General features: G+C 41.5%; 55 protein-coding genes (2 of these 55 cut by a window edge). 12 read left to right on the top strand and 43 right to left on the bottom strand.

Translation table 11 applies throughout. The features are described from left to right. The 5 genes from HNR41_RS03345 to HNR41_RS03325 all read right to left on the bottom strand — a co-directional run. Positions 1-716, bottom strand: the 5' portion of a protein-coding gene (locus HNR41_RS03345; RefSeq protein WP_184281729.1) for an AAA family ATPase. 2,287 nt of this gene lie to the left of the window's left edge; 716 of the gene's 3,003 nt are visible here — the first part of the coding sequence; the start codon lies at positions 714-716; its stop codon lies off the left edge, out of view. Further along, positions 703-1,818 carry an exonuclease SbcCD subunit D gene (locus HNR41_RS03340; RefSeq protein WP_184281727.1) on the bottom strand — a complete coding sequence of 372 codons (1,116 nt, stop codon included), beginning with the start codon at positions 1,816-1,818 and terminating at the stop codon, positions 703-705. The genes HNR41_RS03345 and HNR41_RS03340 overlap by 14 nt, the downstream gene beginning before the upstream one ends. Positions 1,819-1,911: 93 nt before the next feature. Next, entirely contained in the window at positions 1,912-2,031 is a 120-nt protein-coding gene (locus tag HNR41_RS03335; protein WP_074431610.1) for a YvrJ family protein, read from the bottom strand. A 1-nt stretch (position 2,032) separates the two neighbouring features. After that, positions 2,033-2,245, bottom strand: a complete 213-nt coding sequence (locus HNR41_RS03330; RefSeq protein ID WP_184281725.1) for a DUF2922 domain-containing protein — start codon at positions 2,243-2,245, stop codon at positions 2,033-2,035. A gap of 40 nt (positions 2,246-2,285) precedes the next feature. Continuing rightward, positions 2,286-2,489 carry a DUF1659 domain-containing protein gene (locus tag HNR41_RS03325; protein WP_184281723.1) on the bottom strand — a complete coding sequence of 68 codons (204 nt, stop codon included), beginning with the start codon at positions 2,487-2,489 and terminating at the stop codon, positions 2,286-2,288. 116 nt (positions 2,490-2,605) lie between these two features. Here HNR41_RS03325 and HNR41_RS03320 point away from each other — a divergent pair, with 116 nt between their 5' ends. Beyond that, on the top strand, positions 2,606-3,085 hold the full coding sequence (locus HNR41_RS03320) for a DUF2621 family protein (RefSeq protein ID WP_184282853.1): 480 nt from the start codon (positions 2,606-2,608) through the stop codon (positions 3,083-3,085). A 143-nt stretch (positions 3,086-3,228) separates the two neighbouring features. Here HNR41_RS03320 and HNR41_RS03315 read toward each other — a convergent pair whose 3' ends face one another. From HNR41_RS03315 to HNR41_RS03265, 11 genes are all read right to left on the bottom strand, one after another. Further along, a complete protein-coding gene (locus HNR41_RS03315) occupies positions 3,229-3,726 on the bottom strand; it encodes a CcdC family protein (protein ID WP_229714921.1) in 498 nt (165 codons plus the stop codon). 1 nt (position 3,727) lies between these two features. Then, positions 3,728-4,432 (bottom strand): cytochrome c biogenesis CcdA family protein, encoded by a 705-nt coding sequence (locus HNR41_RS03310; RefSeq protein ID WP_184281721.1) that lies wholly within the window; start codon positions 4,430-4,432, stop codon positions 3,728-3,730. Positions 4,433-4,510: 78 nt separating this feature from the next. After that, a complete protein-coding gene (locus HNR41_RS03305) occupies positions 4,511-6,283 on the bottom strand; it encodes an ABC transporter ATP-binding protein (RefSeq protein WP_184281719.1) in 1,773 nt (590 codons plus the stop codon). Continuing rightward, entirely contained in the window at positions 6,283-8,058 is a 1,776-nt protein-coding gene (locus tag HNR41_RS03300; protein WP_184281717.1) for an ABC transporter ATP-binding protein, read from the bottom strand. The genes HNR41_RS03305 and HNR41_RS03300 overlap by 1 nt, the downstream gene beginning before the upstream one ends. Positions 8,059-8,178: 120 nt before the next feature. Further along, on the bottom strand, positions 8,179-9,717 hold the full coding sequence (locus HNR41_RS03295; RefSeq protein WP_184281715.1) for an AbgT family transporter: 1,539 nt from the start codon (positions 9,715-9,717) through the stop codon (positions 8,179-8,181). 177 nt (positions 9,718-9,894) lie between these two features. Next, complete coding sequence (locus HNR41_RS03290) at positions 9,895-11,586, bottom strand: glutathione ABC transporter substrate-binding protein (RefSeq protein WP_184281713.1); 1,692 nt, start codon at positions 11,584-11,586, stop codon at positions 9,895-9,897. Between the two features lie 160 nt (positions 11,587-11,746). Next, positions 11,747-13,426, bottom strand: a complete 1,680-nt coding sequence (locus tag HNR41_RS03285; RefSeq protein WP_184281711.1) for a glutathione ABC transporter substrate-binding protein — start codon at positions 13,424-13,426, stop codon at positions 11,747-11,749. A gap of 130 nt (positions 13,427-13,556) precedes the next feature. Further along, positions 13,557-13,799 (bottom strand): YneF family protein, encoded by a 243-nt coding sequence (locus HNR41_RS03280; protein WP_092599180.1) that lies wholly within the window; start codon positions 13,797-13,799, stop codon positions 13,557-13,559. 67 nt (positions 13,800-13,866) lie between these two features. Further along, positions 13,867-15,852: a transketolase gene (tkt, locus tag HNR41_RS03275; protein ID WP_184281709.1), complete on the bottom strand. Its 1,986-nt coding sequence runs from the start codon at positions 15,850-15,852 to the stop codon at positions 13,867-13,869. A gap of 32 nt (positions 15,853-15,884) precedes the next feature. Then, positions 15,885-16,109: a DUF896 domain-containing protein gene (locus HNR41_RS03270; RefSeq protein ID WP_184281707.1), complete on the bottom strand. Its 225-nt coding sequence runs from the start codon at positions 16,107-16,109 to the stop codon at positions 15,885-15,887. Between the two features lie 91 nt (positions 16,110-16,200). Next, positions 16,201-16,515 carry a hypothetical protein gene (locus HNR41_RS03265; RefSeq protein WP_184281705.1) on the bottom strand — a complete coding sequence of 105 codons (315 nt, stop codon included), beginning with the start codon at positions 16,513-16,515 and terminating at the stop codon, positions 16,201-16,203. A gap of 142 nt (positions 16,516-16,657) precedes the next feature. Here HNR41_RS03265 and lexA point away from each other — a divergent pair, with 142 nt between their 5' ends. Then, positions 16,658-17,275 carry a transcriptional repressor LexA gene (lexA, locus tag HNR41_RS03260; protein WP_184281703.1) on the top strand — a complete coding sequence of 206 codons (618 nt, stop codon included), beginning with the start codon at positions 16,658-16,660 and terminating at the stop codon, positions 17,273-17,275. 293 nt (positions 17,276-17,568) lie between these two features. On the opposite strand, the gene HNR41_RS03255 is transcribed toward lexA, so the two are convergent. The 3 genes from HNR41_RS03255 to panB are packed head-to-tail and all read right to left on the bottom strand — an operon-like array spanning position 17,569 to position 20,211. Continuing rightward, positions 17,569-18,558, bottom strand: a complete 990-nt coding sequence (locus tag HNR41_RS03255) for a CAP domain-containing protein (RefSeq protein WP_184281701.1) — start codon at positions 18,556-18,558, stop codon at positions 17,569-17,571. A gap of 12 nt (positions 18,559-18,570) precedes the next feature. Then, on the bottom strand, positions 18,571-19,410 hold the full coding sequence (gene panC, locus HNR41_RS03250; RefSeq protein ID WP_184281699.1) for a pantoate--beta-alanine ligase: 840 nt from the start codon (positions 19,408-19,410) through the stop codon (positions 18,571-18,573). Continuing rightward, positions 19,411-20,211 (bottom strand): 3-methyl-2-oxobutanoate hydroxymethyltransferase, encoded by an 801-nt coding sequence (gene panB, locus HNR41_RS03245; RefSeq protein ID WP_184281697.1) that lies wholly within the window; start codon positions 20,209-20,211, stop codon positions 19,411-19,413. Between the two features lie 73 nt (positions 20,212-20,284). Here panB and HNR41_RS03240 point away from each other — a divergent pair, with 73 nt between their 5' ends. Beyond that, on the top strand, positions 20,285-21,169 hold the full coding sequence (locus HNR41_RS03240) for a ketopantoate reductase C-terminal domain-containing protein (RefSeq protein ID WP_184281695.1): 885 nt from the start codon (positions 20,285-20,287) through the stop codon (positions 21,167-21,169). 43 nt (positions 21,170-21,212) lie between these two features. On the opposite strand, the gene HNR41_RS03235 is transcribed toward HNR41_RS03240, so the two are convergent. Further along, on the bottom strand, positions 21,213-21,830 hold the full coding sequence (locus HNR41_RS03235) for a DedA family protein (protein ID WP_184282849.1): 618 nt from the start codon (positions 21,828-21,830) through the stop codon (positions 21,213-21,215). A gap of 31 nt (positions 21,831-21,861) precedes the next feature. After that, entirely contained in the window at positions 21,862-23,319 is a 1,458-nt protein-coding gene (locus tag HNR41_RS03230) for a protein adenylyltransferase SelO (RefSeq protein ID WP_184281693.1), read from the bottom strand. Between the two features lie 176 nt (positions 23,320-23,495). On the opposite strand from HNR41_RS03230, the gene HNR41_RS03225 reads away from it, so the two are divergent. Together HNR41_RS03225 and HNR41_RS03220 are read left to right on the top strand one after the other, a co-directional pair. After that, entirely contained in the window at positions 23,496-24,599 is a 1,104-nt protein-coding gene (locus tag HNR41_RS03225; protein WP_184281691.1) for a YkvI family membrane protein, read from the top strand. A 114-nt stretch (positions 24,600-24,713) separates the two neighbouring features. Further along, a complete protein-coding gene (locus HNR41_RS03220) occupies positions 24,714-25,790 on the top strand; it encodes a YkvI family membrane protein (RefSeq protein WP_184281689.1) in 1,077 nt (358 codons plus the stop codon). A 426-nt stretch (positions 25,791-26,216) separates the two neighbouring features. On the opposite strand, the gene HNR41_RS03215 is transcribed toward HNR41_RS03220, so the two are convergent. After that, a complete protein-coding gene (locus tag HNR41_RS03215) occupies positions 26,217-27,197 on the bottom strand; it encodes a nuclease-related domain-containing protein (protein ID WP_184281687.1) in 981 nt (326 codons plus the stop codon). A 235-nt stretch (positions 27,198-27,432) separates the two neighbouring features. On the opposite strand from HNR41_RS03215, the gene HNR41_RS03210 reads away from it, so the two are divergent. Beyond that, positions 27,433-28,503 (top strand): YkvI family membrane protein, encoded by a 1,071-nt coding sequence (locus tag HNR41_RS03210; RefSeq protein ID WP_184281685.1) that lies wholly within the window; start codon positions 27,433-27,435, stop codon positions 28,501-28,503. 53 nt (positions 28,504-28,556) lie between these two features. On the opposite strand, the gene arcC is transcribed toward HNR41_RS03210, so the two are convergent. The 8 genes from arcC to allC are packed head-to-tail and all read right to left on the bottom strand — an operon-like array spanning position 28,557 to position 37,480. Next, positions 28,557-29,495 carry a carbamate kinase gene (arcC, locus tag HNR41_RS03205; RefSeq protein WP_184281683.1) on the bottom strand — a complete coding sequence of 313 codons (939 nt, stop codon included), beginning with the start codon at positions 29,493-29,495 and terminating at the stop codon, positions 28,557-28,559. A gap of 4 nt (positions 29,496-29,499) precedes the next feature. Then, a complete protein-coding gene (locus HNR41_RS03200; RefSeq protein ID WP_184281681.1) occupies positions 29,500-30,264 on the bottom strand; it encodes an oxamate carbamoyltransferase subunit AllH family protein in 765 nt (254 codons plus the stop codon). Continuing rightward, entirely contained in the window at positions 30,265-31,530 is a 1,266-nt protein-coding gene (locus HNR41_RS03195; protein WP_184281679.1) for a YlbE family protein, read from the bottom strand. It lies immediately after the preceding gene. Beyond that, the gene (gene fdrA / locus HNR41_RS03190) at positions 31,530-33,281 is read right to left on the bottom strand and encodes an acyl-CoA synthetase FdrA (RefSeq protein ID WP_184282847.1); all 1,752 of its coding nucleotides are present in this window, start codon (positions 33,279-33,281) and stop codon (positions 31,530-31,532) included. Before fdrA ends, HNR41_RS03195 begins: the two co-directional genes overlap by 1 nt. A gap of 19 nt (positions 33,282-33,300) precedes the next feature. Continuing rightward, positions 33,301-34,350: an ureidoglycolate dehydrogenase gene (allD, locus tag HNR41_RS03185; RefSeq protein ID WP_184281677.1), complete on the bottom strand. Its 1,050-nt coding sequence runs from the start codon at positions 34,348-34,350 to the stop codon at positions 33,301-33,303. Positions 34,351-34,367: 17 nt separating this feature from the next. Further along, positions 34,368-35,396, bottom strand: coding sequence for an ureidoglycolate dehydrogenase (gene allD / locus HNR41_RS03180; protein WP_184281675.1), 1,029 nt, complete (start codon positions 35,394-35,396; stop codon positions 34,368-34,370). A gap of 24 nt (positions 35,397-35,420) precedes the next feature. After that, positions 35,421-36,212 (bottom strand): (S)-ureidoglycine aminohydrolase, encoded by a 792-nt coding sequence (gene allE / locus HNR41_RS03175; protein ID WP_184281673.1) that lies wholly within the window; start codon positions 36,210-36,212, stop codon positions 35,421-35,423. Positions 36,213-36,256: 44 nt separating this feature from the next. Next, complete coding sequence (gene allC / locus HNR41_RS03170) at positions 36,257-37,480, bottom strand: allantoate deiminase (RefSeq protein WP_184281671.1); 1,224 nt, start codon at positions 37,478-37,480, stop codon at positions 36,257-36,259. A gap of 172 nt (positions 37,481-37,652) precedes the next feature. Here allC and HNR41_RS03165 point away from each other — a divergent pair, with 172 nt between their 5' ends. Further along, positions 37,653-38,486, top strand: a complete 834-nt coding sequence (locus tag HNR41_RS03165; RefSeq protein WP_184281669.1) for an alpha/beta hydrolase — start codon at positions 37,653-37,655, stop codon at positions 38,484-38,486. A gap of 331 nt (positions 38,487-38,817) precedes the next feature. On the opposite strand, the gene allB is transcribed toward HNR41_RS03165, so the two are convergent. Beyond that, positions 38,818-40,185 carry an allantoinase AllB gene (gene allB / locus HNR41_RS03160; RefSeq protein WP_184281667.1) on the bottom strand — a complete coding sequence of 456 codons (1,368 nt, stop codon included), beginning with the start codon at positions 40,183-40,185 and terminating at the stop codon, positions 38,818-38,820. A gap of 233 nt (positions 40,186-40,418) precedes the next feature. Here allB and HNR41_RS03155 point away from each other — a divergent pair, with 233 nt between their 5' ends. Both HNR41_RS03155 and HNR41_RS03150 read left to right on the top strand, forming a co-directional pair. Then, on the top strand, positions 40,419-42,029 hold the full coding sequence (locus tag HNR41_RS03155; protein WP_184281665.1) for a PucR family transcriptional regulator: 1,611 nt from the start codon (positions 40,419-40,421) through the stop codon (positions 42,027-42,029). 112 nt (positions 42,030-42,141) lie between these two features. Further along, a complete protein-coding gene (locus HNR41_RS03150; RefSeq protein ID WP_184281663.1) occupies positions 42,142-43,398 on the top strand; it encodes an MFS transporter in 1,257 nt (418 codons plus the stop codon). A 199-nt stretch (positions 43,399-43,597) separates the two neighbouring features. Here HNR41_RS03150 and HNR41_RS03145 read toward each other — a convergent pair whose 3' ends face one another. Further along, positions 43,598-45,196: an SLC13 family permease gene (locus tag HNR41_RS03145; protein WP_376698665.1), complete on the bottom strand. Its 1,599-nt coding sequence runs from the start codon at positions 45,194-45,196 to the stop codon at positions 43,598-43,600. 377 nt (positions 45,197-45,573) lie between these two features. Beyond that, positions 45,574-46,812, bottom strand: a complete 1,239-nt coding sequence (locus HNR41_RS03140; RefSeq protein WP_184281659.1) for an MFS transporter — start codon at positions 46,810-46,812, stop codon at positions 45,574-45,576. A gap of 225 nt (positions 46,813-47,037) precedes the next feature. Between HNR41_RS03140 and HNR41_RS03135 the strand changes: the two genes are divergently transcribed. After that, on the top strand, positions 47,038-48,261 hold the full coding sequence (locus HNR41_RS03135) for a pyridoxal-phosphate-dependent aminotransferase family protein (protein WP_184281657.1): 1,224 nt from the start codon (positions 47,038-47,040) through the stop codon (positions 48,259-48,261). A 60-nt stretch (positions 48,262-48,321) separates the two neighbouring features. Here the strand turns inward: HNR41_RS03135 and HNR41_RS03130 are convergent, their stop codons facing one another. Beyond that, positions 48,322-48,519, bottom strand: a complete 198-nt coding sequence (locus HNR41_RS03130) for a hypothetical protein (RefSeq protein ID WP_184281655.1) — start codon at positions 48,517-48,519, stop codon at positions 48,322-48,324. 79 nt (positions 48,520-48,598) lie between these two features. Between HNR41_RS03130 and HNR41_RS03125 the strand changes: the two genes are divergently transcribed. Further along, a complete protein-coding gene (locus tag HNR41_RS03125) occupies positions 48,599-49,177 on the top strand; it encodes a pyridoxamine 5'-phosphate oxidase family protein (RefSeq protein ID WP_184281653.1) in 579 nt (192 codons plus the stop codon). Here HNR41_RS03125 and HNR41_RS03120 read toward each other — a convergent pair whose 3' ends face one another. From HNR41_RS03120 to HNR41_RS03105, 4 genes are all read right to left on the bottom strand, one after another. Then, entirely contained in the window at positions 49,178-49,888 is a 711-nt protein-coding gene (locus tag HNR41_RS03120; protein ID WP_184281651.1) for a tyrosine-protein phosphatase, read from the bottom strand. A gap of 238 nt (positions 49,889-50,126) precedes the next feature. Then, entirely contained in the window at positions 50,127-51,629 is a 1,503-nt protein-coding gene (locus HNR41_RS03115; RefSeq protein WP_184281649.1) for a TcaA second domain-containing protein, read from the bottom strand. A 14-nt stretch (positions 51,630-51,643) separates the two neighbouring features. Beyond that, positions 51,644-52,411, bottom strand: coding sequence for a zinc ribbon domain-containing protein (locus HNR41_RS03110; protein ID WP_184281647.1), 768 nt, complete (start codon positions 52,409-52,411; stop codon positions 51,644-51,646). A gap of 176 nt (positions 52,412-52,587) precedes the next feature. Continuing rightward, positions 52,588-52,716 (bottom strand): LPXTG cell wall anchor domain-containing protein, encoded by a 129-nt coding sequence (locus tag HNR41_RS03105; RefSeq protein ID WP_184281645.1) that lies wholly within the window; start codon positions 52,714-52,716, stop codon positions 52,588-52,590. A gap of 27 nt (positions 52,717-52,743) precedes the next feature. On the opposite strand from HNR41_RS03105, the gene HNR41_RS03100 reads away from it, so the two are divergent. Then, complete coding sequence (locus HNR41_RS03100) at positions 52,744-52,956, top strand: hypothetical protein (protein ID WP_184281643.1); 213 nt, start codon at positions 52,744-52,746, stop codon at positions 52,954-52,956. Between the two features lie 38 nt (positions 52,957-52,994). On the opposite strand, the gene HNR41_RS03095 is transcribed toward HNR41_RS03100, so the two are convergent. The 5 genes from HNR41_RS03095 to HNR41_RS03075 all read right to left on the bottom strand — a co-directional run. Continuing rightward, positions 52,995-53,261 (bottom strand): hypothetical protein, encoded by a 267-nt coding sequence (locus HNR41_RS03095; RefSeq protein ID WP_184281642.1) that lies wholly within the window; start codon positions 53,259-53,261, stop codon positions 52,995-52,997. A gap of 111 nt (positions 53,262-53,372) precedes the next feature. Further along, positions 53,373-53,636, bottom strand: a complete 264-nt coding sequence (locus HNR41_RS03090; RefSeq protein ID WP_184281640.1) for a zinc-ribbon domain-containing protein — start codon at positions 53,634-53,636, stop codon at positions 53,373-53,375. 61 nt (positions 53,637-53,697) lie between these two features. Next, entirely contained in the window at positions 53,698-54,888 is a 1,191-nt protein-coding gene (locus HNR41_RS03085) for a hypothetical protein (protein ID WP_184281638.1), read from the bottom strand. Positions 54,889-55,130: 242 nt separating this feature from the next. Beyond that, complete coding sequence (locus HNR41_RS03080; RefSeq protein ID WP_184281636.1) at positions 55,131-57,083, bottom strand: Ig-like domain-containing protein; 1,953 nt, start codon at positions 57,081-57,083, stop codon at positions 55,131-55,133. Between the two features lie 198 nt (positions 57,084-57,281). Next, positions 57,282-57,671, bottom strand: partial view of a hypothetical protein gene (locus HNR41_RS03075; protein ID WP_184281634.1) — the 3' portion only. It continues 279 nt past the right edge of the window; only the last 390 of its 669 coding nucleotides appear in the window; its start codon lies off the right edge, out of view — the gene reads right to left on this strand; it ends in the stop codon at positions 57,282-57,284.

The following is a 57,671-nucleotide window of genomic DNA, read 5'->3' as shown; positions in this document are numbered from 1 at the left end:
TCGTAGCTGAAGTTCACACCGTCAGCATACTCCAAAACGATATTATAGTTCGGGAATTCCTGCTGTTCGGTTATATCAATATCTTCAGTATGAATATGTTTTGCACGCTCGTTAATTCTCATATCGAGTTTTTCCGCTTCAGCCGACTGTTCTTTCAGCTTCTCTTTTAAGTTCAGCTCAAAGTTCAGGAAACGGCCGGTCTGGAATAATGTCCGGAGTATTTCCTGTTTGTCGGTGCTGGATGATACGAGCAATTCTTTAAATTCACCCTGCGGCAGAATTAAAATCTTTCTGAACTGTGCACGGTTCAGTTTTACTATGTCCTCTACCGCATCTCTTACTTCATTCAGTTTTCCTGCGATAATATTGTTTTCGCTGTCATACAGTACAGCTTTCGGCGGTGTTGCACTCTTATTACCCGGTTTGTGATATTTCAAAGTACGCTCGACAGTATACTGACTGCCGCGCACTTCAAACGTCAGCTTAACCTGTGCCTGCTTATCTGCCGGGGCAAACTGGCTGCGCAGTGATTCCTCATCGCGTCCGGTTGTCGACGCACTTCCGTATAATGCATAGACAATAGCATCAAAAATCATTGTTTTACCGGAACCTGTCCGCCCGCTGATCAGAAACAGTTTATTGTTCAGACTGCTGAAATCAATTTCCTCGGCTTCAAACGGACCAAAATATTCTACTTTTAAATTAATCAGTTTCATTATGTTCACCTGCAAAGTATGACTTAAACATCGTCTTATCAAAATCCGTTACATTTCTGTCGAGTGTCGTCTCTATAAACGACTTATATATCTCCACATCGCTTGTCGAAGTCATATCAACAGTCTGAAGTTCGGATGACCGGTCTTCGATTAACGGTTTCAGCTCGAGCGTGTTTGGATATATCATTTTAATTTTACTCATGGGTTCTGTTACATAGCTCATATTTGATAACTCAAATTTAAAATAGGCGTCTTTGTCTTTAAAAGTAACGGTTTCATTAATAACCGCTTCATAATCACCGGTAAACACAACAACATCATGTTTAGGCTCAAGCGGAATAAACGACACTTTCCCTTTTTCAGTATCGATAATTCTGCAGCCCTTCGGCTGCTTATGTTCAGAGAATGAATACTTCAATAATGATCCGCTGTAAAATGCTGTCCCGCTGTTTACAGCAAACGGATGATGCAGGTGACCGAACAGCGAGTAATCGAAACGCTTAAACGTATCTTCCGATACCGCCTCGCTCAGCCCCATAGACAACGGACGTTCAGAATCACTTTCAATACTGTCGGATAAGTACAGGTGCCCGACAAGTATGTTCGTCTTTTCTTTATCGAGTCTGCCTTCGATCTTATCGATAATTTTATCGTATGCATCCTGATGGGAATGGATTGAATCATCTTCGAAGTAATTACGTGCCTCGAGCACTTCTATATGCGGAAGCAGATAAAAATCCGTGTCACCGATTGTTACGGGAATATGAACCTCATCAAGCTCTGTATTAATATGGAAGTCCGTTGCTTTAAACCATTCGCTGCCGTAATTTAATCTCTCACGGCTGTCGTGGTTCCCGCTTATAATAAGGAGCGGCTTCTGCAGTTTGATATTGATTTTGTAAAGCGTCTCATTCGCAAGCTTTAACGCGCGCTGCGACGGATTTGCACGATCAAAAATATCTCCGGCAACAACGACCAGATCTATATTATTTTTTTCTATTTCAGTCATTAATTTTTCCAGTATGTATGCCTGATCATCGATTAAATCGAGACCGTTCATCTTTCGGCCGATATGCCAGTCTCCTGTATGTAAAATCCGCATTGTAGTCACCTCTTAAAGTCATTATATTGATTTTATCATACTTCATGAAACACAAAAGACTCTCACCGGTAATTATCCGGGAGAGTCATATTTTTATTTGAGCTGCTGGATTGTAATGATTAAATCATCGAGTTTTGTTTCCATGCGGTGGAGCAGAAAAAACGTAATTACAGCCGGAAATCCAACGTCGCTCACAAAAGGTATCCAGTCCATATTACTTCAGAACTTTAGTCTCTGTGTTAACGATTTTCGCAGAATACAGGGAAACCGGAATTCCCTGTGACGGACGCAGAACATTTTCTGCAATCAGACGTGCTGCCTCCGCTTCAACTTCTGCAGGTGTGATCCCCTCTTTTGGATTGTTAATTGTCAGCGTATATCTTTTCTCATCGCTTGTGTTAAATACCATTACTAGTTTTTCTTCCATTTGTGTTCCTCCTTTCGGTTACTGGTTTTTGTCGTTTAAACTATTTCATAACGATGTGTGTGACTACTTTCTCAACGATTGAATACGTTTCTCCTGTCAGGTTTTCAAAAATTGATGCCAATGTGTTCATATTGTCATCAGTCGTTGCACTAGTCAGACGGTGCAGCGAGCGGTTCTTTGTAACTTCCCTGCCCTCTTCATTCATTACAAAGTAGTGAAATTTGGCGCTTACTCCTTTTATCATGTTCCCACCTCCCTTCACCCTATATATCGTCACAAATTATTAAATGGACAAACAAGTTTCAAAATATGTATAATATGGAGTAAGTAGAGGTGATTACAGTGTCATTTGATATTTTTATGATTTTAATTGCGATATGGACGTTCATCATGCTCGGAGCAATGACTATCGGCGGCTTCTTTATGTTCAGAAAGTTCCTCCGCCGTATGCCTAAAGGTGACGGATACTCAGAACTCGACTGGCAGGACTATTACATAGAAAAAGCGCTGCCGTTATGGAATCAGGATGCACGTGAACTGCTGAATGAACTTGTCAGCCCGGTTCCGGAACTGTTCAGAGATGTTGCAAAAGAAAGAATTGCCGGCAGGATTTCTAAAATTGCGCTTGATGAAGGCGTTAAAACGATAGAACTCGATCAGATAATGAAAGGCTACATTATCGCGACGCCGAAAAAAGACCACAAATTTATGAAGAAGAAATTAAAACAGCTTGAGATAGATTACACACCATATTTGGAACTGTTCGAACTTGCAGATGATGAGAAGCAGAAATTCTCCATCTTTGAACAGACAGAAAAAGTAAGCGGCAGACCATCGTAGGATGGTTTGCTGTTTTTTTGTTGGGTTATTAGTGGTGGATTCACAACGGGCTGACGCCGTTGTCAACCGGGAGCATTGGATTCACAACGGGCAAACGCCGTTGTCAACCGGACCAAATTTGCCCGTAAAAAAACAGCTCACCGTCATATGACGGCTTGCTGTTTTTTAAATTCATTATGTTTAATCAGCATTGATATACGCCAGATTCCGATCATGACGAATGCGAGCAGGAAAAACATCCCGCCGATTTCGCCCGGTGTCGTATTCAGCGATAATATATACTTCAGTGCAATTCTCGCCAGCAGCAGTCCCATTAAAATAATCGGGAATGCTTTTGTCTGTCTGACGTAGAGTTCGGCATTCTTCACTTCGTATTTCGTCGTAATAATCAGTACTACCGAGAATACTGCACCAATCGCAATGGTTTCAGCGATGTGCTGCCACGACAGTCTGAAGTATGGGAATATATACATCAGTGCTCCTGTTGACATCATCACCGGCGGGATAATTATTTTCTTTAATGTCAGCGGTGTCTTACTCGCGTGCTTGCGGACAAAAATTACGATAATTCCCATTATGATTGCACCGATTGATGCCAGCAGGAAGAGCAGCTGTTCGATTGATTCAAGAAATTCTATCATATTAAAACCCCTGGAAGTCTCCGAATAATGGCTGCAGCCAGATAATAATCTGAGTTAAGCCGTCAAAGTATAATAATATTCCCATCAGTATCATAATTACGCCGCCAGTCTTCATAATTACGTTTGAATACTTAAGCATCCAGCGTGTTTTCGATACGAAGAAGCTTAAGACGAAGAATGGAACACCGAATCCGAGACAATATACAACCATCAGCATTAAAGCGTTGCTTGGTTCTGATGCACTCATTGCAAAGATTGAACCGATTATAGGTCCATTACATGGCGTCCAGCCTGCTGCGAATGCCATACCGATTAAGATTGAGCCTAAGAAACCGGATGGTCTGTTTTTAAATTCCACTTTATGGTTTTTCATCAGAAAATCAAATTTCAGTACGCCTGTAATCACAAGCCCGAAAATAACGATTAAGATCGCTCCGACCTGACGGATTAAGTTGCCGTACTCGATCAGGTATCCTCCGAAAAATGACGTTCCAAAGCCGAGAGCAATATATATGATGCTAAATCCTATTAAGAAAAACAATGTATGTAAAATGGCACGGCCATTAAAATTCTGTTTTTCAACCTCGTTGTAGCTCATCCCGGTAATATACGATACGAATGCAGGGAAAACCGGCAGTACACAAGGGGACACAAAACTCAGCACACCTGCTCCGAAGGCGAGGAGAAATGTTACTTCTGAACCCATTAAAATACCCCCATTCAGATTCAGTATATCAAATCTGACGGGGGGTATGAATATGTTAAGCTCTTTAAATATGACAAATTATTGTTTACTGTTCTGCAAACGGTACATTTTATAGTAAATTCCCTTTAATTGTACCAATTCATCATGTGTCCCTCTTTCAACAATCTCACCTTTATTCAGAACGAGAATTTCATCCGCATCCTGAATTGTCGACAGACGGTGGGCAATCGCGAGTGTCGTTCTGCCGCTTCTCATCTTCATCAGCGATTCCTGAATTTTTTCTTCTGTTGATGAATCGATGTTTGCTGTCGCTTCATCGAGAATCAATATTTTAGGGTTAGTTGCCATCGTTCTGGCAAATGCCAGGAGCTGGCGTTCCCCGCTTGAGAAATCCGCACCCTTTTCCACAACTTTCTGATCGAACTGATGCGGCAGCTTATTTATAAAACCGTCTGCTCCGACAAATTTCGCTGCTTCTTCCACCATTTCAAAAGTCATAGTACTGTGGTAGAGCTTAATGTTGGATGTTAAAGTACCGTAGAAGATAAACGGATCCTGCAGCACAAGACCGATATTTTTCTTCATTTCTTCTTTCGGCAGTTCTTTAATGGAATGGCCATCAATTAAAATATCACCGCGTTCGTATTCATAAAATCTCATCATCAGATTAATAATTGAACTCTTGCCCGAACCTGTATGCCCGACGAGTGCTGTTGTCGTACCCGGCGGGACTTCAAAGCTGATATTTTTCAGTACATCGACATTGCCGTCATAACTGAACGTCACATCTTTAAATTCGACACGGCCGTCAGTAATTTTATATTGTTCATCATTCAGCTGGGCAGGTTCATGTCTCGTGTCATCAAGCAATGTAAATACTCTGCTCGCTGCGACAAGTGCCTGCTGGAAAATATTCAGGTTCTGACTGACCTGGTTAATCGGTTCAAAGAACCGTTCCATATATTGAATGAATGCGAAAATGACACCTGCTGTTACACTCGTTTCAAAACTCAGGAAACCGAAGTAGCTTAAGATTAAAATAATCGACAGAATATAAATCATATCGATTGCCGGCCTTAACAGCAGTCCGTCGAGTTTTATCGTGCGAAGGTTGTACTGGTAGTGTTCTTCGTTAATCACTTCAAATTCACGCTGCAGTCTTTTTTCCTGATTGAAGACCTGAACTATTTTCATACCTTCAATTGACTCTGCAAGTTTCGCGTTCATATCGCTTAACAGGCTGCGTGCATGTGAGAAGTAGCGTGCTGAATATTTACGGTAGACAAGCAGAATCATTACGATAACCGGCATAAAAATCAGCGCGATAAACGCCAGTTTCACATCCAGTATAAACATCATGACAAAACTCGATATGACCATAAATATTGCCATCAGGAATGTTCCGAGCACCGATGTAAACATATCCACGATTGCCTGAGTGTCATTTGTGAGACGGGATACTACACTGCCCGACGGCACTTTATCAAAATACGTCATGCCGAGCATACCGATTTTACGGAATGCATCGATGCGCAGCTGCTGAATGACTTTAAATGCCAGACGCTGCAGCAAATATATCTGCCAGTACGTTGTCACGACCGCAAGGACGTTTACGATAATAAATGCAATAATCAGCATCATAATTTCATCTTCCGGGAAAACGGACGGTGTTAAGTAGTTATCGATAAAAATCATCACCAGGTACGGCGTCAAAACTCCCATCACCGTTGAGATAATGAGCATGCTGAATGCAAGTGCAAGAAGTCCTTTAAACGGCAGCGTGTATTTCAGCAGCCGTACAAGGACGCGGAGCTGATCTTTTAAGGTCAGGTTAATAACATCAGAAGTCATTATTCACCGCCCCCTTCCAGCGTTTCATCCAGTTCTTTCGTTAAGTTCCGGCGCAGCGACTGGGCTTTAAATGTATCGTAATACCAGCCGCGTGCCCCGGTGAGTGAATCGTGTGTACCGCGTTCAACGATGCGTCCATTTTCCATAACGAGTATTAAATCAGCATTCCTGACTGCGCTCATTCTGTGAGCGGTAATAATATTTGTTTTACCTGCTCTGTTCTGTTCAATATTTCTTAAAATTGCTGTTTCTGTTTCAGCATCGACTGCCGACAGTGAATCATCGAGAATCAATATTTCAGGATCGGATATTAAAGCACGGGCAATTGAAATACGCTGTTTCTGTCCGCCGGATAATGACACACCGCGTTCTCCGACTACAGTTTCATAACCTTCCGGGAAATTCTCAATATCATGATGAATATAACTTAAATCAGCGGCACGGTGCACTGAAGCAGTATTAATTTCCGGATTCGTAAACGCGATATTGTTTCTGATTGTCGAAGAAAACAGAAAGTTGTCCTGCGGTACATAACCAAACAGCCGGCGCAGCTTTTTAATATCGTACTGCTTAATATCAGTCCCGTTAATACTCACCGTATTACTGCCTGATGTATCAAATTCACGGAGCAGCAGTCTGATAATTGAACTCTTGCCCGACCCCGTACGGCCGACAATACCCAGTGTTTCCCCTTCTCTTAATGTAAAGTGAATATCTCTGAGTGATACTTCATCCTCACCTGGGAAGACAAATTCAGAAATATCAAAGGTAATATCTCCTGACGGCACGCTGTCAGTTGTAACTGTATTGCCGATATCACTTTTCGTATTCATAATTTCATCAATCCGGTCATATGAAGCTTTCCCCCGTTCAATCAGGTTAAAGAACCAGCCGAGAGCAAGAAGCGGCCAGACCATCATGCCGAGATACGTCGTGAATGTGACAAGCTGGCCGAGCGATATTTCATCAGCCACAACCATGCGTGCACCGAAAAATATAGATAAAAAATAGCTGATTGCAATAATCGCTGTAATTGTCGGATCAAACAGCGCATCAATTTTCGCTACTTTTAAATTTTTCTTAACTACATCGTCCGATAAGTTCGTGAAGTCTTTTAAATCTTCATCTTCGTATCCGAATGTTTTCGTTACTTTGATTCCCGCAATGGATTCCTGGGTTTTATCGTTTAAAGAACTGAATGCAGCCTGGGCCACGCGAAACAGACGGCTTAAAATCGACCCGTACCAGCTCGTTAATATCACCATAAAAGGAAAAGGAATCATTGCAATCAATGTCAGTTTCGGGCTGACTGTCAGTGCCATCGTAACCAGCACTGCCCCGCCGGTAATCACCGAATCGGCGATTGTAAGAATACCTGCACCCGCTGTCATTTGCACCGCGTTAATATCATTCGTCGCGTGCGCCATTAAATCCCCTGTCCGGCGCTTGCCGAAAAATGCAGGCGACATTGATGAATACTTTTCAAACAGCTGTTTCCGGAGCGTCCGGCCAAGTCTGTTCGACGCACCAAAAATCATAACGCGCCAGAAGAACCTGAATATGTAAGTTAAAATTGCCACAAATAACAGCAGCACACCGAATAACACGAGTGAATTCGATGTTAATGTATCCGTCGTAATCCTGTCGATGACCCGCCCGATAACCTGCGGCGGCACGAGTTCCATCAGGGCGACGAGAATCAGCATGACCAATCCTGTAATGTAACTTTTCTTTTCGAGCTTAAAAAACCATCCCAAATTTTTAAATACCCGCATGCGTTTACTCCCCCTTGTTTCGACACCTCTGTATCACTTTAAATTTTACCATATATTTCGGAAATTGAAATAATTCGGAAGGATGAAAAAAGCCGCAGACAATCTGCGGCTTTACCATTTTTAATATGAAAGATTTGTTCCGGGACCTACCGGAATTCCGAGCATCATCCAGATAACGAACATAATCGTCCATGCAATCAGGAACACTACCGAGTACGGCAGCATTAATGAAATCACTGTACCGATACCATTTTCTTTACCGTAACGCTGAGCAAATGCAACAATCAGCGGGAAGAACGGCATCAGCGGCGAAATGATATTCGTCGATGAGTCACCGATTCTGTATGCAACCTGAGTCACTTCAGGCGCGATGCCGAGCTGCATAAACATCGGAACGAAAATCGGCGCCATAATTGCCCACTTCGCAGAATCTGCTGCAATTGCCAGGTTAATCAATGTAGTAATTATAATAAACACTACAAGCACCGGCATTGCCCCGATATTTAAATTCTCAAGCAGACCTGCACCGTTAACTGCAATAATCGTTCCAAGGTTCGAATAATTAAACAGTGAAACGAACTGTGCTGCAAAGAATATCAGCACGATAAACCCTGCCATCGTCGATAGCGATGAGTCCATCAGTTTCACTGCATCTTTATCGTTTTTAATCGTCTTGTTCACTGCACCGTAGACAAGTCCCGGCACCAGGAAGACAAGCATCATTATAAAGATAATACTCGAGATAAACGGCGAGCCGACAATTCCGCCATCTTCACCGCGCAGCGGTGAACCGGGGAAGGCCACAAGACTTAAAATCGCAAGTACTGTTACGGCTGCTGAAACGTTTGCCCAGTTTAAAGCACGTTTTTCCTGTTTGTTTAAGGCTTTGTTCTCACTGATTTCCTCTGATTCAAAATTAAATTTCTTAAGACGCGGTTCAACAATCTTATCCGTAATTAATGTACCCAGAATTACGATAAGGAATGTCGAAGCAAACATGAAGAACCAGTTATCCGTCGCCTGTACAACGTAAGACGCATCTAGAATTCCCGCCGCTTCAGTCGTTATACCTGACAGAAGCGGATCATTCGTACCGATTAACAGGTTGGCTGAATACCCTCCCGCTACTCCGGCAAATGCTGCTGCAAGACCTGCCAGCGGATGACGGCGGAATCCGAGGAATATAATCGCACCAAGCGGTACCAGCACGACGTAGCCGACACTCGCTGCCACGTTTGACATCACACCCATAAATACTACAATCGGCGTGACGAATTTGCGCGGTGCTTTCGTTACGACGTTGGTCATTAATGCGCTGATGTAGCCGCTCTTCTCTGCTACACCGACACCGATCATCGCAACAAGCACAGGACCAAGTGCCACGAACGTTGTGAAGTTCTCAACGACACTCGTAAAAATAAACCTGATGCCGTCCCCGGTCATCAGACTGACCGCGTGAACTGTCAGTTCTTCACGTTCACCTGATTCGGGATTAATTCCCACATAGCTGACGTTAACACCAGACAAGTATAAAACGTGAGAAATTAAAATAACCAGCAATGTAAAAATTAAAAATATCGTTACCGGATGCGGGAGCTTATTACCGGTAATTTCTATCCAGTCGAGAACTGAACGTTTCTCTTTTAAACTCTTATTCATAGTAATCTCCTCTAATATAATAATCGCTGTTCATTATACTATTCCGAATTACTTATTACTAGCTGATAAGTTTAAGAAAGTGAGTGAATACGTTTTCCATTAATTAATGACTGTATCTGCAGACGATAAAAATACCCGGACAGAGTGTTAACTCCCGTCCGGGTACAATTATTTATCTTATTCTTCTTCCGTACTGAAAGAGGCATTCTCAAGTCTGATATTCCCGACAGGGTCAAGACCGATATTGCTGACGCCGTCTGTATTAACACCAAGCAGGAAGCTTGTGTGGTTAAGATACACTGCCGGTGAATCGTCAATCAGAATCTGCTGCACTTCGCTGTACGCATCCTGACGTCCTGCTTCATCCGGATTTGTGCGTCCTTCATCCAGTAAAGTATCGACTTCTTCGTTTTTATAGAATGAACGGTTACCCGGAGCACCAAAGTTTTTCGAGTGGAATAATGCATACAGACCATAGTCGGCATCAGCTGTTACTGTTGTCCACCCAAGGATAAACATATCGTGTTCCCCGTTAGCTGTCTGATCAAGGAATGCACCCCATTCAGACTGCTGAACTTCTACTGTAATTCCAATTTCGCTTAAAGCATTCTGGATATACACAGCCGAGTCCACAATCGCCGCATCGTCGTTCACCCACAGCGTTGTCTTAAAGCCGTCCGGCTGACTTGATTCGCTTAACAATTCTTTAGCACGCTCAACGTCAACGTCGATGCTTTCAAGTCCTTCGTCATAACCCCAGACATCCGGAGCTAACGGGCTTTGTGCTGTAATACCGTATCCGTCGTACACACCGTTAATGATTTCATCGCGGTCAACTGCATGTGCAATTGCCTGACGTACCAGCGGATCATCAAACGGTTCTTTCTCCATGTTAAATCCTAAGTAGTTCATACGTACTGATTCACTTTCAATTAATTCAGTCGCATCGCCATTTTGAATACGCTCTGCACTTGCTGTATCGATTTCGTTCGCAATATCAATACCGCCTGTATCAAGCTCAGCTAAACGCGCCTGAGTTTCAGGAATAACTCTGAAGATCACTTCGTCAAATTCACGTTCTCCATTTTGGAAATCATCGAATCTGCTTAATGTTACCGAGTCACCCGGTGAACGGTCTGCAAGCTGAAGGTGGTTTGTACCATCTGTTTCAGCACCGGTTACTGACCCGATGTGCTCGCTGATTTCATCAGCAACAGCCTGGAACTCTTCTCCGCCTTCTTCACGTAATTCATAGTATTCTTCTAAAGTGACATCACTGCCGGCCTCATCAAGTGCCGCCTGGTAGTCTCTGTCGATTAAATCCTTACTCATAATTCCCCCTGCGTTATGTGATAAGTGCGCAGGTAATGGAGCGAAGGCATATTCTGTATGTAAGTTAACTTCGTAATCTCCAACTATTTCAACTTCTTCAATCATTTCGTAAAGGAATGCAACCTGTGATGCAACAGCCGGGTCATTAACGCGGTCAATTGTCGCTTTCACGTCAGCAGCAGTAAATTCCTGCCCGCTGTGGAACGTCGTACCTTCACGCAATTTGAAATTCCAAACATTATCTTCTGTCGCTTCCCATTCAGTTGCAAGACCCGGAGTCAGTTCGAGTGCTTCATCCTGGAAAATTAAAGATTCGTAAATATTACGTCTGATCTGCGCACTTGCCGAGTCATTCGAACCGTGCGGATCGACTGTTACCATATCTTCAGACATCCCGATATTAATCGTTCCGCCTGCCCCTTCTTCTGTACTGCCTTCCCCGCCTGCAGCCTCGTCTACATTTTCATCGCTTGAACATGCAGCCAATACCAGTACTACAGTGAGTAAAAGAAAATACTTAAATCCTCTTTTTACCATTTTTGTTAACCCCCAAAATATTTTGATAATTTTAATTATATAGAAAATAAAGAATTTATACAATATAATAATTCGATTTCGTATAAAGTTTAAAATTAAAGCGGTAAATTGCATAAAAATACCCTTTATCAGCACAAGGCCGATAAAGGGTACTTCCATATTATTTAAATCTTACATCTTTAAAGTGCAGTCCGCCTGCCGGATCCACTTCAATACCGCTTACAGCTGATTCATTATAGCCTGCTGCAAACTGTGCGTGGAACAGATACGCTGACGGTGAATCTTCTACAAGAATGTTTTCAATGTCAGTGTAAATCTGCTGACGTGCGTCATCATCTATTTCTGCGCGTCCTGCATCTAACAATTCATCTATTTCAGGGTTGTCATAAAACACACGGTTACCTGCCGCACCCTGGTTTTTAGAGTGGAACAGTGCATACAGACCGTAGTCCGCGTCACCTGTTACTGTTGTCCATCCGAGAATGAACATTTCGTGGTTACCTTGTGCCAGTGTTTCCAAGTACGCGCCCCACTCGAACTGCTCAATCTCAACATTGATGTTAAGTTCAGCAAGTTCACTTTGAATGTATACAGCTGTATCGATAATCTGCTGATCATCGTTTACCCAGATTGTTGTATCAAATCCGTCTGCAACATCTGTTTCAGCTAAAATCTCTTTCGCCTTTTCAATATCGTATTCCTGTCCTTCAAGGTCTTCAGAGTAACCCCATACGTCCGGAGCTAAAGGTCCTTTAGCCGGCATCCCCATGTTATCGTAAACACCCGCAACAATTTCTTCACGGTCAATCGCGTAAGAAATTGCCTGTCGGACTTTTTCATCGTTGAACGGTTCTTTATTAATGTTAAAACCGAGATATGACATACGTACTGAATCTGCTGCAGTTACCGCAGTATCCGCTCCGTTTTCAACTCTCTCCATGTTTGATGAATCCACATCGGTTGCAACCTGGATTCCGCCTGTCTCAAGTTCTGCCATACGTGCTCCGTTTTCAGGAATTACTTTAAACGTTACATTTTCAAAGTAGCGGTCGCCGCCTTTAAAGTCTTCGAACTTCTCCAATACTACTGAGTCGCCCGCGCTGCGTGAAACGAATTTAAGATGGTTCGTTCCGTTCGGCTCATTTGCCACTACAGTACCGAGGTGTTCGCCGATTTCCTCTTTAACGCTGTCGTAGTCGTCTCCGCCCGCTTCACGTAATTCATAGTACTCTTCAAGAGTAACCTCACTGCCGGCAGCATCCAATGCCGCCTGATAATCTGCGTCAATTGTAGCTTTTGAAATAATTCCGCCTGTGTTGTGAGCAAGATGACTCGCTAACGGTGCAAATGGAATTGATGTATGAATATTAATTTCGTAATCACTTACAACTTCGATTTCCTCAATCATTTCGAAAAGGAAAAGTACCGGTGATGCCATTGCTTCATCCTGTACACGATCAAATGTTGCAACTACGTCTTCCGCAGTGAAATCTTCACCGTTGTGGAAAGTCGTACCCTCACGAAGTTTAAAATTCCATGTTGTTTCATCAACTTGTTCGTATTCTGTCGCAAGACCCGGTGATAATGACATATCCACGTCCTGGAATACTAAAGTTTCATATATGTTCGCTCTTACTTGGCGTGAAGCAGAGTCGTTCGATCCATGTGGATCCGTCGTTACCATTTCCGCCATTGTTCCAATTGTTAAATCCCCTGTTTTTTCACCTTCAGCAGCGTCGCCGCCACCTGCTTCTTCATCGACATTCTCATCACTTGAACATGCTGCCATGACAAGTAAGAAAGCGATTACAAGAAATGCTAAAAAATTTTTGTTTTTCATTGATGCTTTACCCCCTTGGTTTGATAAATTAATTATATCCATGCCGATAACAAAATTGCAATAATTTTCTAAAACTTTAAATAAATATAAAAAACACGCACTTTTAAAAAGTGCGTGTTCTCTTCAATATTTACTTCTTCTTGTCTTTTTTAGCTTGTTCTGATGATTTATTCATCATACTCAGCATTTGATTAATTTTCTTCTGCGAAGGTTTTTGTCCCATCTGCATCATCATAATTCTGAGCATGTCTTCATTAATAGGAGGGTTCTTCTCCAAGTAATCCATCATATATTTTCTAGAGATCCAAAATCCTAATGCGAAACCACCAATCAGGGCTACGATTACAATTAGTATCCATATCCAAGTCGCCAAAAATGCTCACCTCTTTTCCGTGTAAACCACTATTTAGTTTACATTAACGGGCATTTAAATTCAATGCTTATTTATTGCGTACAATGTTTGCCAGGTTTTCAACTGTAAAGCCGTAACGTTCAACAACTTCTCCGCCCGGTGCACTCGCACCGAATGTATCGATTGTTAAAAGCTTGCCTTTAATGCCGACAAATCTGTGCCAGCCGAGGCTCGCAGCCATTTCAACCGCTGTCCGGTTATCAATGTCGGTATTTAATACCGATTCAATGTACTCTTCATCCTGCTGAAGGAATGCCTGCACGTTAGGAATCGATGCCACTTTAATATTAACGCCGTCTTCAGCTAATTTCTGTGCTGTTTCAACAGCAAGTGATACTTCACTTCCTGTTGCGAACACAATAGCGTCGTCTCCGCCGTCGTATGCAAGGTATCCGCCGCGGCGAACGCCTTCTTCGATTTTATCTTCTGCTACATCCAGTACAGTAAGGTCCTGACGAGTCAGTACTAATGCTGTCGGAGTATCTTCAGATTCCATTGCCACTTTCCATGCTGCACGTGTTTCGTTGCCGTCTGCCGGACGAATAACGTTCAGGTTAGGAATTGCACGAAGACCCGCAAGCTGTTCAACAGGCTCATGAGTCGGTCCGTCTTCACCGACAGCGATCGAGTCGTGTGTGAAGACGTAAGTTACCGGTAACTTCATCAGAGCACTCAGACGTACTGCAGGCTTCAGGTAGTCACTGAATACGAAGAACGTTCCAGCATACGGATAAAGTCCGCCGTGGGCAGCCATACCGTTAATTGCAGCAGCCATGGCAAATTCTCTTACGCCGAACCAGATGTTGCGTCCGCCGTAGTTGTCTTTTGCGTAGTCAGATTCGTCTTTAACGTTCGTTTTGTTACTTCCTGCAAGGTCAGCCGCACCGCCGAAAAATGTAGGAATTGATCTGGATAATTCCTGAATCATATCCCCCGAGTTGCCGCGTGTCGCTTTTTTAGTTCCCGCTTCATAAACAGGCAGGTTTTGAGCGTAGTCGTCAGACAGCTCACGTGTAACAGCAGCTGTGAAGTCGTTGTATTTCGCTTCATCTGCCGCTTTGTATGATTCCATCATGTCGTTCCATGCCGCTTCAGCTTTCTCACCGCGTGCAGTTAAAGTTTCTTCAAAACGTGCGTAAACTGATTCATGCACATCGAAAGTTTTCGAGTGGTCCAGACCGTATGCTTCATAAGCACCCTGGCGTTCTTCTGCACCTAGCGGTGCACCGTGTGAATCCGATTTACCTGACTTAGTCGGTGCACCGAATCCGATAACCGTCTTCACTTCGATCAGTGTCGGTTTATCGCTTCGTTTAGCATCTTCAATTGCTTTGTCAACTGCATTCAGATCGTTGCCGTCTTCTACGCGCAGGTAGTTCCAGTTATATGCTTTAAAGCGTCCTGCAACGTCTTCAGAGAAGCTCATGTCAAGATCTCCGTCGAGTGAAATATCATTTGAATCGTAAAGAACGATCAGTTTGTTCAGACCTAAGTGTCCTGCAAGTGACGCAGCTTCATGAGAGATACCTTCCATAAGGTCTCCGTCTGAAGCAAGTACATAAGTATAGTGGTCAACGACTTTATGATCATCTGAATTAAATACAGAGTTCAGGTGTGTTTCAGCCATCGCCATACCGACACTCATTGCGAAGCCCTGTCCAAGCGGACCGGTAGTAACTTCCACGCCGTCTGTATGTTTAAACTCAGGGTGTCCCGGAGTTTTAGATTCGTATTGTCTGAATTCCTTTAAGTCATCCATTTCCAAAATACCTGAAAGATGTAAAAGGCTGTAGATTAACATTGAACCGTGTCCTGCACTCAGTACGAAACGGTCTCTGTTAAACCAGTCAACATTTTTCGGGTTAAAGTTTAAATGTTTCTGCCATAATACGTACGCCATTGGTGCAGCGCCCATAGGCAGTCCCGGGTGACCCGAGTTTGCTTTTTCAATTGCATCAATACTTAAAGAACGGATCGTATTGACCGCTAATAAGTCAGTCTTATCAAATGACATTTACTCTCGACTCCTTTAAATTCTCTACATTATTATTTTTTGTTGCGTAATGCCTTAATTTTGTCAGGGGTTACATCTTTACCTTCCGGATCAATAACTTTAGTGTTTTTAATCTGGTTCTTAAATGTATTTCTAAAGTTGGATAAATATTCTTCTCTCAACCCTGCAAGCTCTTTAAGTTCCGTTTCAGATATTTTATCTTCACGTTTTAACTTAGCTAGCTGGTTGAGACGTTTTAATTTTTGATCGTCTAACATGAGCTCCACCCTTTCCAATATAATTTACCATAAAAAAGGTGCGGAAACCAAATGGTCCCGCACTTTAATAGACAATATATACACTTATTAGTTAATTTCTGCTTGAAACGTCATAATTGACCTGGTTTGTGAGCATTCCGCTGCTGATAAAGCCTGTCGCTGCACCATTTTCTTCCAGTGTTTCGTCTTCTGTTTCTTCCTGCTCATTAATAGATGATGCCGATACCGTGCTGTTCGATTCATGTTCGGTTGGATTTTCATCCGTATTTTCTGAAAATGCAGTTTCTTCATAAGAATGTATGTTCTCTGCATAATCCGGTTCAACCATATTAAAACTATATAAAAGCCCGAAGCTTAGCATTACCGCGAATAAACCTGTGAGAGTTTTGAAATCTTTTATTGTCATAACTAACCACTCCTTAGAACAAATGTTTGTAATAACAATATAACAGAACACCTGTTCGCAGTCAATGAAAATACGAACAAATGTTTGTAAGTGTATACAGTATATGATAAAATTTAATTAATATAAGGCTGGAGGTAACAATATGAAAGATTTAACAGACAGACAAAAAGATATTTTTCAATATATAAAACGCAGCGTAAATGATAAAGGCTATCCCCCAAGTGTCCGTGAGATTGGAAATGCCGTAGGACTGCAGTCGAGTTCAACAGTGCACGGCCACCTCGCCAAGCTTGAAACTAAAGGATATATCAGACGCGACCCGACAAAACCGCGTGCAATTGAAATCGTCCAGGCATCGGATGATAATGCATCACCTGTTATTCATGTACCTGTATTAGGTAAAGTTACAGCAGGCCTGCCAATCACAGCCGTTGAAAATATCGAAGAGTACTTCCCACTTCCCGAACACTTCACGGCGAACCATAACAGTGAAATCTTTCTGTTAAACGTAGTTGGTGACAGTATGATCGATGCCGGTATTCACGACGGCGACCGCGTCATTGTCCGCAAACAGAACATTGCACACAATGGTGAAATTATCGTTGCAATGACAGAAGACGATGAAGCAACTGTTAAACGCTTCTATAAAGAAAAAGGCTATTACCGACTGCAGCCGGAAAACACAACGATGGAACCTATTTACCTTGATAACGTAATCGTTCTTGGTAAAGTCGTCGGTCTGTTCAGAGAGTTTATTTAAATAATATTGTTTAAAACCGTCCGGGGCAGTGTGCTCCGGCGGTTTTTTGTATTCGGTCCGTTCATTTGGCCGATTACTCTTATTCTACCCGATGAGCGGCCTTCATCAGGACGATAAACTTATTAAAACCCGACGAGCGGCCTTCATCAGGACGATAAACTTATTAAAACCCGATGAGCGGCCTTCATCAGGACGATAAACTTATTAAAACCCGATGAGCAACCTCCCCGCCGCCTCATCTAACCCCACCAGACAAAAAACACCCGGATTCAACAATCCGGGTGCTCACTCAATTATTTCTGTATATAATTCTCCGTATAATACGGCACATTCTCATTGTTGTACTCGATACCGACACCGATATAGTTAAATTCGTTGTTCAGTACATTCACCCGATGTGACGGCGAGTTCATCAAACTGTGATGGGCAAATATCGGCGATGTATGTCCTGTCGCAATATTTTCCCCTGCCAGCCTGAAGTCAACCGAGCCATTTAACAGTCTGTCTTTCAGTGTGCTGCCGTCAGGTGAATCGTGATCAAAGTAATTATTCTCTGCCATATCATAGCTGTGGTAGTATGCGGTTTCGTCTGCAGCAGAATCACGTTCAAGTGCTGAATAGCCGTACTCCGCACGCGTTGCATTTACTAAATTGAAATGCATCGCTTCATTGTCTTCCTTTGACGGATTATTATAAAGATCGTTGATTTCAATCACTTCGTCTTTATTAATAATCAGCATACCGTTCACCCTGTAGTTTTCATGTATATCGTAAAAGAAATATGCATAGTGGTTGCCGACATCGAACACATCGTATTCGTCATGGTCGACTTTCAGCCGCTTCCACTGTTTTCGTATATATTCAACCGGTTCACCGTATACTTCACGGACGTTTTCCCGATTCATGCCGTCGATACTCATCTGTCCGATAGATACATCATCGGAGTTCGTATATCCTCCGGTAATAATACCGTCCCGGACGAGCAGCATGTGAAATGCACCGGGCTGCTTCATCACTACAAAGTTGCCTTCGTATTCCGAATGAATCACCTGCTGGTCAGCTGCTCTGAATGATGCTCCAAGAGAATAGTCAATATTCGTTTCCTGGGCACCGTGCACCTGTTCGATTTTCGTTGTATCGTAGCTTGGGATTACATTCTGTTCCAGCCAGTGATTGAAATAATCTTCGGTCAGTCCGTCTTTAAAATCGTAGGATTGTATGGCCGGTACGATTAAAAACAATGATGCATATAAAATTAACAGTGCCGTAATTCGCCGTACCATATTATTCCTCCATTAAATGCTGACGTATAAGTTATCAATCAATCGTGCCTTTTCAAATTGTACTGCAATAAATATAATAACATCCTGGTCGATATTATCAACGGCCTTGAGACTGCGTGCTGTGTAAATCGCAAGGTCATCGACACTGCCGCTTGTCCGCTGTTCGATATGAAGTCTGATAAATGACTTCACTTTGTCTGCATTGACAGTACCGCTCTTAATCTGTTCAGCTGCATTCGTCAGCGCCGCATAAATTTCAGCCGCTTCTGTATACTCCGACTCACTTAAATTCACGTTGCGTGAACTCTTTGCAAGACCGCTTTCTTCGCGTTTGGTGGGTACGCCGATAATGTCAACCGGCACGTTAAAGTTTTCAACGTACCGCTCGATAATCATCAGCTGCTGGCGGTCTTTCTGACCAAACACAGCAACGTCCGGCTGAATAATATTAAACAGCTTGCCGATAACCGTCACAACACCTTCAAAGTGACCCGGGCGCTTGACGCCATCCAGTATATCTGCCATCGTTTTAATACCGACAGTGAATTCCATCTCATCAGGGTACATTTCATCCGTCACGGGATGGAATACAATATCCACACCATGTTTTTCACAAATACTTAAATCCCGTTCAAGATCGCGCGGATAGCTGTCATAATCTTCATCCGGCCCAAACTGCAGCGGGTTGACAAAAATACTGACTGCCACAATATCAGCATGCTGTTTCGCTTCTTCTATAAGCGCTGCATGTCCTTCGTGGAGATAGCCCATCGTCGGTACAAGTGCAATTGTCTTATCCCGGTGAGCTGCCAAAAGCGTTCTGATTTCTTTAATCTCCGCTGTATGTTCCATTTATTCGAACACCCGTTTCTTATACGTCGTTTCCTCTGTCGGGAACAATCTGCTTTTCACTTCGTTGCGGTAATTCGTCAGTCCTTCACGCGCTACTGAATTCATGTCCGCATAAGGTTTAACAAACTTCGGCAGACGATCACTGCCGTACTGCAGCAGGTCATGGTACACAAGTACCTGGCCATCTGTATGAATTCCTGCACCGATACCGATTGTTGGAATATTTACCGTCTCCGTTACTTTTTTAGCCAAATCCATCGGAATGGCTTCAAGCACCATCATCGATGCGCCTGCTGCTTCAAGCGCTTTTGCATCTTCAATCAGCTTTTCAGCCTGATCGGCATCTCCCGCCTGCATTTTGAATCCTGTAATACCAAAGTGCTGCGGAGTTAATCCTAAGTGACCGCACACAGGAACGCCCGCTTTAACAAGTCCTTCGATTACATCAAAAGAGTCGGAACCTTCCATTTTGATCATGTTGGCATCACTTTCCTGATACAGTCTGATACCGTTTTTAATTCCTTCGTTGACGTCCGCATGATGCGAACCGAAAGGCATATCGACAACGATAAACGTATTACCCGCTCCGCGTCTTGCCGCTTTCGAATGGTGAATCATATCGTCCAGAGTCACCTGAACCGGTGATTCATATCCGAGCACTACCATTCCCAGTGAATCTCCCACTAAAATGATATCTGTCTCCGCCTGTTCTGCAAGTTTTGCAGAAGGATAATCGTATGCTGTTACCATCACTATTCTGTCATTGTTTTTCATGCTGATTAAATCTGCTGTCGACTTCATAGTTTCCCTACTTTCTGAAATTAGATATAATTATTTTACCACAAATATAAGAAAAAATTAACGGAGTGACATTATGAAAATTGGTATTATCGGTGCGGGTGCTGTCGGCAGCATTATCGCCCGTGAATTCTCTCTATTGCCGGAAGATAAAGTACAGCTGACATTAATGGCAAGGACTGAGCGCGGCGGCTTCACAATTCTTGAGAACGGCGTCAAAACATATCATGAAATTAAAGTTCATGAAGTTAAGAAAGTAACTGAACAATTCGATGTGTTATTTATCGCATCAAAGACACCGGCACTGAACGAGCTGCAGCATAAAATCCAGCAGCTCACGCATGAGGATTCGGAAATTATTTATGCACTGAACGGCATGGGCTACGATGATGTTTTCGCACGGGGAATTCCAGGCGTTGTTTATATAAGCGGTCAGCAGCATGATGGTTATATAGAACACTTCGTCAATCAGAAAATAATCCTGCCCCAAAAAAATTACAGGTATATCGATAAACTGATTGGGCTGATTGAAAGCAGTAACGCCGTAAATTTTGATTTGCAAAAGAGCGCTCAGTTTAATAAGATACGCTATGAAAAACTGCTCATTAATGTCGGTATTAACTCGATGACAGCACTCAGTAAAAACACTTCAAAAATATTTGAAGATGAGCAGATGGTTCAATTAACACGAAGGCTTCTCCAGGAAGCCATCACAGTTGTGAATCAATGCAACCGGCACGGCATAACTGTAGAATCCGGATTTACGGATTATGCGATGGATATGTATTTCAGCTATCCGAGGGAAATGGGTACGAGCATGTATTACGATGTAATGGCAAACCGTTCAACGGAATTCAAATATATTCAGCAGTTTATACACGATATGAAAGATGGATATGATATCAGGACACCGGTTCTAGACGTCGTTGTCACACTGCTTCAGGCATATGAAAAACAGTAAAATTAAAAGGGATGACAGTGAAAGCTGTCATCCCTTTTCAATATTATTTCGCTTTCTTTTTCGGTCTGAAATAAAAGAGCCACGCTAAAAATACAAGACCCGCCAGTATAATCAGTCCGTATATAATATTCGCGTAGACGTCCATAACCGCTACGATATCTCCCCAGTTTTCCCCGACCGACGCACCTAAATTAACAAGTACAATATTCCAGATTGCCGTACCGGCTGTTGTCAGCACGAGGAATTTAACCATGCCCATTTTACTCATGCCGGCAGGAATTGAAATCAGACTTCTGATCAGCGGAATAAAGCGGCAGAAAAACACCGTCCACGGACCGTATTTATCAAACCAGCTGTATGACTTATCAACATCCTCAGTCGTCACACGGAGCCATTTACCGTACTTCACGACAATACGCTTCATACGTTCAGGACCAAGCATGCTCCCGATATAATATAAAATAACCGCACCGCCGACAGAACCGGCAGTCGATGCAATAATCACACCTGTAATTGTCATATCAGTCTGTGCGGTCATAAAACCGCCGAACGTTAATATTACTTCCGACGGAATCGGAGGGAATATATTTTCCACTGCTATTAAAACGACAATCGCGGCATAGCCAAACTGGTTAATGATTTCTTCTAAAAAATTCTGCATCATTCTTCTGTCCTTTAATTAAAATTCACATTTATGTTCCGCAATATGTTTTAAAGTCCGGGTCAACATCATTTTCACCCGGTGTATTTATATATTTCCCGCCAAGCTTATCATTAAACGGTTTGGATACAGCTTTTAACAGCTGCTTCAATTCTCCGTAGTGACCGTCCAATGCCTGATTCAATGCTTTTTGAACGAGATGATTACGCGGTATAAAACTTGGGTTTGCCGCATTCATCGCAATATTAATCTCATCTTTTTTGTGAGGCTGCGCTTTCTTTCTCGCCTGATATTTCTCGAACCAGTTGATAAATTCACCATCGTTAAACATCGGCAGTTTATCGTAAGCAGTGAGATAAATATCTCTGAAAGTACGCGTATAATCCGCCTCATACTTAAACATAAATCCGAGCAGCTCATCGACGAGCTCCACGTCATACTGTTCTTCATAATCAAGATCTAGTATACCAAGTTTATTGCCCATTAATGAAATATACTTTCGGTTATAATACTGCGGATACTTATCCAGTGTTTCCTGAGCCAGCTTCACCGCTTCGTCCTGTGAGCTGTCAAACAGCGGACACAATGACTCGCCGAGCTTGCCTAAATCCCACTGGCCGATCGGCGGCTGATTTTTATAACGGTAGCGTCCTCCGGTATCAATTGAACTGAAATACGTATCCGGATTATATACATCGATAAAAGCACACGGACCGTAATCAATCGTCTCGCCTGAAATCGTTATATTATCCGTGTTCATCACACCGTGAATAAAGCCGACGCTCTGCCACTCTGCTATCAGCTCTGCCTGTTTACGCACAACATGATCGTAAAACAGCAGATACTTTTTATCTTCAGAGAGCGGAGCAAGATACGGATAATGGCGTTCAATCGCAAAGTCCGCGAGTGCTTTTAAGTCGTCTTTTGACTGGCGTGCAGCGTATTCGAAAGTACCGACACGGATATGGGAATCTGCAATGCGTGTCAGAATACCGCTTGCTGTCACAGTCTGGCGTGTCAGCTGTTCTCCTGTATCGACAACTGCCAGTGCACGCGTCGTTGCAATACCGATGTTCGCCATATACTCGCTGATGATATACTCGCGCAGCATGGAATCTATCGGCGCCCGTCCGTCACCCTGACGCGAGTATTTCGTTGCACCTGAGCCTTTAAGCACGACATCATACTTTTGTTCATCTGTGTTATGCTCACCCAGGAGGACATTGCGCCCGTCACCCAGCATATTCAGAACACCGAACTGATGTCCCATGTATGCCTGTGCAATCGGTGCTGCTGATTCGGGCAGTCTGTTGCCGCTGAAAAACTCAGCATCATCTTCAAGTGCGTGTTCATCCAGCTCAAGCAGTCTGGCCAGATGGTTATTAAACAATACGACCTTCGGCGCTTCCGATTCTTCCGGTTCATACGGCGACCAGAATGTACGCGGCAGCGATTTATAATCATGTGTAAAATTAAAGCCTTTATACATTAATAATTCTCCTTCCGAAAACAAACGCTCAAATCTAATCTATAGTAACTGAGTATACTATATACGGAAATACTTGCATAACAGAAATGACCGTCCGCTGAATTATTTTAAAATTTTTGTTAACTTTTCATGAAACAGGGTATAATTTTAAACATATAGAAATAGGAGTTGGAAATATGTCTAATGGTAACAAAAGGGCTTCCTGGAAATATGCCTTTGCCTATACCGGTATCGTCGTCGGTGCCGGCTTTGCAACAGGGCAGGAAGTACTGCAGTTTTTCGCAAGTCATGGTTTAATCAGTATTGCAGGTGTCATTCTGACAGGACTGATTATTATGTTTATCGGCCGTCAGGCAGCTAAACTGGGATATTCAACACACGCAGAGTCCCACGTGCTGCCGCTGAACACTCTGTTCGGTAAAAAGTTCGGCCTGGTTGTAGATATTATTCTCGCATTCTTTTTATACGGTCTGGCAATTGTCATGATCGCAGGAAGCGGTGCAACATTTAACGAAGGTTTCGGCATCCACCCGCAAATCGGTGCGGTAGTGCTGATTGTTCTTGCATTTATTACATTATTAATGGATTTCGATAAAATCGTCTCCATAATAGGTGTCATTACTCCGGTACTGGTTATTGCATTATTCCTGATTGCCGGTTATAACATAATGAATCCAATGATTCCGTTGTCCGAAGTCAATCAGTACAATGATCCTTCCCGGGCACCGACAAGCAGCTGGTGGTTTGATGCCATTACTTATGCAGGTTTCACACTGGCTACAGCATTCAGCTTTTTATCAATAATGGGTTCTGAATCAGCCCGCCAGTCAATTGTAAGACGCGGCGCTGTATACGGCGGATTACTAATAATGGTCCTTATGCTGCTGATTACATTTGGCGTACTGTCGATTCTGCCGATTGCGTACGATGTCGCACTGCCGACAATGCAGATGGCCTCAAATGTATCTCCGTGGTTCGGAACTGCATACTCGGTCATTATTATATTGCTGATTTATAACTCTATCGTTGGATTTTTATTCCCGTTCCTGGCACGTTTTACTAAACCTGGATCTAAAAAATATAAAATCCTCCTGGCAGTTTCACTCGTTGCCGGTTATTTCGGAACATATGTAGGGTTTGTTGAACTCGTAAATATCATCTACCCGTTATTCGGATATGTCGGGTTAATTATCGGTGTAATGCTGACAATCCGCTGGACTTTCTTAAAAATAAAAGCCCGTAAACTTGCAGAAAGATTTTCTGATAATAACGAAGAATAAGAAGTACCCTGCTTATTACTTAACTGTAATAGGCAGGGTGTTTTATTTTTGGATGTTTATCTTTGTCTGAACAGTTTATATAAGTTATGTAAACAACAAACAGGAGATGAATTTATGGCACAAGGTAAAAACCGCGCCTCATGGCGCATAGGCTTTGCGTATGCCGGTATTATTGTCGGCGCAGGATTCTCAACAGGACAGGAAGTTCTGCAGTTTTTCGCAAGTCACGGGATGGTCAGTATTTTAGGAATTATACTGGCGGCACTGATTTTAATGTTTGTCGGCAGACAGGCAGCAAAACTCGGTTTCCGTTTAGATGCGGATTCTCATGAGACACCACTCCGGGCTTTATTCGGAAAAAAACTCGGACTCGTTATCGACTACGTATTAATATTCTTTTTATACGGCATCGCAGTCGTTATGATTGCGGGGAGCGGTGCTACATTCAGTCAGGCATTCGGTATACATCCGCAGATTGGTGTACTCATTATGATATTAATTTCATTTGGTACACTGCTGCTCGACTTCGATAAAATCGTCAATATCATCGGCGGCATCACCCCGCTGTTAATTATCGCAGTCATTATTATTACCGGATACAACATATTAAATCCAGAAGTTCCCTACTCGGAAGTAAATAACTACGTAGACCCTTCACGTACACCGACTTCATTCTGGTGGTTCGATGCGATAACTTATGCCGGTCTCGCACTTGCAACAGCATTCAGCTTTTTATCAATTATGGGGTCCGAAGCATCCCGTCATGCAATCGCAAGACGCGGCGCAATATACGGCGGATTGATAATAATGCTGTTAATGATCCTTGTTAACGTCGGCGTACTGTCTATCATGCCGACAGCAAACGAAGTCTCGCTGCCGGCGATGACTATGGCAGAAAACATGGCGCCTTGGCTCGGCACAGTATACTCAATCATTATTATTCTGCTGATTTTTAACTCAGTGGTCGGATTAATGTATCCCTTCCTGACCCGCTTCACAGAACCATACTCAGGAAAATACAAAATCATGCTAGTCGTTTCGCTGATTGCCGCGTTTATCATTTCAAACGTCGGTTTCGTCGAACTCGTCAACATCGTCTACCCGATTCTCGGCTATATCGGCTTGGCGATCTCCGCCTCACTGTTTATCCGCTGGATAATGAACAAGAATACGAAGAAAAAGCTGCTTTAAATGCGATAAACCCCGTCCACCTGAGTGTGGATGGGGTTCTTTGTTATGTTTGGGGCTGTTGTTTGGGTGTGTGCAGGACAATGTCAATTCAACAAAGTACATACAAATCGCTATATAGACAATGTCAATTCAACAAAGTACATACAAACCGCTATATAGACAATGTCAATTCAACAGAGTGCATACAAACTGCTGTATAGACAATGTCGATTCAACAAAGTACTTACAAACTGCTGTGTAGACAATGTCAAATCAACAAAGGTTTTACAAACTTCTGTATAGACAATGTCAAATCAACAGAGTACATACAAATCGGTGTATAGACAATGTCAAATCAACAGAGTACATACAAATCGGTGTATAGACAATGTCAATTCAACAGAGTACATACAATGTAAATAGTCTTACTAATTACGTGGAAACAGTTCATTTTTGCGTTAAATAGTCTTTATATTTAATATGTGTATCTCCTTTACTTAATGCATCATCAAAATCTTTGTATTTAAACTGATATGTGGTCGAAACTCCATTTTTATTAATATAGCAATGCTTCAAGAGAGCACGGGAAACGGTTTTCCAGTGAATCTCTTCGTTAATCAAATATGAGAACGCAGTCCGCGTCATCGGCTTACCGTAGAATAAAAACTGATAGTCGTTCATCGCCCTAAGCAGATGAGTTTCGTTACTTTCTTTACTTCCGCATTCGCTGCAGACTAAGTGAAACCGAGATTTTATCAGACTAAAACTCCCGCACTGCCCGCAATATATTCCCTTCCTCAGCCTCGCCTCATCCACATTATTATCTATATAGGGATTTTCGACTATATTCTCACTGAGGAGCCGGATTATAAATTGCGACTTATTGCCGATTTTACCGCCGCGGAATCCCCTCAAGTATCTCCGCAGATCCATCCGCACGACTATTTTCGGCCACAATGAGTTATCATCGGTTTGAAGATAAAAATCATCACTCACGAAAATCAGTTTTCCGCTGACCCCAAATTGACCATTCACCGAATTCTTCAAGCCGATTAACTTCCCAACAGCCCGGTTCAGCTGAGCCAGCGGTGCTTCGGATATTCTCTGTCCATTTCTAAACCAGTCCCCGCCCTCGACTTTATAATCTCCAGTATAATTTTTTATCTCGTTAACAACGATTCCGTCATCATTAATTACCAAAGCATCGTACTGCGTAACTGATTTTCCAAGTTTAAGATAAAGGTCGCGGTAAACTAAAACATCATCATGACCAACGTCTTCAAAAATATCATCGTATAAACACTCGCCTTCAAAGCCTTTCTGAAATGTTTTAAACCAGCTTTTCTCCACACTCGTTAATTCGCATCTTCTCTCTAGCGTTTCGTAAAATAATAAGTCATGTGATTTGCCTCTGGTATTCAAAAACATTTGACCGCCTCCACAACATAATTAAGTCACTTCAGTTATACAACAAAACACTCCAAAAAAGTCGCTCATACTAAGCAACATACAAAAATTACAAAACTGCACAAGTGCGATTTCGAAATAATATTACATTATTTACACTAAACTTTATATTACCTTTTACACAATCACGGTTATTATAAAATCCCAAGTGTGTTAGTATATTGACTTGTGTTAATTATTTAGGAGGAGATTTTTTGTGGATTCACAAAAAGATGCAATAAAATTCGCGCTCGCCTATACAGGTATTGTCGTAGGTGCGGGGTTCTCAACTGGACAGGAAGTTTTACAGTTTTTCTCCAGTTTTGGCTTATGGAGTTTTGCAGGGATAGCGCTCACTGCAATTTGTGTAATATTTATCGGCAGACAGACTGCCAAATTGGGTTACAGATATGACGTACCTTCCCATGAAGTACCATTGAATAAATTATTCGGGAAAACTGCAGGTACGCTGATTGACTATGTATTTACTATTTTTATGTATGGTATTGCAATAGTGATGGTTGCAGGGAGCGGCTCTGCATTTAAAGAAAGTTTCAACATTGAGCCCTGGATTGGAACAATAATATTAATTGTTCTCGTATTTTTCACCTTACTTATGGATTTCAATAAAATCCTTACCGTCCTCGGAGTCGTTACACCGTTTCTCGTGATTGCGGTATTTATTATTTCTGTCATTAATATAATGAACCCGCAGGTGGCAATTGATCAAGTCAATCAGATCGCAGATATCAGCCGTACACCGACTGGTTTATGGTGGCTTGATTCCATCACCTATGCAGGTATAGTTCTCGGGGTGACATTCAGCTTCCTGTCTATTATGGGTGCTGATGCTGATAAACAGTTCGTCGCAAGACGCGGTGCTGTTTACGGCGGTATTATCTTTATCGTTATGCTGCTCTTGTTAAACACGGGCATGCTCGCTGTGCTTGATGAAGCAAATGAAGTGGCATTACCGACACTGGTAATGGCAAATGCGATTCACCCTGTACTCGGCACCTTGTTCTCGATTATTATCATTCTGCTGATTTACAATACTGTCGTCGGCATGCTTTATTCAGTGGCAGCAAGATTTACCACACCTTATTCCAAAAATTACAAACTGCTGCTTGCAGCAATGCTCATAATTGGATATCTTTTAACATTTATCGGCTTTGTCGATCTCGTTAACTTCTTCTATCCAATCTTCGGCTACGTCGGCATAATCATCGGAATTGCACTCTTAGTGAGATGGATTATGAATAAGAATACAGATAAAAGATTATTATAAGCACAAACAAATAAAGCGGTGAAGACCCCAGTCTTCACCGCTTTAAATCTGTATTAAAGTTTAATTCTCGTACCCGCTTTACCTTCAAGCGCCAGCACTGCTTCATCTAATGAGCAGATGATGCCTTCTTTGCCTTCGTGTTTAGCGAATGCGATTGCTGCTTCAATTTTCGGCAGCATTGAACCTGCCGGGAATTGTCCGTCAGCAACGTGTTTTTCCGCTTCTTCAACAGTAATTTCCTCAAGCTTCTGCTCGTTTTCTTTACCGAAGTTAATAAATACGTTAGGAACGTCTGTAAGCATCATGAACACGTCTGCTTCAGTTTGTTCTGCTAACTTAAGACCTGAACGGTCTTTATCGATTACAGCTTCTACGCCGTGGATCTGACCTTTGTCATCGCGGTAAATCGGAATACCGCCGCCGCCTGATGATACGACGATTGATGTTTCGATTAATGTTTTAATTTCGTCCACACCGTGGATTACTTTTGGTTCCGGAGAAGGAACAACACGTCTGAATCCGCGTCCTGCATCTTCAGCCATCTGGTAGCCTTTTTCTTCTGTCATCTGTTTAGCTTCTTCTTCAGTGAAGAATACGCCTACAGGTTTAGTCGGGTTATCGAATGCTTTGTCGTCTTTGTCGACTTCAACCATAGTAAGAAGTGTCACAACGTTAGTGTCGTCTCCGCCTTCATTCAGTCTGTTTTTCAGAGCTGATTCCATCATGTAGCCGATCATACCTTGTGATTCAGCATTGTTAACAAAAATCGGCATAGCCGGAATGCTTTCTTTAGCTGCTTCGTTTTGAGCAATGATGTTACCAACCTGAGGTCCGTTACCGTGAGTTACTACGATTTTGTGACCTGCTTCTGAAATTTCAACCATGCGGTTTGCCGCGTTGATTACGTTCTGGTTCTGGTTTTCGAATGTCGCTTCCTGTTTCGGCTGTAAAATTGCGTTACCGCCCAAAGCTAATACTACTTTTTTACCCATTGTTTCATCTCCTATTTAATGTCATATAAATACCGTACAGTGTATCCCTGCCTGAGCTTGAACCCAGTTCAAGCAGCGCATCCACGGTTTCTTTACCCGGTGAGTCACCGATATCCGTAATACGTCTTGAAAAGATACCTTCCAGTGCCAGTTTTATAAAGTTCTCACTGACGATGGTCGTCACACTTTCACGTATATACAGAGACAGCTGCTCCAGGTGCTTATCCGCGATAAAAGGCGCAAGACGGTCGATATACAATATACCTGTAATGATATCGTCGCCCGAAGGTGTCAGCCCCTGCCCCCTGCCGACTAAATAACCGAGTGGAAATTCAGCATCGGGATCGCTGAGGTCCGCAATAATACGGTTCAGTTTTTCTCCGCTGAAATCACTATTATTATAATCGCAAAAATCATAGCCGCTGACAACACTTTTTATTGCTTCGGTGTTATTTTTATTTACTTTACTGTATAAATAAACTTCTGAATTCCTGTTTGACAGCATAAAATCATTATGATTAACAGCTGATGCATCAGTCTTCAATACGTCTCCGACCTGCAGTGATTCTTTTATATAGTGCATTGTATATTTATTGATTGTAATACCGAACGGAAAATAGCCGTTCTTATCAGTGCCGATAAAAATCAAATCGTTTTTATCGTTAACAATATTAAATCCATTGTTGAAAATACTGTGCACACGCATTGCTTTATTTGTTTTTAACAAGGAAAGTGCGATCTCACCGACCGCACTTGACTCATATATCATTTATGCTTCAAAACCAAGTTTTGCAGCATAAGCTGTAATTGCTTTTTCGAAACATTCGATTGGCGGGTTAACTGTACCTGCACCAATCTGACCGAAGCCTGCAACTTTGTGTGCAATACCTGTATTAATTACAGGCAGAATTCCTGATTCAACAACTTTACGTGCATCGATTCCTGTTGGTGCACCTTTGAAGTCCCATGTCGGGATAATGAAGTTAGGGTTTTCCTGTTCTGTAATTTCAGCCATGTTGTTGCTTGTTTCAAGTGCATCGTTGAAGCCGCCTGAACCGACGAAGCGTGTAACAGCCGGTGCAGCGATCATCGCCATACCGCCGACTCCGATAGTTTCAGTAATTGCAGAGTCACCGATATCCGTGTTTGCATCATCTGCAGAGTATCCTGTGAAGTACAGACCCTGAGGTGTGTTTACCGGAGCTGTGAACCACTCGTCACCCATACCGGCGATACGGATACCGAAGTTTTCACCGTTACGGCACATTGCAGTAACGATTGTTCCGTGTTCGATTGTACGTGCAGCATCAGTCATTGCTTTAGCTGTTGCCATTGCAACGTTTAAGAAGAACTGATCAGTGTCTGCAAGGAACTGCATAACTTCCTGACGATCTTTAAGAGATACATCTTCAAGGCTTGTAATTGCCGGAGCAACTTCCTTAAGGAATGCTAATGATGCAGCAATGTTTCTTTGGTGGAATTCGTCACCCATAGCGATTGCTTTTGCAACAAGAACGTTAACGTTTAAACCTTCGTCCATAGTTTTAAGTGCTTTGGATAATACAGGACCAAGTACATCTTTCATCCAGTGAAGACGTGTAAGAACCTGTTCGTTGTAAGAACCGAAACGGAGAACCGCACCGATACCTTCGTTCAGCGTACAATACGCTTCGTTACCGTGCTCTTTGTTAACTACGACAACAAGCGGCATGTTCATTGAAGTGATACCGCCCATTGGTCCTACTGCGTTAACGTGGTGACAAGGAATGAATGTGATTTTACCGTTTTCCAGTAATTCACGTGCACCCTGCTCGTCTTTGGCCCATCCTTCGAAAAGAATAGCACCGACACATGAACCCTGCATAGGGTCTGTCATGTTTTCATACTTAATCGGAGGACCGGCATGTAATAATACATGCTCAGTCAGTTCTGGAATTACTGTGTGTGCAGGTACAACATCTGTTAAGAAAGGTGCTGAACCGATCATTTTTTGTACGACTGCTTTGTTTGCTTCATCTATAGTTTGGTAAGCCATTATACATTCTCTCCTTCGTAATTGTTTAAGAATTGAAGTACTTTCATAAGCTTCTCATCGCCGCCTGCCACCGGACGCCAGTTGAATTGTACAACTTCTGCTCCGCTGTTTTCGACTGCTTCTGTAAAGCTCTTAAGACCGATGTTAATTACGCTCGGGTTGTTTGAAATCAGGCTCATCATCTTGTCATCTACTGACAGGTCTTCAGTGCCTTTATCGAATGATTTCACTGATGTTTCAGGCTGAACGACTTTGCTGCCGATTAATTCGATAGCTGTACGTACCATTTGATCGTTAGTGTCACAAATTACCGCACCTGCATCTTTTAGAATCTGACGCTGTTTGTCATATCCCTGCGCATCTTTATCAGTACCGACTACAGTTGCAAGAACGACTAATGAACGTTCTTCAGAAGCTGCTTTGTCAGTAATACGTTTGATTGTCGGAGCAAGTTCAGAAGCCATATCCGCATGCGAGCCGTAGCCGATAACGTTATCGAGCATAATGACTGCAGTATCCTCACTGTCAGCTGATGTTTCCAGTTTTTCGATACGTTTTTCAGGGTCAATCATCGGGTGAGGCTTACCTTGAGTGTACATGTCATCTCCTAGGTCGATGATTTCATGTGAAGCTGATTTATAAGTGAACGCATCATCTTCAACTTCTTCTTCGTCAGTAGAGTGCTTAATCAGCATTGCTGCTTCACTTGCAAGCGTACCGCCTGAGTAGTAGCCTTTGATTCCTTTTTGGTTCTCTGTGAAGTCTGCTTTAATGTCTTTAAGTGTTGACGGTGTGAAGTTAACCTCTTCACCGTTTGATAGCTGTACTGAAGCTACTGCAGTTTCTTCAAGAGTATAAGCGTGATAAATTTCTTCTTCCTGATACTCAGGTTTGTTACCTAAGAACAGAGCAACAACCGGTTTGTCGATGCTGCGGAGAAGATTCTCAACTTTTTCCTGTACTTCTTTAGCCGGCGGCTTGGAAAGAACAGTGATAACTTTTACTTTTGGATCCTGGTTAAGTGCTTTAATACTGTCAAGCATAGTTACAGCGCCGACTTCTGTTGATAAGTCGCGACCGCCGGTACCGATAGCGTTTGTAACACCTTTGCCGAGACGGTCGATAATTGTAGTCACTTCCTGGATACCTGTACCAGATGCACCGACAACACCGATGTCGCCTTGTGCAACAGTGTTTGTGAATGCTAACGGCACGCTGTGGATAATACCTGTACCACAGTCAGGACCCATTACTAATAGTCCTTTTTCGTGTGCAAGTTCTTTCAGACGAACTTCGTCTTCTTTAGGAACGTTGTCACTGAACATGAATACGTGAAGACCGTTGTGTAAAGCATTTTCAGCTTCCATAGCAGCGTACGTACCTGGAATTGAGATCATTGCAAGGTTTGGGTTGTTTGCTAATTCAAGCGCACGTTTCCAGTTGTGAGCTTCACTGCTTTTAGCAGATTCGTCAGAACCGCCTCCGCCTGCAAGTTCAGTGTCAACTGCTTCGTTTACTTCATCAACTTTTGATTCGTCGTCAGTGTCTACAACGATAACGATATCGTTCGCACTTGCAGTTTCAAGTTCAGGTGTACCAAGTCCTGCACCTTTAAAAATATCTTTGTTCGCAGGAGTACCCATCATTACTGAAGCTTTGTTAACGCCGTCCATAGCACTTAACTTCTGGCTTAAAAGCATTAAAACGATGGAATCCTGATACGTGTTTTCTTTAATAATTGTATATAACATCATGTACCTCCATTAATATTTATTCTGCAAATCTATTTTTGCCGTGGTAGCGATCAAAGTGAATATCGTCACTCACGAGGTAATCATAAATTTCATCGACAATTTCGATGCCGTCTTCGTCATACTTCTCCGCACGCATTCTGCCGCGTTCTCCCGGATAGTTGACTTCTGTAAATCCTGGTGCCGGTGTCTGCTCTTTCAGTTCATCCAGCATTGTTGAGAGTTGTTTTTTGAACGCTCCAAGATCTGTAAAGTGTGCCGGATTAATAACGATATGAAGCTGGCCGAGCTGTCTGCCTTCAGATAAATCCTTGTACATACTTGAAACGTGAACACCGTGCGGCAGGCCTAACAGACTGCCCGACAGTATATCCACTATCATCATTAAGCCGTAGCCTTTCGGTCCTGCAACAGGAACGAGCGCGTGAACGTCCCTCGAGTTTGTCGTCGGTTCACCCTTGTCGTTCACTGCCCATGTGTCGGGAATATCATTGCCTTTTGAACGCGCATCGAGCACTTTGCCCCATGCCTGTACAGTCGTAGCCATATCAAAAGTAATAATACGCTCGTCATTTGTCGGTGCACTGAATGCAATCGGGTTAGTACCAAAGTACGGATCAGTTCCGCCGAACGGTACGACCATCGGATCGGACTGGCAGACGGAAATTGCCACCATATCCTGCTCAGCTGCCTGTTCAACGAAGTAGCCGAGTGCGCCCGAATGTGAAATATTCGTCATGCCGACAACTGCCACACCGTTTCCGCGCGCGATTTCAATCGCTTTGTCCATGCCCTGTTTGGCAACCTGATGACCGGGACCGTTGTCCCCGTCTAAAATTGCTGTCGAAGGTCCGGTTTTTTCAAACTTATATTCCGGATTATTCGTAATGCCGCCTTTTGCAATACGCTCTGCGTAATACTCAACGCGCACTGCACCGTGGGAATGAATACCGCGGTGGTCAGCAAACGTCAGTACGTCACTGATGTCTGCCGCCGCATCTTCCTGCAGTCCTGCTTTTTGAAGTTTATCTTTCATTAAGTTGAATAATTCTTCTTTTGATACCCGCATTTACAAAACCTCACCTTTTAGTATGGTGTATCAGACTTTAAATACTCCATGATATCTTCCGGAATCGGAATGCCCGACTCTTCGTATGCTGCTTTTTGAGCTTCCATCAATTCACCCGGGTAGTATACCTGGTCGAATCCTGTTGCCGGTTTATTTGCGTGAAGTTCATCAACCATCGTATCCATTTTCTCTTCCATTGCTTCTCTTGTGCTGAAGAAATCAGGATTAATTACGAGGTGGAACTGTCCTAAACGTCGGTATTCGCTTAAGTCTTTGTACATGCTTGATACGTGCTTGCCGTGCGGAAGTCCGAGCAGGCTGCCCGACAGAATATCAACCATCATCATTAAGCCGTATCCTTTAGGTCCCGCTACCGGAAGCAGTGCGTTTACTGCGTATGGATCAGTTGTCGGGTTACCGTCTTTATCAACTGCCCATGTTGCCGGAATATCTTTGTTCTTGGAACGTGCATCGAGGATTTTACCCCATGCCTGTACTGTTGTAGCCATATCGAAAACGATTGGTGTATCGTTTTTACGCGGTGCTGCAAAAGCGATTGGGTTCGTACCGAAATACGGTTCAGAACCGCCGAAAGGTACGACCATCGGGTCTGACTGACAGACTGATAAAGCAACCATGCCCTGTTCAGCTGCCTTCTGTACGAAGTAGCCGATAGCGCCCGAGTGACTCATTTCTCTTACTCCGACTGCACCGATTCCCGATTCCTTGGCAAGTTTAATTGCTTCTTCCATTGCTTCGTATGCAACATAATGTCCAACTGCGTTATCGCCGTGGTAAACACCTGTTGACGGTCCTGTCTTTTCAAACTTAAGTTCAGGATCGTTATTGAAGCCGCCTTTTGCACAGCGTTCAGAGTAATACTGCATACGCACTGAACCGTGTGAGTGAATACCGCGTTCGTCCGCCCAGATAAGAACGTCTGCTGCACGGTCCGCGAAAGTTTCAGGCATACCATTCAGCATCAGTTTCTCTTTAAATAAACCGCGGAGTTCCTGCGAATTGGAAATTACCAGATTTTCTGACATATCTTTTCCTCCTGAAAAGTTTAATTAAATTTCAATGTCTCTGTTAGCATCTTTAGAGTAAATATAAGAGAATGACTCATCCAGACCTACTGCATAAGTTGCCTGCAGTGCGTAAGCACCCATAAAGATATAATCTCCTTTATCAACCGGCATCCAGTTGTTATCAAGGTTGTACATTCCGCGGCCGCTTAATACGTAAGCACCGTGTTCCTGAACGTGTGTTTCGATATAACCGTGTGAAGCGCCCGGTTTGAATGAAAGTATGTGGAAGTTCATGTCGTAAGCGATATCCGCCGGAAGCAGATCCTGTACAAGTACTTCGTCCATTCCTTCGTAAGCTTTAGCCTGAATGTCGTTTACGTTGCCTGTAACGATTTCCGGTTTACCTACGCCTGTTGCTTCCTGATAGCGTTTCTTGTAAAGGAATAAGCGGCTGTCTTCACCGTTGTTGTTGTTAACGAAAGTCAGTTCAAGGTGTGGTGGAACGTAAACGTATCCGCCTTCTGATAATTCATAAGACTGACCGTCAACTGTTGCAGTAACGTTTCCGTATACTACATACATGAAAGTCTGAACACCGTTTCCGCCGAACCCCTGAGTGTTGCCGCCCTGGTTTTTAACTGTTACCAGGTAATCTACAAAACGTGCACCCATACGCGGTGAGCCGAGGATTGACATGTCGCAGTCGTCAAATCCCGGTACTACGTTGTTTACAAGACCATCCGGAGTAAGTACTGCGTATGCATCTTTTTTAACGATTGAACGTGTTTCCAATAATCCTTCTCTGTAACCTTGCTGGTGATTTAAGTAACCCATTATTAAAATCTCCCTTTCTTAATATCCGTATAATTATAATTTTTTTAGTATGCTAATTTGTAAAGTGTTTCTGCCAGTACTTCAATACCTTTGACCAGATCTTCAATATTTGTTTCTTCCTCGACGTTGTGCGAGATTCCGCCGATTGACGGCACAAAAATCATACCTGTCGGCATGTAGCCTGCGAAAATCTGCGAGTCATGTCCCGCACCTGAAGGCATTACTTTGTATGAACCGCCCGCAACTTTTTCTGCAGATTTTTCAATCATTTTAACGATTGACTCGTCCATTAATGCCGGTGACTGTTCCATCCATAAGTTAATGTCTGCTGTAATACCGTATTTGTCAGCAACTTCTTTAATCGTCGCTTCCACTGTTTCAGCGAATGAATTCAGCTCCGCTTCGTCGATATGACGTGTATCAACGGAGAACTCAACTTCGCCCGGCACTACGTTTACAACACCCGGAACCGGTTTAACACTTCCGAAAGTTACTACCAGCGGATCGCCGATTTCCCGTGCTTTTTGAACCAGTGTCTGTGCAATTTCAGTAAATGCAACAACTGCATCTTTACGGTAGCCCATCGGTGTAGTACCGGCGTGGTTCGCTTCACCTTTTAAGTTTATAGTGTAGCGTTTCTGACCAACGATGCCTGTGACAACACCGATTTGTTTTTCTTCTTTTTCTAAAATCTGGCCCTGTTCGATATGAACTTCAACGAACGCTTTAATATCATCGCGGACTTTATTGTCTGTTTTGAAATCAAAGCCCGACTCTCTCATTGCATCGACGAATTTAATACCTTCGCCGTCTGTAATGTCTTTTACGTCGTCGTTATTCTGCAGGTTAAAGAAGTTTTTAACGCCCCAGAATGTGTAAGGGAAACGTGAACCTTCCTCTTCGGCAATCGACAGTACTTCGATAGTACGTTTCGGCTGACCGTATTTTTCTTTCAGATAAAGTGTTGCAATTAATGCAGCTAAGATTCCGAACTGCCCGTCAAGGTGTCCGCCTTCTGCTACAGTATCGATGTGAGACCCGCTCATGATTGTTTCATCAGGCAGCTCGCTTCCGATTAAACGTCCTGAAACGTTGCCGACTGCGTCGCTCGAAACTTCAAGGCCGTTCTCTTTAAAGATGTCCTGCAGTGCACTCACTGCCTGGCGCCATTCTTCAGAATACAGTAATCGTGTAATACCGCGCGGTTCAAGACCGCCATAACCTGTAAACTGTTTATCCAGTTCTAGAAAGGTTTCACGAATATCCATTATTTTATCCACTCCACTCATCTTATTTCACTTTTAATTATAGATTTTATATGATGTGATGACATTGACAGTTCTAACAATCATCATTTTTCAAATTATTCACTTTAGACAAATACACAAAAATTCATTACTCTGTATAATAGTACAAGTAAATAAAGGAGGTTTAACACCTGTGGCAACAGTAACGATAAAAGAAACAGACGCTTATACGCTCTACGGTGATTTGTATGAAAGCACCGCACAGAATAAATCGGATGTGCTCGGTACATTAATATATTTACATGGCGGCGGTCTTGTATTTGGAGAAAGAACAGACCTCCCTTCAGAATATATAGAAGTACTCAGACGTAAATTTAACGTATTGGCTGCAGATTACAGATTAGCGCCGGAATCTAATATCGATGATATTTTTACCGACATACATCACATATATCACTTCGCGGCCTCTTTGAAACACGAAGCTGTTTATATAATGGGACGATCAGCCGGCGGATACTTGAGTTTAATTGCAGCACGCGACTTCGATATCGCCGGTGTGATTGACTTTTACGGCTATTTCAACTTTACACACAGCGACTTTAATTATCTTCCGCACGACCAGAAACATTTATCAAATATGCTGACAGAAGAGTTAGCCGCGGCGAATATTCGTGACTATGTGACTGTCAGTGAATCGCCAGATCCGAGATATCTGCTGTATTTATACTATCGGAATGCAGGCAACTGGCTGGAAATGATCGGCATTGACCGTGAATCTGCTGATGCCGGTAAATACCGCCTGACAAATAACGACCTGGCCGCTTTACCGCCTGTGTTCGCCGTTCACGCAAAAGGCGATCCGGACGTTCCTGTATTCTTCAGCCGCAAACTTGCGAAGACAGCACCCGCTGCTGATTTTGTTGAAGTCGACACGGTGATACACAACTTCGACCAGGAAGTCAGTGACGAGAATATCGCACTGTATGAACGTGCAGTTAAGTTTATGAGTGAGCACGCTGAAAATTAGCTTTTGTTAGAGCACCGGTCCGGTAATGGGCTGGTGCTTTTGTATTATTCGGGGTTTTGATGGTTCGGTGGACTTTGTTGAGCTCACATTGTCCTTCCAGCTCCCCCGGTGGACTTTGTTGAGTTCACATTGTCCTTCCAGCTCTTCCGATGGACTTTGTCATTTCAACATTGTCCTTCCAACTCTTCCGGTGGACTCTGTTGAGTTCACATTGTCCTCCCAGCTCCCCCGGCGGACTCTGTCAATTCAACATTGTCCTCCCAGCACAAAACACACCGCCCCGTCCCGCAAAAAACACCGCGCAATCAAAAATTGCGCGGTGCTCCTCTGATTATTTATAAAATTTACCGATTTTAACGTCACTTACACCCTGCTCAAGTGAGTAGATTTCTTCACCGCGTAAAATTGTACCGGCAACCTGTGCGCCGATTTCACGTCCGATATACGGACTGATTTTATTGCGGTATTCCAGTTCTTCTTTTTCAACTGTGTAAGGTGAATCGCCTTTTATCAGCACAAAGTCAGCATCGTATCCAACTTCGATGCGTCCTTTTCCTTCAAGGTCAAAGCGTGCTGCAACGTTTGTTGCAATAATGTCAGAGAATTGTACAAGTGACATGCCGCGTTTTTGAACTGCTTCATCAAACAGCATATCTACGTTGTTCTGGATTCCTGAGATTCCGCCCCATGCTTCAAATGCGTTGTCCGTATCTTTAAGATCTGGAGTACATGGCGAGTGGTCACTTGTAACGAACATCACTTTGCCGTCAAATACGCGTTCCCACATTCCTTCAAGGCGTGATTTTTCACGGATTGGCGGTGAACATTTCACTACCGGTCCGATATCATCAAGTTCTTCTTTATAGAAGTATAAATAGTGAGTACATGTTTCGCATGTAATATCCACACCGTCATTTGCCGCTTCATTGATTAAATCAATACCTTCAGCACATGCTACGTGGACGATATGCACACGGCATCCTGTTTCGCGTGCGAATAAAATAATTTTCTGAATCGGTTCGATTTCAGTAAATACCGGACGTGAGTCAACATAGTCTGCAAGTGATGTTTCACCGCGTTCCTGTGCAAGCTGTCCGAGTTTATCTGTAATCGGACCGTTCTCAGCGTGGATTGATAAAAGTTTGCCTGTCTTAGCAATTTGACGCATTCCTTCATATAAAGAATAATCGTCAACGTTCATAAAGTCGCCTTCGATTGAACGGTCGCCTGCTGTAGCTACAAATGCTTTATAGGCAACAACACCGTTATCGTCCAGTTCCTGAATTCCGCCGTTAAGGTTAAATGGCACGAGCCCGCCGTAGCTGTAAACATCTACTGACAGTTTGTCTTCACCAGCGTCGAATTTGGTCTTAATTGACTCAGCATCAACTGTTGCCGGAATTTGATTTAAAGGCATTTCGATAAATGAAGTGACGCCGCCTTTTGCTGAAGCGCGTGTACCTGTATCGTATCCTTCCCAGTGATCGCGAATGCTGCCGCCCGGTTCACTGATGTGTACGTGAGCATCAATCATACCTGGTGATACGATTAAACCTTGTGCATCTACAACGCGTGCATCTCCTGCATCAATATCTGTACCAATCGCTGCGATTTTACCGTCAGTCACACCGATATCAACATTTTTTTCTCCACCCGGTAAAATTACCAGGCCATTTTTTACAACTAAATCAAAAGCCATTTATAATTCCTCCTGACCATTTCTGTAAAACGCAAATTCATCAATCAGCTATCTGTATACTTTACCCCTAACTTAAGGTCCAAAACGCATAGCCGGTGTATTATATTTACGTTTTAATTATTATTAGTGTACTATTATATGAAGAAATAAATATAGTTAAAATATTATGTCTGATTATTAAATTTGTGCATTTTGTACAAATTTTTATAGATAGGATTTTAGGTGATGAATAATTGGTATCTATTAGAGAAATTTTATCATTGGAACGCTTCAGTAATTTTAAACTGATTAATAAAAAAGCCGACCTGTCACGTGAAGTGACAAGTGTCGATATTACAGAAACACCCGATGTAAAGGACTACACTTCTCAGCACACTCTTCTGCTGACAACAGCGATGAATTTTAAAGACGATCAGCAGTCGCTGATTAATTTTATCAGCGAACTCGACAGCGTCCCTGTTGCTGCACTTGGTATAAAGCTGTCCCGTTTTATCCATGAAATCGATCAGGAAGTGATTGACCATGCCGATAAACTCGGTTTCCCGCTTATAGAAATTCCGGAAAACTGGAAGCTCGGCCAGGCGACTCACAGCATTTCAACCTATATTTCTAAAGATGAAACAGAAAAATTGTACTATGCGCTGGAAGTGCAGCAGCGTATGAACTCCATGCTGATTAAAGAATTCAGTGTCGAGCGCATGCTGAATCAGCTGAGCCAGTTTCTACGCCTGCCGCTTGTACTGATTAATCCGTTTTACAAAGTGGAAGTCACGAGTAACGATTTTAATAATAATCAGAAACTGCTGAAAGAGAACCTGAGATATTTCAACGATGTTTATCTGCCGGATAAAGACAGCGTTAACGTCGATTTCAACAGTAAAATTGCAGTATTTGAAGTACCTGCGTTCAGCTACTTCCCCTTCTATTTAATCGTGTCGAATCTTGAAACAATCAGTTACCCGTTCAGCCATCTGGCGATTGAACAGGCAATTAACTCTCTGTCTTTCGCAATATATAAAGATTCGAGAATCCGCGCAACGGAACAGGAAGATGTTAACCTGCTGTTCAGTTCGCTGATTAACACAAACGAAGGTTCACCGATCAGTTTTGAGAGCAATCCTGAGTTCTTTGAACGATATCATTTGAAAGAGTCCACTTATTATAAGGTAATTATATGCGGTATCGATGCAGGCAGCGATATTGAAAACTCCGAGTATGTAAATGAACGTTATCAGCTGACATTTGAATGGCTGAAGAGCGTGCTTGTTACACTGGATCCGAACATCAGTATTTTCGGATTTGGAGACTCCAATAAGTTCGCAATACTGCTGCAGGACAAGCATGAATATTATCAAGCATACTGCCGCCACCTGCAGCAGGAGTATAAGAAATTCTTTAAAGAGTCATTATCTTTCGGTATCGGCAACGAAGTTTCAGACTTCATACAAATCCACTCTTCTTTCGTTGAAGCACTTGAAACATTTGAGCTTTCCCAGGACGAAGGACAGCGTGAGTTTCTTGAAGTTTACCGTCCGCGCAACTTTGAAGAATTGCTGCAGCTTCTTCCTCCGGATAAAGTTCGCCCGTTCGTGCTCAGCACACTTGGCGAGCTTGCTTTTCCAACGAATACTAAGGATAAAGAGCTGAAAAAAACACTTCAGATTTATATGGATAATCAGTGCGATATTACAAAAACATCAAATGAAATTTTCGTTCACAGAAACACTGTAAAGTACCGGATTAACAAATGCGAGGAGCTCCTCAGAGTTAATGTAATGGACCCGGTACACTCGCTTAATATTCGTCTGGCTTTATTTATTTCACAGCACATTCAAAATAATTAGTTGTGAACTGTCGATAATTATTAAAACACTCATTGTTCACATTGTACAATGAGTGTTTCCCTTTTACCCTTTATAATAGAGATGGTTATAAATTAATAGGAGGCGTACTTTAATGAGTCAATTAGAGCAAAATGGTTCACAGTACTATAAGAAGATAATTGTTGCTTTAGTACTTGGTTGGGTTGCAATTTGGATTTACAGAACGATTCTCACGCCGATCTATCCTCAAATACAGAGCTCACTCGGCGATGTATCAAACGCAGAAATCGGTTTAATCGCTTCTGTATATTTCTTTGCTTATACGGGAATGCAGATTCCTGCCGGTATATTAGTAGATAAGTTCGGACAGAAAACAGTCTTAATTCCGGCATTTATCGGATTCGCTATAGGTGCTGTTGTACTTGGTACAGCAGGCTCACTTCCGCAGGTTTACCTCGGGTCGCTAATCTCAGGTATTGCGACAGGTAGTTACTACGGTTCTGCATACAGCTTATCAGCGAAACACGTTCCAAAAGACAAGAAAACTTTCGCCAATGCGATTATTAACAGCGGTTCGGCAGTCGGTATGATTATCGGTCTTGTCGGTTCATCAGTGCTTGTCGGCGGATTGAACATTGAATGGAACTGGATGCTTTACGGTACAGCACTTATCATTTTAGGTGTAACATTCGTATTCTATATCAACATTAAAAGTGATAAAAAATCAGTTAAAGTTGAAAATCCGGAAAATACCGGTGCAACTTCAGCAGATATAGTGACAGATCCACGGGATGACGTTTCACTGTTCTCACCAAAACATATTACAGTTTACTTCACTTATTTCGCAGTATGTTACGGTTACTATATGATTGTTACATGGTTACCATCATTCTTAGTTGCAGAAAAAGGGTTCGCACAATCTGATGTCGGTTACGTTTCAGCACTAGTTGCTGTTGCAGGTATTCCAGGTGCATTGATTTTCGCACGTTTGATCGACAGAAGACAGCAGGACCGTTTGAAATATATTCTTATGCTTCTTCTCGTTGCAGCAGTTATGATCGGACTTACAGTTTACTCACCTTCACCATGGATTCTTTACATCGCACTTATCCTTTACGGACTGATGGGTAAACTTGCAATCGACCCGGTATTAATTACGTACGTCTCAGATTCAGTACCTGAACAGAAAACAGCTAAAGCACTTGGCTTGTTTAACTTCTTCGGTATGGCATCATCAGTTGTTGCACCTTGGTTAACAGGGTACATCGGTGACGTTACAGGATCACAGGTTCTTGCATTCTATATCGGTTCAGTACTGTTACTGGCAGCTGCAGTATTCTTCTTCTTTGTTATTTATTTGAGAAGCGGAAAAGAAACTCCGGCACAGTAATTATAAATTCAGCAGCGAAAGACTCTGTTACGGCAGATGACTTCGCTGCTTTTTTAATTGATAAAATTCGCGAGTCTGAGTCATGAGCATTTCTCATGTGTACACAACCAGCCTTGCACAGGCATGAGCATCATCTATATATTTGGAGAACAAAAAACAGCCTTCTGAAAAATTTCAGAAGGCTGTTTCGTTCTTTACTTTAGAATGGGAATGTAAGCAGGTCGATACCGAATACAACCGGAACCCAGAAATAGACGACTAAAATAATAATAATCGAAGCTATCACATTTAATCCGAAACCTGTTTTAACCATTTCTCCAATGGAAACTTTGTTTGTTCCAAATACAATTGCATTTGGCGGTGTTCCGACAGGCAGCATGAATGCACAGTTTGCAGCCATCGCAGCCGGAACCATTAATGCCAGAGGATGCACATCAAGTGCCATCGCAAGTCCAGCAAGTACCGGTAAAATCATTGTTGCAGTTGCTGTATTGGAAGTGAATTCCGTCAAGAATAAGATTAAGATTGCAACGATTGCAATCATAAAGATTACAGGCATACCGCCTACTCCTGACAGCATTTCCCCAATCCAAACGTCAACACCTGTTGCAACGATTGAGCCTGCAAGTGCAAGTCCTCCACCAAATAACAGAAGTACGCCCCATGGCAGATCTCTTGCAACTGACCAGTCCAGTACTCGGCCATTCTGTTTCTTAGATGGAATAATGAACAGAAGAACTGCTGCGAACATTGCAATCGAACCGTCACCCAGCATTTCTGTAAATGCAAACTGATCGAAGAAGAATCCACGCATAATCCATAATGCAGCTGCCAGAATAAATACAGCCAGCACCCATTTTTCTTCTCTTGTCATTCTTCCAAGTTTACCTAATTCATCTGTAATAATTTTACGTCCGCCCGGCAACTCTTTCATACCGTGCTTGAAGCTGAAAAAGTTCATATATGCCCAAGCAATGGCAAGCATTACAATAACAACCGGAATACCAACCAGCATCCATTGTGCAAAGTTAAGTTCAACATCAAAAATCTGTCTCATCTGACCCGCTAATATAATCAGCGGCGGCGTTCCGATTAACGTACCAAGTCCACCGATTGTACCTGCATAACCAATACCTAAAACGAGTGCTTTTTCAAATAGTTTAACATCCCGACTCAGTTCCGGTGTCGATAGTGAATGAGCTTCTTTAATAATTGCAAGCCCGATTGGAATCATAATCATTACCGCTGCCGTATTTGATACGAACATAGATAGTAATGCAGTAGAAATCATAAATCCTAATAGTATTGTAGCGGTCGTCGTCCCGATTGCCTTAATAATAGAAAGTGCAATACGTGTATGTAAGTTCCATTTCTCCATTGCTACTGCAAGTAAAAAACCGCCAAGGAATAAGAATACAATGTCATCTCCGTAAAAACTTGCTGTTTCCTGATTGGACATTACTCCGCCCATCGGGAACAGAATTAAAGGCAGCAGTGATGTTGCTGGAATAGGTATGGCTTCAGTCACCCACCATGTAGCTATCCATAGCGCCGCAGCAACAACAAAAATCCCCGATCTGTCGAGAGAACCTGATTCTAAAAATAACAGAGCCAGTACAAAGAGCAACGGCCCTAAAATTAAACCGACCAGCTGTGCCGGTTTATATGCTTTTCTATGCTCATCGGGCGACGGCGCACCGGATGCTGCATCTCTTAAATCTTTAGAACTGAAAAACTTTAATAATGATTTTGTTCTTTTTGATTCACTCCATAAGTTATCATAACTTTTTTGGACAATCCCTCTATCTTTGGAATCGCTCACAAAAATCCCTCCTTAAAATAAACATGATATGAATTTATCATAAATATTCAGATAAATCTATATAAATTTAATGATTATTCATAAGTTTAACTTATAAACTTAAGTATGTAAGCGCTTATAGTAAGAATATTATAGACAATAGACCGATTTTCAATACATTTACTTAGTCTAATTTCTATGAACATTCCTCATAGAAGTTCCATGGAGTTCGAAGTTCTATGAACTTAACTCATAGAAATCCCGTGCAAGTTGAAACACTATGATTACGTCACATAGAGCTCCCCGCCTCTTCCATAAACAAAAACACTCCAAAGCTGTTTTCAGCTCTGGAGTGTTCCAACTTAATTTATATATTATTTAACTTTTTCAACGTGCTCTACTTTTTTATAACCTGATTCATCAATCATGAATACTGCGACTATACCTACCAGAAGCAGTGCACCTGCAAGGTAGAAGCCCATGTCGAGGTTTCCTGTAACGTCTGTAATGAATCCTGTAATGTACGGTGCTAAGATTGATGCGGACATTCCGATAAAGTTATAAATACCAAATGATGTTGCAAGTCCGACGCGTGGTGCGTTGTTTGCTACTACTGCGATAAGCACAGGGTTTGTACTTAGTTTACCGACGATACCATAAACAATCAGTGATACGTAAAGTACCCACATCTGGTCAAAAAGTACAATTGATACTGTAGAAATAAACGCCAGCGGAACCATCACTAAAAGAACAGGACGCTGTTTTCCTAATTTATCGGACAGCCAGCCAAAGAACAGCATACCTGGGATTGATGCCCATGGTACTAATGAAGACACGAATGCAACGCTTGATCCGCTGATGCCGCGAGCTGTTTCAAGGTAGTACGGAAGCCATGTAAGAATTACGAAGAATCCGTAAATCGAACAGAAGATAGTAATAAAAGCTAAAATAAGGTTTCTGTTTTTAAACAGTTCTGATACTTTAAGTTTCTCCGGAACACCGTTTGCACTGTCCGGCGCTTTATAGCCCGGCGGGTGTTCTTTAACTATAATCCACATCACAATACCGATAACGATTACGATAACACCCATAATCCAGAATGGCGTTCTCCATGACATGTCCATTTCCTGTACTGTAATACTTGAAATCCAGTAACCTGCTGACATACCGATTGCCATACCGCTGTTAATAATCGCACTGCCGAGTGTTAAGCGTTTCTGAGGAATTGCTTCAGATGATAAACCATACTGCGGTCCGTAGAATACCCCCTGGAACATACCAGTCAGGAACCACATCATCAGGAACATATAGAATGTAACCATCTGTCCTGAAATAATTGCCAGTATACCAAATCCGATAAATGCCGGAATAATCATTTTTTTACGTCCGAATTTATCTCCTAAAAATCCTGAAGGTATTTGAGTCGCAGTATAACCGAGGAAGAATAGACTGCTGATCAGACCTAATTGAGCTGCGTTAATGGCGAATTCCGACTGAATATTTGTCATAATCGGGTTTAAAATTGTACGCGTTGCATAAATTGCAATCCAACCGAGCGTAAAGACAATGACAATTTTTATCCAGTAATTGTTGGAAATGTTTTTGTTGTCCATCGTTCTGTCTCCTTTAAATTTAATTTTGTATTATTTTCACTTATTATTTTACAGCATCACCATGCCAAATTCTTTATCTATAATAGATAAAATTTTTCTCCACATTGTGCATAATATCACAAAGTATAGGCATGAATATTGGTATATATAAAATATTTGTATAATTATCCGAATAATTATATTATTAATAGTACAAAAAAATAAAAGAGAAGGATGATGCGCATAATGGCAAGTTTAAAAATAAATAGAAGACTGATAATGACACCGGGTCCAGTCGCAGTTGACCCCAGAGTTTCACAGGCTATGAGCAATTCAATTCTTGGACAGTTTGATCCGGATTTCACGGATATAATGAATGAAACGATGGAGTTAATCCGTGCATCATTTAAAACCAAAAATAAATGGTCATTCCCTGTCGACGGAACGAGCCGTGCAGGAATTGAAGCTGTTATTGCCAGTATCGTTGAACCGGGTGATAAAGTACTCGTACCGATTATCGGACGATTCGGCTATCTCGTTACTGAACTCGCTGAACGTGCCGGCGGTATCGTGCATACAATTGAAGCACCGATGGGTGAAGTAATCCCGCAGGAAGACATTATACAAAAACTGGACGAAATCGAACCTAAAGTACTCGCAATTATTCACGGGGAAACGTCTTCAGGACGTCTGCAGCCAATTGATAAAATCGGACATGCAGCGAAAGAACGCGGTGTATATACAGTAGTTGATGCAGTCGCTACATATTTGGGACAGGACATCCCTGTTGATGAGTGGGCACTGGATGCTGTTATCGGCGGTGCTCAAAAATGTCTGTCAGTACCATCGGGCATTACCCCTATTACATTTAATGAACGTTTCAGTGAAGCAATCAATAAACGTAAACGAGTTGAAAAAGGAATACGTACATCAGATGACAAAGCGACATCTCATTTCATTACGAGCAACTATCTCGACCTGACACAGCTTCAGGATTACTGGGGTGAACGCCGTCTGAATCACCATACAGAAGCGACTGTTAACGTGTACGGGCTGTATGAAGGACTTAAACTGGCAATCGATGAAGGTGTTGAACAGCGCGCACGCCGTCACAGCTATCACCATGAGGCGATGAAAAAAGCAGTTACAGCATTAGGACTTGAGATTTTTGGAGACGAAAATCATGAAATGCAGATGGTTGTCTGCGTTAAAATTCCGGACGGTATAAATGATGCGGAGTTCCGTACTGAATTGCTTTCACGTTTCGGTATTGAAATTGCCGGTACATTCGGATCAGTCGCCGGACAAATCTGGCGTATCGGTACGATGGGCTACGTTGCAGAAAAACAGAATCTCTTAAACTTCATTACAGCGTTTGGAGTATTCCTCCAGTCGAAGGGTGCAGAAAATATCGATCCTGCTGCTGGACTTGAAGCAATGTCAAACTATTATGATGAACACGAACTTTAATATGTAATCTATATAATTGAAGAACAAAAATACCAGCCGCATTAACGCGGCTGGTATTTTTTATATCGAACGCACTTCAATCGACGTTATCAGACTTAAATTAATATAGGCCTCGCCGCCGCTTCGATTCGGAAGTTTCACAAAATGGTTGGCTTCAAACTTGCTGTTAATCAGCCGGATCAGTTCATCTACTGCTTCTGTCTTGTTGACTTCCATCGTCGATCCGCCGATAAAATGCACCGTAATAATTTGTTTCATTTCCTTCACCTCTTTGTAAACTATACCCCATTTTTAAAATCTTAATAATGGTAAAATAAAACTGTTAAGGAGTGATAATATGTCACAGGCTGAACGTGATTTACAAAAAAAGCATAATACAGAACGCCGTGCAGATGCTTTTTACAATAATCAGATGATCGATTATTTAAACGGTGAAATGCGGCAGTTTATTAAAGAACAGACAATGTTATTTATCGCAACAAGTGATAAAAACGGCAATTGTGATTCATCATTTAAGGCCGGAGAACAGGGTTTTATACACGTGATTGATGAAACCCGTGTAATGTATCCGGAATACCGCGGCAACGGCGTGATGGCATCTCTTGGTAACATAATCGAAAACCCGCATATAGGTCTCTTAATGATTGATTTCTTTAATGACCAGATCGGTCTTCATATAAACGGTGCTGCCGAAATTATTGATACTGACGCTATACATGAACTTGCACCGGGCGTTAAAGATGAACGTGCGGAACGCTGGGTGGTCGTCACAGTACATGAAGCGTATATTCACTGTTCCAAACATATCCCCCATCTCGTCGATACTAAAAACCTGAGAGATTGGGGTACCGATGATACAGCTAAAAAAGGTGGAGACTATTTCAAAGTCAAACAGAGCAATAAAGAACGACAGTAATTACTGTTTATTATCCAGTACGTTTTTGGCAGTCTGTTTCATTTTTTCAACATAAGAGCTGCCGAGTTCGTTCTCAATAATTTCAAAAGCTTCTTTAGACATAAACGGGCGGTATTCTGCATGGTGAGCATCACTTGCCACTATGTGAATCAGCCCTTTTTCTATTAAATCAAGTGAATTCGCCTGCAGATCACTGCCGAACTCCCCGCATACGGACGCAGCGGTCACCTGTGCCAGCGCACCGTCTTTAATTAAACGCGCAAGAATCTGCTCATTCTGGACGAGCGGGCGGCAACGTTCCGGGTGCGCAATAATCGGTGTCAGACCAAGTTCACGCAGTGCCGTAAAGACTTCATCGACATCTTCACGCAGCTCAGTAAATGAAAACTCTACAAGAATGTAATTACTGCCGGCAAGCGTCAGTGACTCCCCGCTTCGGAGTTCGTCAATTAACACATCGTTAATTCGAATCTCCTGTCCGGGATGCACATTAACCGGTATATTGTTATCTTTAATAATGCTTTCAACTTCATGAAGCTTCTGTTTTACAACATCAGCCGGTGTGAGGTACGATCCGCTGTGATGGTGCGGAGTGACAATAATATCCGATATCCCCTGCTCAACTGCCTGGTTGAGTAAATTCAATGTTTCTTCAGATGACTTAGGACCATCGTCCACATTTATTAATAAGTGATTATGAATATCTATCATTAAACTCTCTCCATTCACTGTAGTTACCTTCATTATAACGCGGATAATACATTAGTTAAAAACATCCGTTTGTTCTTAACGTAAATATTACAAAGCTGAACCATAGATTTTTATATTTGTTTAAAAAGTTTATAAAATTATCTGCTTGTAAAATGATTTATTCATTCTGATTCTATTGTCACTCAAGTTAAATAAAAAACACCTGTGGAGATCAGACGCTCTCCGCAAGTGTTTTGAATTATAAATCATTGAAATTAGTAATTTTCAGTTCAAGTGTCTCTGGATTGTATTGGATAGTGTAACGTGTTGAGTAAGTCACCGGATCATCAATATCATCATGCATTCGGCGCGTTTCAGCATCAATCACGATGTCATTGCCATCTTTACTGTAATTGCTGAATGATACACGCTGGATATCCATATTGCCGAATGAATCATTATCCATATTGCCCTGAAGAATATCCAGTACATCAGAACCTTCAGCAATAAAGGGTTCCACCTCACCAATATCATCAAACATGTACATAAATTCCAGAGCATTTAAATAATCTCTGACCAGGTTTTCAGCATTCGCTTCCATGTCTTCTTCAAATGACTCCCGGTTCTCTTCAATCTTTTCCTGCTCTGATGCTTTTTCCTGCTGATCATAGAGCGCTTCTTCATCAAACTTCACTTCAAGCGTATAGTAAGGAATCGACTCTTCATAATCTGAATAAAGTTCATCACTGTCAGCATTTATATTCAATGTGACACTGTCCATTTCAAATGTCTCACCAGCGTATGCAAGAGAGCCTTCCATCATGTATTCCTCGTCGTATTTAAAAGGCCCGATTTTCGGATAGGAGTCAAGTTCTTTATCTTCAGCAACTGCTTCACCGTTCAGCGTCAATGAAATATCTTCGCTGTCAATATCCATGCCGTAATAAGAAAGTACAGGGACAACCAGTTCCACATTATAAAGATCCGCCTGCAGCATGCCCTCTACTCTGTCGTAATAATCTGCAAAGCTGACTTGAACTGATGCCTCGTATTCTTCTGATTCATTAATAATTCCGGTACCTTCAAAATTATAGTTACCCGGAATCAGTTCGTTAAATTTGCTGTCGCTCGTAGTCCAGACAGCAGTTTCTCCTGCAAATTCATATTCAAAAGTATCCAGTCCGCCTGTTTCTTCCACATATACATTAGATTTTGGAATCACAAACTGATAATCATCAAAGAATAAATATTTGGAACCATTCTGCTTAATCGACAGCAGCGTGTGCGCGCCGTCGTGTATTTCATTGCCTGCAATACCATCAGCCAGATATATTTTCTGTTCATTAATCATATCCTGATACTTAGACATTCCAAGCTCGGTATCCACATATGAAAAATAAGCAAGCGCCTCTTCTTCAGATATATCTGTCGTTACAGCATTTTGAAATGCCCCGGCATCTTCATTTATGACAGCTTCACTGATATTATCGAGTGCAGCATCAGGTGAAGCCATGTTTTCAAGCACCTTATATGCAATGAACAGAGCGATAATAATGACTGCAATTGTACTGACGAGTATAATAATTTTTTTCTTCTTTTTCGGGTCCATCGGTTCACGCGGAGCCTCACTTGGTGTTTCCGGTGTGACATATGCAGGCTCTTTCTTATTATCTGCCGCACCGGCCATCACTGCTGCACCGCAATTCGTACATACCTTAGCTTCGTCACGCAACTCGTGACCGCAATTTTTACAAAATTTCATAGGCGCCTCCTAAATTACATCATAAATAGACTTTCAAGTTCGCTCAGTGACTGTGCCACTGCGATGCGGACTATAATATAATAGACGATCGCATTGATTAAAAAGTAAATCACGAGAGAATAATAGCTGTCGAACTTCACTTTATTATTGCCTGCATATCTCAGGAATATGTAAATCGGTGCAGTAATAAATAAAAGCGATCCTATCACCCAGAATAGAACACCGATTTCCACAAGCGTAATTGCGGAAAAGAGAATCGCAATTGTGTACAGACCTAAAACTACCGTCGTCGATACAGAGAAATCATGAAGTATCTGCTGCCAGCTGATTTTGGTTTTTAAAAGCAGAACATTCATCAGCATTGTAATACCGAAGAAAATCGCAATGATCACCGCTAAAGTAAAGAACACACTGATTAAAAAAGAAATCGGTATTTCCGTATACGGTCCTGCAAATGAACGGCTCATAATAAAGAACAGCAGACTGACGATTAATGCTGCCATACCGACTGTCGCTGAGGTGACCTGAGGGGCATAAATTTTACCGCTGCCGATCATTGATCCGGGCTTAAGAAACGAATTTTTCAAAAAAGTTAAAACTGTAGTAAAGAATGAACCGGCGTTACTGCTCTTTTTAGGCTGACTCTGCCCGACTGTATTCGTGTGGACTTGTTTTTCGGCCGTGTCTGCCGGCTGCATCGTTACCGCTGAAACATCTGTACCGCACTCGCCGCAAAAACGGTCATTTTCAAAAATCGGTGCATGACAATTTGGACACTTCATAATTTTTCCTCCATTTCCTTATTACATTAATTATAACAATCATTGGACTTATAACAATAACTTATTATAAAAATTATTATTATTAACCAAATTAAAAGAACGTACATATAGAATATGCACGTTCTAAAATTTAAATGAATATGTAAAATTCAGTATATATTTATCTATATTATTAATCATTTTCTCAGTTTAAAAAACATAATCAGGCTTAAACCAAGCAGTAATATACCTGCAATGACCATAATCCAGTTAATACCTGGTGCAGTTGTGTTATTAAGCATCAGCAGATTTAAACTTTCACTCATTTCTTTATCTTCCTTTCTTATATTTAAATGGACAAAGGTAACACAGACTTCGTTGCTGTCGGCCGTGCACTTGTCGTCGACCCCCACTGGGTAGAGAAAGCAGAACAAGAAGAAGACCAGAAAATTAAAAGATACTTCACTGAACACGACCAGCTCAGTGCTTCAGTCCCTTCACCGCTGTGGAAACTGATTATGGAAATTGACGGCTGGTTCCCTGTTAAGAAAACTGAAACGATGTAAGTATAATTAGAAAACTGCCCTTAAAAAAGGGCAGTTTCTTATTCAGTGGATTTACCGAACCTGCGGCGCTCTAATTCTAATTCTCTTTTCTCAAGCGCGTCACCGTTATACATGTCATCCGGAAGATTATCCACCGCTTCATCATAGCTTCCTGCTTCACTTAGAATATCTTTATCTGGTATATCATCCGCAAGACTGATTTCCGTATCAATAACTGCTGCATCATCATATAAAAAAGATCCGCATGATGGACAGATATCAATATTTTCTTCTATTGTTTCTCCGCAATTTTGGCAATTCATCATATTTTACATCTCTCTTTCGTATGTACTCAATTTGATTTACAGTTAAATACCCTGTTTGTTTCAAAATATTCATAAAAAAACTTCCCAGATTATATAGGGAAGTTTTCATTACTATTTATCATCAGTGCGTCCAAAGTCGCTGCGCTCTTTTTTCTGCTGTTTATTCAGCTCATCTTCCGGATAATTCTCTTCCGGCATATCTTCCATCTTATCATCCTTACCAGGACCATTTAAGAACTCCTCTTCCGGTGCTCGTTCCTGAATCAGTCCGTTAGTATCAGTATAATTCTCATCTTCTCGGATAAACTCCCCGCAGGTTGGACACACCCTTGTGCCCTCCAGTACTTCTTCACCGCAGTTTTGACATACAACCATTACTATCACTCACTTTCAGTAAAGTATTTACTAATAGGTAAATACCCATGTTGAATGGTAGTTAGTCATTTATTAAATTAGTCTTATTTTCATTGAGTGCTCTATTTATCTCGACTTTAGTAAAACTTGGTAACATATTGTAAGTAAATAGATTTTCCAATAAAATTCTTATTTTACGATCTGAGGGGTTACTCATTTTCAACACTACGACTGATACTTCATCATAATAAATATCAACGAACTCTTTAATGCGGTCTTCTATTTCTCCAACAACCGGTCTGTACGGCTTATTAATATGTCGTAAAATTCTGGTGTAAACCTTACCCTCACCGATATAGAACAGTCTTCCATTTCTATAGATGAGGTAAATTCCAGATACCTGCTTTAGATCATCTGTAGTTTTCTCATTAAATTGTTGTCTAATATTTTTCGAATCCAGCTTATAATTCCGGCTTTTGTCTTTTAAATAATTAATATTTATTATTTTAATATCAATTTTATTTTTCCAGTACTCATTAAGTTCATTATGGTTTAGTTTCCATACAATCTCATTCAATTCATTAATAATGTTATCAATAATTAAAATCTCGTCCTTCATCAATTTGAATATTGTGTCCCATTCCAATTTTAAATATTTTCTAAGTACATATATCGTTGATACAATCATCTCGGATCCTTCTGACTGCTCGAATATAATATTAAATAGTTCCGAAAAATTGTTTAGTTCATCGATAAAATCATTATATTTCTCATCTGATAATATACCCTCGTTATATATCATTATTTTCTCTTTTAAAAGATAGTTTACCAGATTATCTGCATCGTTTGAGCTTTTATATAATTCGTAATGAAAACTCTCTTTGTATGTATGTTCCATTATAATAGCCCCTACTATAGCTTTACTGATGATACTTTTACTACTCAAAGGAATTTTATAATGATAATCATCTAATTTTTCAATATTACTCATCTTATTACTTTCGTACGAATAGATTGTTATATCATCTCTTTCAATAACACTTAAAGAAAAAGTAAGCATATAGTCCAAATCAATAGTGCCTATACTGTCAATTAAATTATTCAAATCTGTTTCTATATATTTCGATTCATCTTTAAATGTATCAACATACCCATCTTCACTCATATGGCCATTTACACTGAATATTCCTTTTAAACGTTCAGCATTTTTTAAAAATAGATTATTTGTCTCCAATGCTGTATCAATTACTAACTCTGGTGAATTATTTGTCATAATATTACCTCCGTTGATTTAATAAACGTTAGACATTTTTAAATCATAGTAAGCAGCGGTTACAGTGTTCATATTAACAAGGAATCGAATTAAAAATTAGAATTCGAAATAATTTCAATATGTAAACTATAGCCGTAAAAAATGTGTTTAGTAAATATTATGCGTTTTAAATAATTGTATAAAATAAAAATGTCATGATTAAAAAAGATATCATATCCTCAGATATGATATCTTTGTTTAAATTATTTTTTAGCAATTTTTCTTCTGCCTGTAAATAATAAGAACGATCCACCTATAAATGCAATTACCGCACCGATAAGTCCGGCACTTGAACTAGCAATCCCTGTATCAGGTAGTTCTTCTTTTTCTGGTGTTGCAGCTTCACTGACTTCCGACTTCGATTCATCTTTCTCTGCTTTTTCTTCAGAACTCTGAACGGTTGTTTCAGCTGTTTTTGTGGCCGAATCAACTTTATTCGTAACTAAAATTGTATCCTGTTCTTCAATATTTATGTCATCTGACAATTTAATTTGCCACTTACCATCTGAATCTGTTTGTGCAATGATTTCCTGTCTATTGGGTAAACTAATGACTACTTCACTATTTGGCTCCCCAGAACCTGAAATGATATTATCTTCAGATTCTACAGAATCAATTGCTGGAGATGTTGGCAGGACATTCTCTATTTCGCTATTCTGTAAATCTGAATCAGATAAGTTCTTTTGGTCTTCCTCAGACAATTCAGTTTCCGGTGTTATCTCTTCAACTGGTTCTTCTGGAGTTTCTGGCTGTTCCGGTGTTATCTCTTCAACTGGTTCTTCTGGAGTTTCTGCCTGTTCCGGCGTTACCTCTTCCACTGGTTCTTCTGGAGTTTCCGGCTGTTCCGGCGTTACCTCTTCAACTGGTTCTTCTGGAGTTTCCGGCTGTTCTGGCGTTACCTCTTCCACTGGTTCTTCTGGAGTTTCTGGCTGTTCCGGCGTTACCTCTTCCACTGGTTCTTCTGGAGTTTCCGGCTGTTCTGGTGTTACCTCTTCCACTGGTTCTTCTGGAGTTTCCGGCTGTTCTGGCGTTACCTCTTCCACTGGTTCCTCTGGAGTTTCTGGCTGTTCCGGTGTCATCTCTTCAACTGTTCTCTCGTTCACCATAACGGCAATATCATAAAATTCTCCCGAATAAAATCCACCGTTAGAGAAACGTGTAGTGAAACCTTTATCTACTTCAACTGTATCGTAATAATAAAGTGTTTCATCTATATAACTCAAAGAGTTTTTTATAATTTGGTCTATAGACTGTGTACCAGTTAAAGTATTTGAAAATAGTATATTACCATTTGTATCACTGATAACTACGTCTTTTAAAGTATATTGTGTTGCGGTTTCATCGTATAAGGGATAAGAAGGAATTAATGGTCTATCTTCAAAAGGATACTTAGTTGCCGAATCATTTTGTAAATATATATTGTAATATGAGTTAACAGAACTTACTGTATTACCGTTTATGGAACTCGAGTTTCTAGTTCTGCTTGTCAATGTTTCAGATGATACATTATAAGATGTCCCGTACTGATTATTTGTATCATTGATAAATTGCTGAAGTCTGTCATCAAAGTTTAAACCTGTGTAATTAACAGTAGCAATCTTTTCATTGGTTTCTAAATCAATAACTGTAAGATAATTATAATACCCCTCTGTCATATCATCATTAATTACAATATCTGCTTCAGCAACAGATACTTCCTGCAACTTTGAATTATCATTTATTGACGCTTCAGAACTATCATCAGAATCCTCAGAGCTGAGAATTTCATCATTAGAAGACTTTGATTGATCTATTTCTTCGATGAATGCCCCCTCTGTACCAGCTTGTTTTACTGATGAATTATTTATTTCTTCTACCTCAGTAAGATCATTAGCAGGAATATATTCAGTATTTTCATCTATTGAGTCCGAGAATGTTTTTTCAGTCTCTTCCGTATCTTCAAGATTAATAGTTTCAGGAGTATCTATGTCTTCAGCACTCTCGTTCAAGATTTCAAACGATTCTGTTTCGATAACACCTGTTTCTTCGAATTCCACTTGGTCCTCTTCAATAACTGACTCATCAGCGTTAGTAATTCCAGCGTATGTAAATACAAATATTCCAAGTGTACTTGCCAATGAAGCTTTCTTTAAAGTGTTAAATCTTTCTTTTTTCAATTGTCTATCTCCCTTAGTGTAATACTTTCATTATCTACATATTCTAAATTTTAAACAATATGGTAAACATTACTAATAGTGTATATTATAATAATTAATATTATTATTACACTTATATTTAGAATACGAAATATTTTCACTCACAAAAAAACCTGAATTATATAGTAAATACAATTCAGGTAAAAATATTGTGATTAATTAAACCAGCTGATCTTTAAACATATCGTCGTAGAACGACAATGTAAACATTGAGTAGAATGATACCAGCGGTGACTGGATTAAATTGTTCTTCCATGCATTTTCAAATGCATTGTCGATGTTGTAGTCAAGCACTGTTGTATAGAAAACATCGTCGTAAATCTTACTTAAGACATGGTTGTTGCTCTTTTGAACCTGAGTAGCAACAACTTGAAGCGTCTCGTTCATATCGCCTGTGTTCTGCTCTACGAGTCTTAACAGCGGTTCAAGTTCTTTAGTTAACTTAATTAACTGTTCGCGCATTTCCTGATTCTTCTCTTCAAGCTCTTTAGGAAGATCTAAAGGATAGAAATCCTGTGTGATTTTTTCAAGAGTGAATCTTTCAAGTAC

This window comes from Jeotgalicoccus coquinae (assembly GCF_014207425.1).
GTDB lineage: Bacteria > Bacillota > Bacilli > Staphylococcales > Salinicoccaceae > Jeotgalicoccus > Jeotgalicoccus coquinae.
The sequence above is the reverse complement of the archived record's forward strand: the minus strand, read 5'-3'. Positions and strand labels throughout refer to the sequence as shown.

Bases quoted from the DNA above. Each gene is read 5' to 3' on its own strand.
- HNR41_RS03340 (WP_184281727.1), bottom strand. From the start codon at position 1,818: ATGCGGATTTTACATACAGGAGACTGGCATATCGGCCGAAAGATGAAC.
- HNR41_RS03335 (WP_074431610.1), bottom strand. From the start codon at position 2,031: ATGGACTGGATACCTTTTGTGAGCGACGTTGGATTTCCGGCTGTAATT.
- HNR41_RS03330 (WP_184281725.1), bottom strand. From the start codon at position 2,245: ATGGAAGAAAAACTAGTAATGGTATTTAACACAAGCGATGAGAAAAGA.
- HNR41_RS03325 (WP_184281723.1), bottom strand. From the start codon at position 2,489: ATGATAAAAGGAGTAAGCGCCAAATTTCACTACTTTGTAATGAATGAA.
- HNR41_RS03320 (WP_184282853.1), top strand. From the start codon at position 2,606: ATGATTTTAATTGCGATATGGACGTTCATCATGCTCGGAGCAATGACT.
- HNR41_RS03315 (WP_229714921.1), bottom strand. From the start codon at position 3,726: ATGATAGAATTTCTTGAATCAATCGAACAGCTGCTCTTCCTGCTGGCA.
- HNR41_RS03310 (WP_184281721.1), bottom strand. From the start codon at position 4,432: ATGGGTTCAGAAGTAACATTTCTCCTCGCCTTCGGAGCAGGTGTGCTG.
- HNR41_RS03305 (WP_184281719.1), bottom strand. From the start codon at position 6,283: ATGACTTCTGATGTTATTAACCTGACCTTAAAAGATCAGCTCCGCGTC.
- HNR41_RS03300 (WP_184281717.1), bottom strand. From the start codon at position 8,058: ATGCGGGTATTTAAAAATTTGGGATGGTTTTTTAAGCTCGAAAAGAAA.
- HNR41_RS03295 (WP_184281715.1), bottom strand. From the start codon at position 9,717: ATGAATAAGAGTTTAAAAGAGAAACGTTCAGTTCTCGACTGGATAGAA.
- HNR41_RS03290 (WP_184281713.1), bottom strand. From the start codon at position 11,586: ATGGTAAAAAGAGGATTTAAGTATTTTCTTTTACTCACTGTAGTACTG.
- HNR41_RS03285 (WP_184281711.1), bottom strand. From the start codon at position 13,426: ATGAAAAACAAAAATTTTTTAGCATTTCTTGTAATCGCTTTCTTACTT.
- tkt (WP_184281709.1), bottom strand. From the start codon at position 15,852: ATGTCATTTGATAAGACTGACTTATTAGCGGTCAATACGATCCGTTCT.
- HNR41_RS03270 (WP_184281707.1), bottom strand. From the start codon at position 16,109: ATGTTAGACGATCAAAAATTAAAACGTCTCAACCAGCTAGCTAAGTTA.
- HNR41_RS03265 (WP_184281705.1), bottom strand. From the start codon at position 16,515: ATGACAATAAAAGATTTCAAAACTCTCACAGGTTTATTCGCGGTAATG.
- lexA (WP_184281703.1), top strand. From the start codon at position 16,658: ATGAAAGATTTAACAGACAGACAAAAAGATATTTTTCAATATATAAAA.
- HNR41_RS03255 (WP_184281701.1), bottom strand. From the start codon at position 18,558: ATGGTACGGCGAATTACGGCACTGTTAATTTTATATGCATCATTGTTT.
- panC (WP_184281699.1), bottom strand. From the start codon at position 19,410: ATGGAACATACAGCGGAGATTAAAGAAATCAGAACGCTTTTGGCAGCT.
- panB (WP_184281697.1), bottom strand. From the start codon at position 20,211: ATGAAGTCGACAGCAGATTTAATCAGCATGAAAAACAATGACAGAATA.
- HNR41_RS03240 (WP_184281695.1), top strand. From the start codon at position 20,285: ATGAAAATTGGTATTATCGGTGCGGGTGCTGTCGGCAGCATTATCGCC.
- HNR41_RS03235 (WP_184282849.1), bottom strand. From the start codon at position 21,830: ATGCAGAATTTTTTAGAAGAAATCATTAACCAGTTTGGCTATGCCGCG.
- HNR41_RS03230 (WP_184281693.1), bottom strand. From the start codon at position 23,319: ATGTATAAAGGCTTTAATTTTACACATGATTATAAATCGCTGCCGCGT.
- HNR41_RS03225 (WP_184281691.1), top strand. From the start codon at position 23,496: ATGTCTAATGGTAACAAAAGGGCTTCCTGGAAATATGCCTTTGCCTAT.
- HNR41_RS03220 (WP_184281689.1), top strand. From the start codon at position 24,714: ATGGCACAAGGTAAAAACCGCGCCTCATGGCGCATAGGCTTTGCGTAT.
- HNR41_RS03215 (WP_184281687.1), bottom strand. From the start codon at position 27,197: ATGTTTTTGAATACCAGAGGCAAATCACATGACTTATTATTTTACGAA.
- arcC (WP_184281683.1), bottom strand. From the start codon at position 29,495: ATGGGTAAAAAAGTAGTATTAGCTTTGGGCGGTAACGCAATTTTACAG.
- HNR41_RS03200 (WP_184281681.1), bottom strand. From the start codon at position 30,264: ATGATATATGAGTCAAGTGCGGTCGGTGAGATCGCACTTTCCTTGTTA.
- HNR41_RS03195 (WP_184281679.1), bottom strand. From the start codon at position 31,530: ATGGCTTACCAAACTATAGATGAAGCAAACAAAGCAGTCGTACAAAAA.
- fdrA (WP_184282847.1), bottom strand. From the start codon at position 33,281: ATGTTATATACAATTATTAAAGAAAACACGTATCAGGATTCCATCGTT.
- allD (WP_184281677.1), bottom strand. From the start codon at position 34,350: ATGCGGGTATCAAAAGAAGAATTATTCAACTTAATGAAAGATAAACTT.
- allD (WP_184281675.1), bottom strand. From the start codon at position 35,396: ATGTCAGAAAATCTGGTAATTTCCAATTCGCAGGAACTCCGCGGTTTA.
- allE (WP_184281673.1), bottom strand. From the start codon at position 36,212: ATGGGTTACTTAAATCACCAGCAAGGTTACAGAGAAGGATTATTGGAA.
- allC (WP_184281671.1), bottom strand. From the start codon at position 37,480: ATGGATATTCGTGAAACCTTTCTAGAACTGGATAAACAGTTTACAGGT.
- allB (WP_184281667.1), bottom strand. From the start codon at position 40,185: ATGGCTTTTGATTTAGTTGTAAAAAATGGCCTGGTAATTTTACCGGGT.
- HNR41_RS03150 (WP_184281663.1), top strand. From the start codon at position 42,142: ATGAGTCAATTAGAGCAAAATGGTTCACAGTACTATAAGAAGATAATT.
- HNR41_RS03140 (WP_184281659.1), bottom strand. From the start codon at position 46,812: ATGGACAACAAAAACATTTCCAACAATTACTGGATAAAAATTGTCATT.
- HNR41_RS03135 (WP_184281657.1), top strand. From the start codon at position 47,038: ATGGCAAGTTTAAAAATAAATAGAAGACTGATAATGACACCGGGTCCA.
- HNR41_RS03130 (WP_184281655.1), bottom strand. From the start codon at position 48,519: ATGAAACAAATTATTACGGTGCATTTTATCGGCGGATCGACGATGGAA.
- HNR41_RS03125 (WP_184281653.1), top strand. From the start codon at position 48,599: ATGTCACAGGCTGAACGTGATTTACAAAAAAAGCATAATACAGAACGC.
- HNR41_RS03120 (WP_184281651.1), bottom strand. From the start codon at position 49,888: ATGATAGATATTCATAATCACTTATTAATAAATGTGGACGATGGTCCT.
- HNR41_RS03115 (WP_184281649.1), bottom strand. From the start codon at position 51,629: ATGAAATTTTGTAAAAATTGCGGTCACGAGTTGCGTGACGAAGCTAAG.
- HNR41_RS03110 (WP_184281647.1), bottom strand. From the start codon at position 52,411: ATGAAGTGTCCAAATTGTCATGCACCGATTTTTGAAAATGACCGTTTT.
- HNR41_RS03105 (WP_184281645.1), bottom strand. From the start codon at position 52,716: ATGAGTGAAAGTTTAAATCTGCTGATGCTTAATAACACAACTGCACCA.
- HNR41_RS03100 (WP_184281643.1), top strand. From the start codon at position 52,744: ATGGACAAAGGTAACACAGACTTCGTTGCTGTCGGCCGTGCACTTGTC.
- HNR41_RS03095 (WP_184281642.1), bottom strand. From the start codon at position 53,261: ATGATGAATTGCCAAAATTGCGGAGAAACAATAGAAGAAAATATTGAT.
- HNR41_RS03090 (WP_184281640.1), bottom strand. From the start codon at position 53,636: ATGGTTGTATGTCAAAACTGCGGTGAAGAAGTACTGGAGGGCACAAGG.
- HNR41_RS03085 (WP_184281638.1), bottom strand. From the start codon at position 54,888: ATGACAAATAATTCACCAGAGTTAGTAATTGATACAGCATTGGAGACA.